Raw genomic sequence first — 57,671 nt, 5'->3', positions numbered from 1 at the left:
ACGCCAGTAGTTGTTCGCGGCGGCGATCGTCGAGAACTCGACGGCGACCACGTGCGCCACGGCGGTCAGCGAGTCCGCGTTCTCCGCGTAGTCGGGGCGGAGCCGGGCGCGGATCTCGGCGTCGGGCTGGGTGGCCTTGATGGACAGCCGGGCGAGCTTGATCGCGAGCGCGCGGCCCTCCTCGGGGGTGGCGGTGATCAGTGTGTCGTTCGGAATTAGGTCGCCCATGGTTCTCTCCCCGCAGTCGGACGGAAATACTTAGTGCGCAAATTATGTCTGCCCGAGGGCAGTGCGTCAATGGGGCCAGGTGGGCTGGCCTAGACCTGGGCGGACGTCGGGCAATCGATCGCGCCGATGGCCGGAATTTGTGACGAAAAACACAACATTGCGGAACGGCGCATATCAGGCGATTTCTACTCACGGGTAGCCGATTGCTACCCGTGAGTACATCTCCGCAGGTCATAGAACGTGAGGACTTCCTCATGATTCTGTGTCAACCTTGTCGGGTATTGCGAGCGCTAACCGGCGTTCATTGAGAGGAGCTCTAAACGTGACCATCGAGGCATTCGGTTCCGGATCGAACGACGACACCGCCGACCAGCCGAATGGCAAGAAGGCCACCATCTCCCGGGGAACGGCCCTCGCGGACAGGCTTGCCGCGGGCGAGAGCTTCGCGGTGGCCTTCGGCGGGCAGGGTGTGCCGTGGCTGCCCGCGCTCACCGAGCTCGTCACCGACGGTCGCCTCGAGGGCGAGCTGCAGGGCCTGGTCGATCGCGCCGCGGAGATCCTCGCGCCGGTCAACCGCGAGCTCCTCGTGGTCCGCCCGTCCGGTTTCGACCCCATCGGCTGGGGTATCGAGGCCACTCGGCCCAAGGCCTCCTCCCTCACCTCTGCCGCGGTGTCGCTGCCCGGCGTATTCCTCACACACCTCGCCGGACTGCGCGCGCTGCTCGACGCCGGCCTGGACATCAAGGCCACCAAGCCGGTCGTGACCCTGGGCCACTCGCAGGGCCTGCTCGCCGCCGAGGCCGTCAAGGCCGAGGGCAAGCAGGACGCGGAACTGCTCGCGATCACCCAGCTCATCGGTGCCGCTGCCTCTCTCACCGCGCGCCGCCGCGGCTTGATCGGCACCCCCGACCGTTCCCCGATGCTCGCCGTCTCCGGCGTGGAGCCCGAGCGCGTGCAGCAGGTGCTCGACGAGCTCTTCGCCGGCAGTGCTGATGGCGACGCGCCCGTGCTCGCCATCCGCAACGGCCGCCGCCGCGTCGTGCTCACCGGTGTTCCCGCCCAGCTCGCCCGCGTGCGTGTGCACTGCGAGGAGCTCGCGACCGCGGAGAAGGCCGACCGCACCGAGAAGAAGACCGGTGGCGCGCCCTTCACCCCGATCTTCGAGCCCGTCGCCGTCGAGGTGGGCTTCCACCACCCGGCCATGAACGACGCGCTCCTGATGGTCTCCGACTGGGCCGAGCGCTGCGGCCTCGACACGGAGCTCGCCGCCCGCCTCGCCAGCGCGCTGCTGATCGACAAGGTCGACTGGGTCGCGCAGGTCGACACCGCCATCGCGGCGGACGCCAAGTGGATCCTGGACCTGGGCCCCGGAGACCTGCTCACCCGCATGACCACCGGCGCCGTCCGCGGCACCGGCATCGGCGTCATCCCCGCGTCCACGCGCGCCGGCTACCGGAATCTCTTCACCCCCGGCGCGGCCCCCGAGGTCGACTCCCCGTGGGCCAGCTTCGCGCCGGTCGCCAAGACCCTGCCGGACGGCCGTGTCGTTGTCGAGACGTCCTTCACGAAGCTGACCGGCCGCTCGCCGATCCTGCTCGCCGGCATGACCCCGACCACCGTCGACGCCCGCATTGTCGCCGCGGCCGCGAACGCCGGCCACTGGGCCGAGCTCGCCGGCGGCGGTCAGGTCACCGAGGAGATCTTCAGCGACCGCATCGCAGAGCTGACGGACCTGCTCGAGCCGGGCCGCGCCGTGCAGTTCAACTCCCTGTTCCTGGACCCATACCTGTGGAAGCTGCAGGTCGGCGGCAAGCGTCTCGTCCAGAAGGCCCGCACCACGGGCGCCGCGCTCGACGGCCTCATCGTCACCGCCGGCATCCCCGAGCTCGAGGACGCCCTCGCCGTGATCGAGGAGCGCGCCGAGGTCGGCATCCCCTATATCGCGTTCAAACCGGGCACCGTCTCGCAGATCCGCTCTGTCATCCGCATCGCCGCCGAGGTCCCGGACTTCCCGGTCATCGTGCAGGTTGAGGGCGGCAAGGCCGGCGGGCACCACTCGTGGGAGGACCTAGACGACCTCCTGCTCACCACCTACGCCGAGCTGCGCGCCCGCACGAACATCGTGCTGTGCGTCGGCGGCGGCATCGGCACCCCCGAGCGCGCCGCGGACTACCTGACCGGCCGCTGGGCCACCGAGCTCGGCTTCCCCGTCATGCCGGTCGACGGCATCCTCGTGGGCACCGCCGCGATGGCCACCCTCGAGGCCACCACCTCGCCCGAGGTCAAGCAGTTGCTCGTCGACACCCCCGGCACCGAGGGTTGGGTCGGCGCGGGCACCGCGGCGGGCGGCATGGCCTCCGGCCGGAGCCAGCTCGGCGCGGACATCCACGAGATCGACAACACCGCTTCCCGCTGTGGACGCCTGCTCGACGAGGTGGCCGGCGACGCGGACGCCGTGGCGCAGCGCCGCGACGAGATCATCGCCGCGCTCGACGGCACCGCCAAGCCCTACTTCGGCGACGTGGCCACCATGACCTACGAGCAGTGGCTGCGCCGCTACGTGGAGCTGGCCATCGGCAGCGATGCCGACGCGGCCGCGACTGTCGCCTCTAACGGTGGCGCGGACAACGGCTCCGTCTGGCTCGACAGCACCTGGCGCACCCGGTTCGCGAAGATGCTCGAGCGCGCCGAGGCCCGCCTGAACCCGGTGGACAACGGCCCCATCCCGACGCTGTTCGCCGGTGAGGGCCTGGAGCACCCGCAGGCCGCGATCGACGCGCTGCTGGCGCAGTACTCCCAAGCCGACCGCGCGCTGCTGCACCCGGCGGACGTGTACTACTTCGTGGAGCTGTGCCGCCTGCCCGGCAAGCCCGTCAACTTCGTGCCCGTCGTCGACGGCGACGTGCGCCGCTGGTGGCGCTCCGACTCCCTGTGGCAGGCGCATGACGCCCGCTACAGCGCCGACCAGGTGTGCGTCATCCCCGGCACCGTCGCGGTCGCCGGCATCACCCGCGTCGATGAGCCCGTCGGTGAGCTCCTCGACCGCTTCGAGGCCGCCACCTCCGCCGAGCTGCTCGCCAATGGCGCTGTCGCCGAGGCCATCCCGGCCCGCCGCCGCACCGGGCGCGCCGAGGGCATCCTCGACGTCGTCCTCGCCTCCCCGGACATGCTGTGGGCTGGCCGCCACACCAAGAGCCCCGTGCACCGCCTCGGCGAGGCGTCGGAGTGGACCGTGGTGGAAGGCACTGTGGCGGGTCAGTTCAGTGCCCAGCACGCGCTCACCCACGCCACCCTGACCGTGGTCGACGAGACCCACGTGCAGCTCACCGTGCCGCTGACGGGCGAGCACGCCGTCAAGATCCTCATCACGGTGCCCGCCTCCAGCATCGACGGCGGCACCCCGATCATCACCGCCGACGACGCCGACGCCGCGATGACGGCGCTGCTCGCCGTCGCCGCCGGGCAGAACCTGCCCGAGGTCAAGGGCGGCGTCGCCCGCATCAACCTGGCGTGGACGCCGGACCTGATCGCAGACCACTCCGGCGTCACCGCCGCGGGATTGCCAGATCAGTTCGTGGCCGACACCGCGGGTGTCCCGGACGTGCTGGTCGGCGCCTGCTGGCCGGCCGTGTTCGCGGCCATCGGCGCGGCGCGCACCGCAGAAGGCGCCTCCGTTATTGAGGGCATGCTCGACCTGGTCCACCTGGACCACGGCATCTCCCTCGCGGGCCCGCTGCCCACCGAGACGTCCATCATGACCGTGCGCGCCGAGGCCACCGAGGTCCTCGACAGCGACCTGGGTCGTGTGGTGGAGGTTCGCGTGCAGGTCGGCTCCATCCTGGATCTGGGCCTGGAGTCTGAGCCCGTTGCCACGCTCGTCGAGCGCTTCGCCATCCGTGGCCGCGCCGGCCGCGGCGAGCTGACCGATCCGGCCCGTGCCGGCGGCGCCGTCAGCGCCGACATGGTCGAGACCCCGCGCCGCCGTCGCCGCCAGGCCACGGTCCTCGCGCCCATCGCCATGGACGCGTTCGCCAGCGTCTCGGGCGATCACAACCCGATCCACACCTCCAAGGCCGCCGCCAAGCTCGCCGGCCTGGGCGGCCCGATCGTGCACGGCATGTGGCTCTCCGCCGCCGCGCAGCAGGTCGCGACCGCCACCGACCACGCCCCCGACAGCCGGGCCACCACCGCGCTCACCGGCTGGACCGCGCGCTTCCTCGCCCCGGTCCGCCCGGGCGTGGAGATCGACGTCCGCGTCGAGCGCGTCGGCCTGGACGCCGGCCGCGAGGTCGTCGAGGTCTCCTGCCGAGTCGAGGGCGAGCTCGTCATGGTCGCCAGCGGCAAGCTGGACGCGCCGAAGACGATCTACGCGTTCCCCGGACAGGGCATCCAGCACAAGGGCATGGGCCTGGCCGGACGCAACCGCTCGGCCGCCGCCAAGGACATCTGGGACCGCGCCGACAAGCACACCCGCGAATCGCTCGGCTTCTCGATCCTGGCCGTAGTGCGGGACAATCCGACCACCCTCACCGCCCGCGGCGAGGAGCACATGCACCCGGACGGCGTCCTGTTCCTGACGCAGTTCACGCAGGTCGCCATGGCGACCCTCGCGTGCGCCCAGGTCGCGGAGCTCCGCGAGGCGCAGGCCTTCGTCGAGGGCTCGCTGCTCGCCGGCCACTCGGTGGGCGAGTACAACGCGCTCGCCGCCGTCGCCCAGGTGCTGCCCCTCGAGGCCGTCCTCGAGGTCGTCTTCCACCGCGGCTCCGCCATGCACCACCTGGTCCCGCGCGACAAGCAGGGCCGCAGCGACTACCGCCTCGCCGCGATCCGCCCCTCCCAGATCGGCATCGCCGACGACGACGTCAAGGGCTTCGTAGAGGCAATTGGAGCTCGTGCTGGAGAATTTGTTCAGGTCGTGAACTACAACCTCAAGGGCAGCCAGTACGCCATCGCCGGCACCGTCGCCGGCCTCGAGGCCCTCGAGACCGAGATCGACCGCCTGCGCGCCATCACCGGAGGCAAGCGCGCGTTCATCGTGGTGCCCGGCATCGACGTGCCGTTCCACTCTCAGGTGCTGCTCGACGGCGTCCCGGACTTCCGTCAGACCCTCGAGAAGCTGGTCCCGCACGATATCGACCCGTCGATCCTCGTCGGCCACTACATCCCGAACCTGGTGCCGCGTCTGTTCAACCTCAGCCGCGAGTTCGTCCAGGAGATCTGGGACCTGGTGCAGGCCGGCCCCCTCGAGGACGTCCTCAAGGACTTCGACACCTGGGCCGCGGACCCGTCCGCGCTGACCCGCGTGGTCCTGATCGAGCTGCTGGCCTGGCAGTTCGCCAGCCCCGTGCGCTGGATCGAGACCCAGGATCTGCTCTTCCGCGAGGAGGAGGGCGGCCTGGCCGTTGAGCGCTTCATCGAGGTCGGCGTTGCTGGCGCCCCGACGGTGGCCAACCTGGCCAGCCAGACCCTCAAGCTGCCGGGCCGCGTCGGCCGGCTGCCGCAGGTGCTCAACTCGGAGCGCGAGGCTGCCATTCTCCTCTGCACGGACGTCGAGCCTGCCCCCGTGGAAGAGGTCGAGGAGGCTCCTGCGGCAGAGACGGCAGCTGCCCCCGCCGCAGCGGCCGCACCCGTGGCAGCCCCGTCCGCCGCCGCCGGCGCGCCCCGCCCCGACGACATCACGTTCAGCGCGGGCGACGCCACCGCGACGCTCATCGCGCTGTGGACGAAGCTGCGCGCGGACCAGGTCGCCAAGAACGACACCATCGAGTCGCTGACCGATGGCGCGTCCTCGCGTCGCAACCAGCTCCTCGTGGACCTGGGCTCCGAGCTCTCGCTCGGCGCCATCGACGGCGCGGCCGAGGCGGACATGCCGACGCTCGCCGCCACCGTGGACCGCATGGCCCGCACCTACCGGCCGTTCGGGCCCGTGCTCAGCGATGCCATCGGCGACCAGCTGCGCCGTGTCCTCGGTCCGTCCGGCCGTCGTCCCGCCGCCATCGGCGAGCGCGTCAAGGGCGCGTGGGAGCTCGGCGAGGGCTGGGTCTCCCACGTCACCGCGGCGCTCGCCCTCGGCACCCGCGACGGCGCCAGCGTGCGCGGCGGGGACCTCGGCGGCATGGTCGACGGCCCCGTCTCCGACGGCGGCTCCGTGGACAACCTCATCGACGCGGCCGTGCTGGCCGTCGGCTCGGCCCGCGGCATCGCGGTGGCCAAGCCGGCAGCGGCCGGCGGCGGCGGCGCGGTGGACTCCGCAGCGCTCGACGAGTTCGCCGAGAAGGTCACCGGCCCCACCGGTGTGCTGGCCGAGACGGCCCGCACCATCCTCGCGCAGCTCGGCCTGACCGAGACCCAGATTGACGAGGCACAGACCGCCGACACCGAGCTCGCGGACCTGGTGTCCGACGAGCTGGGCTCGGACTGGGCCCGCCAGGTGGCGCCCGCGTTCGACGGTCGCCGCGCCGTGCTGATCGATGACCGCTGGGCCAGCTCCCGCGAGGACCTCGCCCGCCTGTGGCTCGCCGATGCGGACGAGGCTGGGGAGATCGCGGACCGCTTCGCCGTGGTCGACGCGACCGTCGCCAAGCACGCCGCCTGGTGGCAGCGCCGCGCCGCGAACGAGGGCCGCAGCGCTCTCGCCGCGGCCTACGGAGCCATCGCCGCCGCCCCGCATGCGCAGGACACGGCCGGCACGTGGTCCACCGATGTCGCCATCGTGACCGGCGCGAGCAAGGGCTCGATCGCCGCCGCAGTCGTGGGGGATCTCCTCGCTGGCGGCGCGACCGTCGTCGCCACCACATCCTCCCTGGACGGCAAGAAGCTGAGCTTCTTCCGGGAGCTCTACCGGGACCACGCCCGCCCCGGCGCGGCGCTGTGGGTGCTGCCCGCGAACATGGCCTCGTTCAACGACATTGACGCTCTGGTCGACTGGGTCGGCACCCAGCAGACGGAGTCGGCCGGCGGCAAGGCCATCGTGCTGAAGGAGCCGATGACCCCGACGCTGCTGTACCCGTTCGCCGCACCCCGTGTGGTCGGCGACCTGCGGGACGCCGGCGCCAAGTCGGAGCTCCAGATGCGCGTGCTCCTCTGGTCGGTCGAGCGGCTGATCGCCGGACTATCCGGCATCGGCGCGGACCACGACATCGACACCCACCTGCACGTCGTGCTCCCGGGCTCGCCCAACCGCGGCAAGTTCGGCGGCGACGGCGCGTACGGCGAGTCGAAGGCGTCCTTGGACGCGCTGATCGCCCGCTGGCGCGCCGAGCGCGGCTGGGCCGAGCGCGTCACCCTGGTGCACGCCATCATCGGCTGGGTGCGCGGCACCGGGCTGATGGGCGGCAACGACCCGCTCGTCGAGCAGGTCGAGGCGGCCGGTGTCCGCACCTGGTCCACCGACGAGATCGCCACGGAGCTCCTGGCCGCGGCGACCACAGAGGTGCGCGCCCTGGCCGCGGTCGACCCGCAGCTGGTGGACCTCACCGGCGGGCTCGCCGAGGCCGACCTAGACCTGGCCGCGCTGGCCGGGAACCAGGCCGATGCCGAGGACGACGAGGTTGCGGAGGACAAGGACATCTCCACTGAGGCGACCATCTCCGCGCTGCCCTCGCCCCCCGGCCTGAACCTGGCGACCACCACCCCCGAGTGGGCGGAGTTGTCGGTCAACCCCGAGGACCTCGTGGTGATCGTCGGCGCCGGCGAGCTGGGCCCGTACGGCTCGGCCCGCACCCGCTTTGAGATGGAGGTCAACGAGGAGCTCTCCGCCGCAGGCGTGCTCGAGCTCGCGTGGACCACAGGCATGGTCACCTGGGAGGACTCCCCGTCGGCCGGCTGGTACGACGTCGAGTCCGGCGACCTGGTGCCGGAGGCTGAGATCTGGGAGCGCTACCACGACGCCGTCATCGAGCGCTGCGGCATCCGCGAGTTCGTGGACGAGGGCGCGTTGCAGGGCGGCACCGCCCCGCTGCTCACCTCCGTGTTCCTGGACAAGGACCTCACGTTCACCGTCAGCAGCGAGGCGGAGGCCCGGGCGTTCCTGGACTCCGACACGGAGCGGACCACCATCGCGTCGGTCCCGGACAGCGGCGACTGGAAGGTCACCCGCAAGTCCGGCACCGAGATCCGCGTGCCGCGCCGGGTGCAGCTCTCCCGCATCGTCGGCGGCCAGATCCCCACGGGCTTCGACCCGACGGCCTGGGGCATCCCCGCGGACATGGTCAGCTCCATCGACCGGGTGGCGCAGTGGAACCTGGTCTGCACCGTCGACGCGTTCCTCACCGCGGGCTTCGACCCGTCCGAGCTGCTGCGCTGGGTGCACCCGACGATGGTCGCCAACACCCAGGGCACCGGCATGGGTGGCATGTCGTCCATGCGCTCGCTGTATGTCGACAACCTGCTGGGCGAGCCGCACGCTAACGACACGCTGCAGGAGGCGCTGCCGAACGTCATCGCCGCGCACGTCGTGCAGTCCTATGTCGGCGGTTACGGCTCGATGGTCCACCCCGTTGCGGCGTGCGCCACGGCCGCGGTCTCCGTCGAGGAGGGCGTCGACAAGATCCGCCTCGGCAAGGCCGAGTTCGTGGTGGCCGGCGGCTTCGACGACCTCTCCATCGAGGGCGTCGAGGGCTTCGGCGACATGGCCGCGACGGCCGAGACCGAGTCCATGCGCGCCAAGGGCATTGAGGACCGCAGGTTCTCGCGGGCCAACGACCGTAGGCGAGGCGGGTTCGTCGAGTCCGCGGGCGGCGGCACCGTGCTGCTGGCACGCGGCGACGTCGCCGCCGAGATGGGCCTGCCCGTCCTCGGTGTGGTCGCCTGGGCCGGCTCGCACGCCGACGGCGTCCACACCTCGATCCCGGCGCCCGGCATCGGCGCGCTCGGCGTGGCGCGCGGCGGCCGCAAGTCGGTACTGGCCAACTCCCTCGCCACGCTGGGGCTGACGGTCGACGACATCGCGGTGGTCTCCAAGCACGACACCTCCACGGCGGCCAACGACCCCAACGAGTCCGAGCTGCACGAGCGCATCTCCACGGCGCTGGGCCGCGACGAGGGCAACCCGCTCTTCGTCGTCTCCCAGAAGTCCCTCACCGGACACGCCAAGGGCGGCGCGGCGGCGTTCCAGCTGATCGGCCTGTGCCAGGTCCTCGGCCAGGGCATCATCCCGCCGAACCGCAGCCTGGACTGCGTCGACGGGAAGTTCGTCGAGTACCCGCACCTGGTGTGGACCCGCGAGGAGCCGCTGCGGCTCGGCTCGGCCATGCCGCTCAAGGCCGGGCTGCTCACCAGCCTCGGCTTCGGGCACGTCGCCGGGCTGATCGCCATCGCACACCCCGAGGCGTTCGTCGCCGCGCTCGCCCCGGCGAATCGCGACGAGTACCGGGCCAAGGCCGCAGCACGTCAGGTGGCCGGCGCTCGCCGGATCAGCCAGGCGATGTTCGGCGGCGCGGCACTGTACGAGAAGCCGGCCGACCGCCGCTTCGACGGCATCGGCTGCTCCGCGGATGGTTCCGACAGCAAGGTCAGCGTGCACGAGCACGAGGCCGCGATGCTGCTGGCGCCGGCGGCGCGTCTGAACAAGGACGGTGCCTACCGCCTGGATGGCGCTGAGTAGTTGATTCTCGGCATCGGACTGGACGTGGTGGCGGTATCGGAGTTTGCCGAGCAACTCGGCAGGCCCGGTAGCGCCATCGCGTCCAGCTTCACGTCAGGGGAACGACGCGACTGCGCCGGCCGTGGGGCTGGGTTGAGGGACGAGGCGGCGCAGGCCAAGCACTTCGCGGCCCGGTGGGCGGCGAAGGAGGCCGTCATCAAGGCCTGGTCCGGCGGAAACTTCGGCGGCGCCCCCGCGCTGGAGAGCGTGCGCCCGCAGGACATAGAGGTCCGCACCGACGCGTGGGGCCGCCCCTCGATCCGGCTGCACGGCGAGGTCGCCGTGGCCCTGGGCGACGCGGTGATCCATCTCTCGCTCACGCACGACGGCGACATGGCCGCCGCATACGTGGTCATCGAGCGGCTGTGAGCGGCGGCACTTCTTCCAGACAGTGAGACCTGCGCTAACGCTTGTTGGCGGTGCTCTGGCTAACTTCCATCAGGCGAAATGGAGGTGGGCCGGTGCGCAGCTCGACGGGGTACATCGGTGGTGCTGACCTGCGCACGATAGGCCAGTTCCGGGCGCTCGGGCGCGGGGCCACCAACCTTGGGGTCAACGGCCCGCGTTACGCGCTTGAGCGAGCCCACCGCCTGCGCCATCTGAACGCGTTCTCCTATACCGACTCGGGCTGTGGGGACCGCAGTCCCGCGGGGTCCCCGACAAGCCGGATCCATGGCGTCCCGATCGCGATCAAGGACAACATCGACACCGCGGACATGCCGACGACCGCGGGCACTCCAGGCCTCGCGGGCCGGGTGCCACCGGCCGATGCGCCTGTCGTGGCGCGCATGCGGGCAGCCGGCGCGGTAGTCATCGGCAAGACCACCCAGCACGAGCTGTCTCTAGGCGCGTCGTCGGTGAACACGCACAGCGGGACGCCGCGCAACCCCCTCGACCTGACCATGACCGCGGGCGGCAGCAGCGGCGGCTCGGCGGTGGCGGTCGCCGCCGGCATCGTGCCGGCCGCGTTGGGGACCGACACGGTGGGATCGGTGCGCCTGCCCGCCGCGTTCTGTGGGCTGGTCGGGTACCGGCCCACGGTCGGCCGCTATCCCGGCGAGGGCGTCGTGCCGGTCTCCCCATCCCAGGACACCGTCGGGCCTATCACCCGCACGGTGAAGGATCTGCTGCTGCTGGACTCCGTGCTGGCCGGGCGGCGACGGGTGCCGGACACCGCCAATCTCTCGATGCTGCGACTGGCTATCAACCCCGACCATCTGGATGGCCTAGACGACGGGGTCAGCGCCGAATTCCAGTACGCCATGGCATCTTTGGAGCTTGCCGGAGTGACGTTTGTGGACGTCGACCTGACAGAGCTGGAGCGGGCGGGGGAGGACGCCGGCCACACGATCATGGACCACGAGTTCCTGCCAGCTCTATGCGACTACCTGTCCGACCGCTACCCGGACCTGACCGTGGACGACGTGCTGGATCAGGCGGCGAACGCCGATGTGCGCGCCGCGTTGGGATACCTGCGGGCGACGGCATTCAATGACAGCGACTACCGGTCTGCGCTGGCGGACCAGCACCGCATCTCGGAGGCCATGTCCGGGCAGCTGGACGGGGTCGGCGCAGCGGCCGTGCTGCACCCGACCTCGCCGCTGCTGCCGGGGGCCACCAACGCGCCGGACAAGGTGTACGGCACGGGAGTGCATGTGCCGTCTTACCTTGGCTACCTTCGCTTCTCGGGTATCGCGGGAGCGCTGAACCTGCCTGCCGTCACCATCCCCAGCGGCGCGGAGATGGCCGGCACCCCCGTGGGCATCGAACTGCGCGGCATGACCGGGCGTGACGACAGCCTGCTGGGCGTGGCGGCCGCGGTCTCAGATGTGTTGCAGTACTACACCTTGGATTAGGCGGGTCGCCCACGCTCGGTGCTGATCAGATAGGCCGTCATCATCAGCTTGAGCTCATGCACCGCGTCCGGGTGGCTCTGGCCGTCCTGGACGGAGAAGTTCAGCATCGAGTAGACGGCGTGCACCAGGACCTCGGCGATCAGTGTGCGGCGCTCCGCGATGGCGCCCGGCATGAGCGGCGCGAGCACCTGCGTCACCTGCTTGGCGAGCGCCCGCTCATTGATGGCGGCCGTCGCCCGAGTCGCCGGGGTGGCCTGTACGGCGAGCCAGACTGCCCGACGCGACGGGTCCGTCAGCCACAGCTCCGAGAGGTGGTCGATGAAGCGCTCCAACAGATTTGGCCAGTCCAGGGAGGGGACCTCGTTGCCGAAGCTCGTGAGCTCCTCCTGCACGCCCACCAGGTCCTGGCGGTCTAGCTCGCACACGATCACATATTTGTTGGCGAAGAACTGGTACAGCGTGCCAATGGGGACGCCTGCGCGTGAGGCGACGCCCTCGCAGGTGAACGATTCGAAGCCCACCTCCACCAGCAGTTCGCGCGCCGCGGTCAGCAGCGTCTCGAACCGGCGCTTGCTGCGTTCCTGGATGGGCCGCCGACGGGGAACGAGCTCTTCAGTCTCGGATCCGGGTACCTCGGCGGGATTTTGCACGATGACCTGATTATCGGTGGTGGGCGTACGGGGTGTCCAGTGATGGCCGCCATGGCGCGCCGCGGTCGACGCGGCGTGCTCAGCGCAGGAGGTCGGCGAGCTGCTGGGCCGCGGCGATCACGGCCTCGCCCAACTCCTCCTCGTTGGACGAGTCGAACACGGAGACGCCGATGCTGATGAGGCTCTCGGCCCGCCGGTGTGGCACCACGGCGGAGATTCCGGTGATGGACGGGGTCACCTCGCCGACCGTGACGGCAAATCCGCGCTGGCGAGCGCGGGCCACCTCGGCGCGTTCACCGTCCTGCGCGGGGAGGGCGGCCAGCATGGCGAGGCCCGCCGAGCCCCTGTTGATCGGGTCCACCTGCCCGGGGCGGAACGAGATGTGCGGGCGCGCGCTGCGCGGCGGGGTCACTATCAGGGCCCGGACCTCCGCGGCGCCTTCGCGGACGACGAGGTGCGTGGTCGACTCCAGGCTGTCGGCGAGCTCCTCGAGCACTGCGCGGGCGAGCTCTCGGAGGTCCTGCTCGACAGGCTCGGCCAGCGTCACCAGGCCGGCCCCGAGATAGATCTGCTTGCGGTCGTCGCGGCGGCAGAGGCGATGGGCCTCGAGTGTGCGGATGAGGCGGTGGGCGACGGTGCGGTGCACCCCGATGCCGATCGCGATGTCGGTGGTGTTGAGCCCGTGCGGATGCCGCGTCAGCAACTCAAGGATCTCGAGGCCGTTGTGGAGTGTCTTGGACATCCCTGAATCCAGCACTACCGGGTCTTTCGGCGTGTGGACGTTCGTCCGGTCGAGTGTCATGCGGCTCCTAATGCGCGTGGCCCAGGGGACGGGCACTTGACGATGTGAGGCAGCGCACCATACGATTGCTTTAATCGCACAGGCAGTGCGATTATCGCACACATATCGGGACGCTGCAAGCCCCGGTCAGCTGGGAGTCGACGCAATGAACGCATTCCGCCACGGCAGTCTCGACGTTGCGACGTTCGTCGAGCTGCATCAGCTGTATGGCCGGCAGAGCCACCTGATCGACGAGGGCGACGCGCGGGCGTGGGCAACGACGTTCACGGCGGACGGCGAGTTCATCTCGCCCAGCTATCCGGCGCCTGTGGCCGGCACCGCGGCGCTCACGGACTTCGCGGACGCGTTCTTCGCCGACGCCGCCGCCGCGGGCGAGGCGCGCCGACACGTCATCACCAATATCGCGATCGACCGCGTGGGCGACGACGAGCTCGCGGTCCGCCTATACCTCCAGATTGTGGCGACCCGCAAGGGCGAGCAGTCCCGGCTGGTACGCCTCACCACCACGGCGGACCGCGTCGTGCGCGAGGGCGGGCAGTGGCGCGTCGCGTGCCGGACCGTGCGCCGTGACGACAACTAGACCCACACGCAATCACCAGACCATCCCCACCGTCACGAGAGTGAGATCATGACCCAGACCATCCAGAGCGAGAACCCGGGCCGCACCAACACCGAACAGCTGCGCGCGCACTATCCCGAGATGCTAGGCAAGGTCGCGGTGGTGACCGGCGCTGCGCAGGGCATGGGCGCGGTATTCGCGGCTGGCCTCGCCGCCCGCGGAGTGCACGTTGTCGCCGCGGACATCAACGAGGACCAGATGGCGGGCACGGCGTTGGAGATCAACGGCGGGCTCGGCGCGGCTGCGCTCGTGGACGAGCCGGGCCGAGTGGTTGCCGCCCGGGTGGACGTCACAGACACCGCCGGGCTCGACGCTTTGGCGGAGACCGCGATACAGGAGTTCGGCCGCCTCGACTTCTGGGTGAACAACGCAGGGATCTTCCCCTTCGGGCTGATCGAGGACATCACCCCGCAGCAGATCACGTCGGTCCTCGCGATCAACGTCCAAGGCGTCCTGTTCGGGGCGCAGGCCGCGGCCAAGCGCATGGCGCCGGGTGGGGCCATCGTCAATATGTCCTCTGTGTCAGCCACCCGCATCCGCAGGGGGCGCGGCGCCTACTGCACCTCGAAGGCGGCAGTCGCGCACCTGACCGAGTCGCTCGCCGTGGAGCTCGGCGATGTGGGGATCCGCGTGAACGCGATCGCGCCGGGCTACATCGACACTGAGATGACCCGCTGGGTGCAGCAGGACCCGGTCGCGCTCGAGAACGCGCTCAACGCGGTGCCGCTGCATCGGCTGGGCGCCCCCGAAGAGGTCTTCGGCGCGCTGCTGTTCCTGCTCTCGGACAGCGCCCGCTACATCACCGGCAACTCGATCGCAGTCGATGGCGGCTCTCAGCATGTCTGATGGGACATGTCCGCAGGTGGTGCTTGTCACCGGTGCGGCATCCGGCATGGGGGCCAACCACGCCCGGACCCTCGCAGCGCGCGGCAGCCACGTGTGCGTCGCCGACATCGAGGACCCCAGCCAGGTGGCGGCGGAGATCAGGGCGGCAGGCGGGACGGCGACGCCCTATGAGCTCGACGTCAGCTCCCCGGCCGCTTGGGCCCGGGTGGTGGACCAGATCCGCGCCGCGACTGGCCAGCTCGGTGGGCTGGTCAACAACGCCGGCATCTCCCGGCGGCTGGAGTTGATGGAGACCCCAGACGAGGTCTGGGAGCAGACTCTGCGCATCAACCTGTCCGGGGCGTTCTACGGCATGAAGGCGGTGGCGCCGTTTATGCGGGACAGCGGCGGCGGCTCTATCGTCAACATCTCGTCGATCTCCGGCCAGGTCGGCTACTTCTCGGCGGCCTACGCCGCGAGCAAGTGGGGGCTGACCGGGCTGTCGAAGTCCGCCGCCGGAACCCTGGCCAAGTGGCACATCCGGGTCAACTCTGTGCACCCCGGCCTAGTCGGGACGCCGCTGCTCGAGGGCGCGGACGCGTTCGTGGCGTCGTCCCTGGACAGCGTCCCGGCGGGGCGGATGGGCACCGTCGACGAGATCAGCGACGCAGTGGTATTCCTGCTGTCCGACCGATCTACCTACATGAACGGCAGCGAGGTCACCGTGGATGGCGGCCTTGTCTCGAATGGGCTGTACCACCGCATCCGTGCGGAGTCTGGAGTTCCACAACATGACCGAACAGATGTGTGACGTGATCGTCGTCGGCGGCGGCGGCGCCGGCCTGGCGGCGGCCGTGTCGGCTGCCGAGAAGGGCGCGTCGGTCCTGTTGTTCGAGGCCGAGCGCGAGTTGGGCGGCTCCACCTCGCTGTCCGCCGGCCTGTTCACGGCGGCCGGCACCAGCGTTCAACGCGGCCTGGGCATCGAGGACACGGCCGAGAAGTTCTACCAGCACTACATGGACCTGAACCATTGGATGCTCAAGCCCGGATTGATCCGGACATTCTGCGAGCAGGCAGGGCCGACGCTCGAGTGGCTGGTCGGGCTCGGCGTGGAGATCCCCGCCCTCGAGTCGGCGAATGCGCATATGCCGGGGCTGTGCCAGGCTGGCGTCGAGGATGTCTGGCGCGGACATGTGCCGAAGGACCAGGGCTATGGCCTGGTCCGGGCGCTGGACGGTAGACGCCGCGAACTCGGAATCGAGGCGATCTTGGGCACTCGGGTGCAGTCGTTGCTGATCGAGGACGGGCGGGTCGTGGGAGTAGTGGCCGACGACGTCGAGGTGCGCGCGGGCGCGGTCATCGTCACCACCGGCGGGTTCGCTCAGAACCCCGAGTTGCTGGACCGCTATTACCCTGATTCTCGGCTGGCCGGCGACGCGCTGTTCGTCGTCGCCGCGCCCGGCAGCCGCGGCGACCACCTCGTCTTCGGCGAGCAGGCCGACGCCGCGATCGCCGGCGACGGCTGGGGCCTGATCCTGCCCACCGCGTACTTCCAACGGTTCCACCACTGGCAGTCCGGCTTCCCCCCGAAGTCGCGGATCTACATCAATGGCCATGGTCGACGGTTCATGGACGAGGACGCATCCTACGCGGTCTCCACGGGCATCATGGCCGCGCAGCCCGGCAGCGTCTGGGCCGTGTTCGACGATGCCGGGCGCCTCGGCTTGCCAGCCGGGTACGCGGACTGGGACGCGGAGCGGGTGGCGGAGGAAGCTGCCGCCGGCCGCACCCTGCGGGCCGCGACGCTCACCGATCTCGCCGAGCTGATGGGAGTGCCGGCGGCGGCGCTCGAGAGCGCCGTCACCCGCTGGAACGCGCAACTTCCGCACGGTGTCGACGAGGATTTTCAGCGCGACCGCACCCTCGCGAACAAGGGGTCCACCGAGAACCCCGAGCCCATCGGGCAGGGACCCTTCTACGCCGTGATGATGCTCCCCGCCGAACTGGTGTGCACGCACGCGGGGTTGGAGATCGACAGTGCCGCGGCGGTCCTCGACCACAGCGGCATTCGCATTCCCGGCTTGTTCGCGGCCGGCGAGGCTGGCGCGGGCGTCCTCGGGCTTCGGTATGTCGGCGGCGGAAACGCGGTGGCGAACGCCCTCACGATGGGCCGGATCGCCGGCCAGAACGCCACGGATCTGCAGTCTGCCCGCATCTGAATCGGATCGATCGTGGGCACTACAACCAGTAATGAGGAATTCATGACCACCACGGAAACACTGGCGGACAATCCGTCCAGCAAGGAACCTTCTCCACAGTTGTCATCGGAGCAGGAGCAGCCCAAGCAGTCCCCGCTCAAGGTCGTCCGTGCAGCCGTTATCGGCACCGTGGTCGAGTACTACGACTTCGGCATCTACGGCTACATGGCGACCTTCATCGCCACGCTGTTCTTTGTGTCCGGCGATGACACCACCGCGCTGATGGAGACGTTCGCGACGTTCGCCGTCGCATTCTTCATGCGGATCCCTGGTGGCATCTTCTTCGGGCACATGGGTGATAAGTACGGCCGGAAGAACGCCCTCTCCTGGACGATCCTGCTGATGGTGATCGCGACGGCGGCGATCGGGCTGCTGCCCGGCTACGTGACCCTCGGCGTCTGGGCGACGGTGCTGCTGGTCCTGGCGCGCTGCCTGCAGGGATTCGCGGCGGGCGGCGAGCTCGGCGGCGCCAACGCGTTCGTGGCGGAGTCCGCTCCGACGCATCGACGGGCCACGCTGACCTCCATGGTCAACACCGGCACCTACATCGGGTCGTTGATCGCCTCGCTGCTGGTCCTCGCCCTGACCTCGGTGTTCACCGACGAGGAGATCCTCGACTGGGCTTGGCGCCTGCCGTTCTTGCTGAGCCTAGTGATCGGGGTCATCGGCGTGTGGATGCGCCGCAACCTGGAGGACACGGAGCAGTTCAAGGACATGGCGGACAGCGGTGAGACGAAGAAGGTCCCCGTGCTGGAGCTGTTGCGTACGTCGAAGGCGAGCCTGGTCAAGATCATCTTTCTCGGTGCGCTGATCACCGGCGGCTACTACATCGCGTCGGTCTACGCGGCCACCTACCTGCGCACCGCCGGTGGCCACTCGTCGAACATCGCCTTCCTCTCGACGTCGTTCGCACTGGTGCTCGGCGTGATCACCCTTCCGCTCGCCGGCTACGCCGCCGACCGCTTCGGCCGCCGGCCGGTGTTGTTCGCCGGCAGCGGCGCAGCCCTGGTGCTGGGCATCCCGATGTTCATGATGATGTCTGGCGGCAGCGTGTGGCAGGCCATTGTCGGGCAGAGCGTCCTGTTCATCGCGGTGTCGGTGACCAACGGCGCGTCCTACGTCACCTATGTCGAGATGTTGAAGGCCTCGGTCCGCTACAGCGGCCTGGCCCTCGGCAACAACATCACGAACACCCTGCTCGGGGGCACGGCGCCGTTCATCGCGGTGTGGCTGATCCACATGACGGGCCACTCGCTGGCGCCGGCCGGATACTTCGTCTTCTGTGCGGCGCTGACGCTGGGCGCGGTCTTCTTCATCACGGAGACCAAGGGCACGGAGCTTCAGACCGACTAGACGGACCCACATGGAGGGGCGCTCGGCCGGCCGTATCCCGCGGCGGACTGAGCGCCCCTCTTTGCCGTGTCCCGATCTCCGCGGCCACGCTCAGAGCAGACCCTTCACCCGAGCCACCTGCACCGCCTTGGTGCGGCTGTCGACCTCCAGCTTGTCGAAGATGTGCACTAGGTGCGACTTGACGGTGGCCTCGGAGATGGCGCACGCCCGGGCGATGTCCTTGTTGGAGTCGCCATGTGCCACGCACCCCAGGATATCCAGCTCCCGGCTGGTCAATGCCCTGTCGGGGGACTGCATCCGGCCCAGCAGTCGGGAGGCGACCACCGGTGCGAGCACGGTCTCGCCGGCGGCGGCGGCGTGGATCGCGCGGACCAGCGCGTCGGGGTCGGCATCCTTGAGGAGGTAGCCGGTGGCACCGGCCTCCACCGCACGCAGGATATCGGTGTCCGTCTCATAGGTGGTCAGGATCAGCACTCGGGGTGGGTGGGCGAGCGCGCGGATCTCGCTGGTGGCGGCCACCCCGTCGGCGCCGTCGCCCAACCGCAGGTCCATGAGAACCACATCAATGTTGCTGCCGTCCCGCACCCGCTGCACAGCCTCGGCAGCGTTGCCTGCTTCGGCGACCACCTCGATACCCTCGGCGACGCCGAGCACGGCACGCAGGCCTGCGCGGACGACGGGGTGGTCGTCCACCAACAGCAGTCGGATCACGGCTGGCTCTCAATCATGGGGGCCTCCAGGGGGATTGCGGCGTGCAGCGCGGTGCCGCCGCCGGGTTCGGATTCGATGATGACCTGGCCGCCACACTCGTGGATGCGGCCGCGCATGGCAGTGAGGCCGTAGCCGCTGCCGTCGGCGCGTGGCGGGGCGGCGGGGCCGGTGGCCTCGGCGGGGTTGAACCCGATGCCGTCGTCGATGATGTCGATGCTGACCTCGTCGTCGAGGTAGGTCAGGGTGATCGTGACCGAGGTGGGCTTGGCATGGGTGCGTGCGTTCGCGACCGCCTCCTGGGCCGCGCGTAGCAGCGCGACCTCGTACGGCAGCGGAATCTGTTGCGGCCGACCGTATTCCGCGAAGGTGGTGGGGATGCCCAGTGCGGTGGCTTCGGCGGCGAGGGTGCCCAGCGCCGAGCGCAGCCCGTGCTTCTCGATCACCTCCGGGCCGAGGCCTCGGACGAAGCGGCGGGTCTCGCTCAGCGCGGTCAGCGTGGTGTCGAGCGCTGTACGCAGCTGAGTCTGGTGGGCCTGGTCGGTCGCATCCTGGCCCATGGCGGCGCGCAGCAGCAGGATCACGCTGGCCAGGGATTGGCCGACGGTGTCGTGGATGTCGCGGGCGAGACGCTCCCGCTCGGCTAGGCGGCCGGTCTCGCGCTCCCGTACGGCGAGGGCCTGCTGGGTGCGGATCAACTCGTCGAGCAGCATCTTGCGCTCCTCGGACTGCGACCTGAGCCGCTGGTAGACCTCCGTCATCACGGCCGCGGAGGCGATGCCGATGACCGGGCCGAACACCGCGCCAGCCACCACGGCGCCCTGGTGCCAGGAGTATCCGACCACCGCGATCACGGCGACGAGGACCTCTAGGCCAATGGACCACGGCAGCGGGATCAGGTGCCACGCCAGCATCGCGAACAGGAACGCCAGCCAGATGAACTCCGAGGAGATCATCACCAGCGCGAGCCAGCCGACGAGCAGCACCAGCAGCCACACTCGCTGCCGGGTCAGGCCCTTGTCCCGCACCCAGGCCGCGCCCCCGTAGTACCAGGCGGCGACCACCGCGATGGCGACGGCGACCGATATGGGGGAGTCGGTCGTGGTGAGCGCGCGGATGGCCCCGAGCGTCAGCAGCACCGTGAACAGCACGTGGCCGGCGATCAGCACCGGGCGGTCCCCGCCGAGTGTTGCAGTCGAAGAAGTCACAGGTCCCAGTATCGCTCGCCCCGCCGAGTTTGCCGGCCTCTACAACTTTCGATGGATACGTGGCTGAGTCGATCGACTCTGCAAGACCAGACTCTTCCACGATGTTTCGGGCGGGGGGAGCTGTGAAGCTGGAAGCACACCAGCCAAGCACACATTCCAGTGTGAGCAGGAAAGGAACCCGCAGTGTTTATCGGTATCCGGGACATCAAATTCGCCAGGGGCCGTTTCGCCTTGATCGTCGCCGTCATCGCGATGATGAGCTTCATGGTGGTGGCACTGTCCGCGCTCACCAACGGCCTTGGCAACCAATCGATCTCGGCGGTGACCCGATTGCCCGGTAAGACGCTCGTCGTGCAGGCTCCGGCCGAGGGCCAGAGTCCGTCGCTCTCCGAGAGCGCGCTAGACCAGAGCGCCGTCCAGCAGCTGACGGCCGGTGGGGACGCATCGCGCCTGGGTATCAGCACCACCCGCCTGACGGTGGGGCAGAAGGCCTCCGCGGTGACGGTGTTCGGCGCGGACCAGACATTGGTTCCACAGCCCGAGTCGGGCGCACAGCCCGCGGACGGCGACATCATGATCTCGTCCGAGCAGGCCGATGATCTGGGTATCAAGCTCGGCCAGTCCATCACCGTCGGAGCGGAGCAGCTGACCGTCAGCGGTATCGCCGCGCCGGACTTCTTCGCCCACACGGCGGTTGCCTACACGACCGTTGGCACGTGGCAGACGCTGGCGCATGGCCAGGAGGTCAGCGCCGTGGTCCTGGCCGGCGGGGAAGCGCCCGCAGTGCCCGGCACCGACGCGATGGACATGAAGGACGCGACCGCCGCGGTGCCCGGTTACAGCTCCGAGCACGGCTCACTGCTGGCGATGCAGGCGATGGTCCTCGCGATCTCAGCACTGGTGGTCGGCGCCTTCTTCACCGTCTGGACGCAGCAGCGACGTCATGACCTGGCCGTGGTCCGGGCGATGGGCGGGGACAAGAGCTACCTGCTGAAGGACGGCATCGGCCAGGCTCTGCTGGTGCTGCTCGTCGGGCAGACGATCGGTGCGGTCCTCGGGATCGGCCTGGCGCTGGCCGCTGGCTCCGTGGTGCCGATCTTGCTCACCGTGAGCGGGGTCCTGCTGCCGATGCTTGCGATGGCCGCTCTCGGCCTGATCGGCGCGCTGCTCGCAGTGCGGACGGTCACCACAGTCGACCCGCTCGTGGCACTGCAGAACTAGAGCTCGCACTCAACACTTCAGGTAGAGGAGAAACACCATGAGTTTGTTCATCCAGAACGCCACCCTGACCTTCCCCGACGGCCGGGACCGGCTAACCGCACTCGACAAGGTGAGCCTCGGGGTGGCCGACGGCGAACTCGTCGCGCTGACCGGGCCGTCGGGCTCCGGGAAGTCGAGCCTCCTCGCGGTGGCCGGCACCCTGATCACCCCGGATTCCGGGACGGTGCGGATCGGTGACAAGCAGGTCGAGGACATGTCCGCCCGCGAGCGTGCCCGCATCCGCCGCGAGGAGGTCGGCTTCGTGTTCCAGGCGGACAACCTACTGCCCTCGCTGACGGCGGTGGAGCAGCTGCTGCTGACGGTGAGCATGCGGGGCGGCAAGCCTGCTAAGCACCGCGGCGAGGCGATGGCCCTGCTCGAGGAGGTCGGCATGGCGGACTCCGCAGAGCGCAGGCCGCACGAGCTGTCCGGCGGCATGCGCCAGCGGGTGAATATCGCGCGAGCGATGATGGGCACGCCGTCGTTGCTGCTAATCGACGAGCCGACGTCCGCGCTGGACTCCGAGCGCAGCCGCGCGGTGATCACGTTGATCGCAGAGCTGGTGCGCCGACGCAATCTGGCCGCCGTGCTCGTCAGCCACGATCTCGAATCGCTGGCTCCGGGCACACCCACCGGCGTCGACGCGACCGTGGTGATCACGGATGGCCGGATCGAGTCCGTGCAGTCGCATCTGGCCGCCGCCTAGGCCATCTCCGAAAGTGCTCATGCGTGTGCCCCCGCTGGCTTGCTGCCGGTGGGGGATTCACGCTGTGGAGCAGGGGTTATGCGACGAGGTCTTGATGCCGGCCGTCGGGCCCCAGCCATCGTCGAAGCGGGTCGAAATACAAGGGCGGCCGGAATGCCGGTAACCGGTCCGGCCCGATCACGACTTCCCAGCCGTCATGGTGGACGCTGCGGTGATGCTCGGTGCACAGGAGCACGAGGTTGTCTATCTCGGTGGGGCCCCGGTCGATCCAATGCTTGACGTGATGCGCCTCGGTCCATGCGGCGGGCCGGTCGCAGTGGGGGAACGCGCAACCCTTGTCGCGGGCGATCAGCGCGTGCCGGAGGCCGGCGGTGGCGAAGCGGGTGTGCGTGTTCACCGATAGCGGCGCGCCATTGGGGTCGAGACCGATGGTGAACAGCTCGCAGTCGCACGCGAGCCGGCGCGCCGACTCCTGGGACATCGACCCCATCCACATCGACCAGATCTCGGAGTCCTCGTTGAAGAGCTCGTCGTAGCGCTCCTCGGCTATCAGCTGTATCTTCTTCGCGTCGTCGAGTTCTGGCTGAAACAGGTCGCCGACAGGGATGTGGACGCTGATGCTGGTGCGGGCGCGGCCCTCGGGGCGTTTCGCGTCCTGCCAGGCGAGGTAGCGGCGCAGCATCTCGGTCAAATCGGCCATCCGCTTGCTGGCGGGGCGCCTGTCGTCGGCCCCGTCGGGCTCGGGCCGCGGGACTGCGAGGGGGTCGAGCGCCGCCTTCAGCATGGCGCCGGTCTCGCAGTCCACGTCTCCGGACAAGTACCAGCGCTGCTGCCAGCTTTGAGAGGCGTGCAGGGAGTTGCGCTCGACATCGTCGCCGGACGGGATGCCATCGTCGAATTTGTCGCGGATGTGGTTGATCATGGCGCGCAGCTCATCCGCGGAGGCGTTTCGGGCTTTCTTGAGCAGCTTGGTGCGGGCCCTGTTCTGCGCCTTCTTCGACATGTTCGCCGGGGTGTGATGCAGGAAATCGACGATCATTTTAGCGGAGCGCTGGCTGACCAGACCCTTTGCGTAGGCGCGCAGAACATTGGGGTCCGCAGACATGCGCAGCGACAACACCACGAGCGCCCGCGCATCGGACAACATCAGATTGCCGTGCCGGGCCAGCCACAGCGAGGTCCGCCTGATCGAGCCGCCGTTGACGGTGTCCCGCGTGGCCATCTGTGCCAGGTGGCGGAACCGGACGACCTCGGCGGCACGGATCACCGCCGAGGTCGCGGTCACGGTGGGGGCCAGGGAGTTCTCGAGGATCTGCCAATCGTCCGCGCGTAGCGGATGCGCGAGCAGGCTCGAAGTCTGCTTGTCTAGGCGGATCCCCGGTTTCCCCATGCCCGCAATAATACGCGAACACTCATTCTATTGGTGGGGAATTTAGCAACTTGACCTGCGATGATCAATGCTTTTGTCACTCGGGAACCAATGGTCACACCAGCCCCAGACCAGCCCCAGACCGGTCGCGGGGCGGGTCGGCCTATACCGACAGATCGCGGCGCAGCTTCGCTACATGTCCCGTCGCGCGCACGTTGTATTGGGCCACCTCGATCTTCCCTGCCTCGTCCACCAGGAACGTCGAGCGGATCACGCCCTGCACAATCTTCCCGTACAGCTTCTTCTCGCCAAAGGCTCCCCAGGCTGCCAGGGTCTCCTTGGAGGGGTCCGAGAGCAGCGGGAAGGTGAGCTCCTCGTGGTCCCGGAACTTCTGCAGCTTGGCGGGCGTGTCGGGGGAGATGCCGACGACGTCGAGGCCGGCGCCGTTGAGTTCGGCCAGGTTGTCGCGGAAGTCGCAGGCCTGCTTGGTGCAGCCGGGGGTGCTGGCGGCGGGGTAGAAGTACACGATGACCTTGCGGCCGAGGTAGTCGGAGAGGGACACGTCGTTCCCCTCGGCGTCGGGCAGGGTGAACGCGGGTGCCGCGTCGCCGACGGAGAGACGGGTTGCGGGCGCGGTTGAGTCAGTCATACTTACCGACATTACCGATCTGGTGGCGACGGCACGTCCCTGCCTGAATTACGGTGGTCGAGAACCGCACGACAGCCGATGGAGGACACGTGGCCAGGGACACCGAACGTATCGAGCGTGAGATCGAACGCGCCCGCGAGGAGCTTGCCTCAACTTTGGATGAGTTGACGGTGCGCGCAAACCCGAAGAGGGTGCTTGACGATGGGAAGCAGGCGCTGCTGGCCAAACTGCAACAGCCGCAGGTCCGCTACGGGCTGATCGGCGCCGGGCTGCTGGTCGCGGCGATCGTGGTCGTCAAGATCATCCGCTAAGAGATCCAGCCCGCACTGCCCCGCACCCGCGTTCCGTGAGGTGTGGGGCAGTTTTGTTGGCGGGAGGTACTCAAAAGTCAGTGAGATGCCTGTCACGCCGTGGCGGCGCTGTCGCTGGGCCATCGGAGCCGGGGCCGGGAAGTGGGCGCAGGGGGCGATCCGAGCGGACTGGAGGTTTGCTGGGGCGACTTGTCCTTGCCCGCAAATTGAAGCAGCCCCACCAGGTTTGACCTGGTGGGGCTGCTTTGTACGCCGTCGGGGGCTCGAACCCCGGACCCGCTGATTAAGAGTCAGCTGCTCTACCAACTGAGCTAACGGCGCGTGCGTGCCATGCGATTCCCGTTTCCGGTTGCTCGCTTGGTGCGGTTCAGAGATTAACAGGGTTGTGGCCAAGATGTGAAATCGGGCCTCATTGCACCGGTTCGGCGTGTTTCAAATGTAACGAACTGGCGTCTACTAACGAAGCAATAGTGCTGGTCAAACCAAAAACTGGCATACTTCAGGGCGGAGTCGTCATGGGAATGACCGGCTCCTCTCGTTATGTCACGGCCTTGAGTATCGGATCGTCCGCAGCTGTGCGGCCGACCCACATTGGATGCTGCAACGCCGAAGTTGGAGAAGTGGGAGTCCCGGATGTCTTTGCGTAACCGTTTGGCACGAGAGTCGCCGCGCCGGCTGAGAAAATCTATCGTCGCGATGGGCGCGCTCCTGAGCATCGGCTTAGTGAGCGCCAGCTGCACTGTGGCTGCTTCCAGCGCGGGAGGGGCCGACGCGCCCCCGCCCGAGCCGGTGGCGGTCTCGCTCACGACATCCGTGCCCGACGGCGAAGTGGGCGTCTCGCCCCTGGAGAACATCACGGTGACTGCCGCGGACGGCACGCTGACCGGGGTCACGATGACCAACCCGAAGGGCGTCGCTGTCACCGGGGACCTGTCCGCCGACAAGCTGACGTGGACGAGCAACCAGACTTTGGGCTACGGAACCACGTACACCGTGGAGACCAAGGCCAGGGGTGAGGCTGGCGCTGTCACCGAGCAGACAGACTTCACGACTCTCAAGCCGAAGAACCAGACCCTGGCTGCCATGCTGCCCAGCGGCGGGGCGACGGTGGGAGTGGGCCAGCCCGCTGTCGTGATCTTCGACGAGCCGATCACGGACCGCCAGGCGGCGCAGGACGCCATCACCATCACGGCCGACCCGCCGGTGGAGGGCGCCTTCTACTGGATGTCCAACGTGCAGCTGCACTGGCGTCCGGAGGCTTACTGGGCCCCCGGTACCCAGGTGCGCATCGACGTGAACACCTACGGCAAGGACCTCGGCAACGGGCTCTACGGCCAAGAGGACAACTACGCGACCTTCAACATTGGGGATGAGGTCATCGCGGTCGCGGATGACTCCACCAAGATGATCAACATCTCCGTCAACGGCAATGTCGTGAAGTCGATGCCGACCTCGATGGGCAAGAGTAAATTCGCGACGCCCAACGGCACGTACATCATCGCTGAGCGGCACGAGTCGATGATCATGGACTCCTCCACCTATGGCCTGGCCATCGACTCTCCAGACGGCTATAAGACCCCCGTCAACTGGGCCACGCGCATGTCCTACAGCGGCATCTTCGTGCATTCGGCACCGTGGTCGATGTGGGCCCAGGGCAACACGAACACCAGCCACGGCTGCCTGAATGTGAGCCCGGCGGACGCCCAGTGGTTCTACAACAACACCAAGCGCGGCGACATCACTATGGTGAAGAACACTGTCGGCGAGACCCTTGCGGGCACCGACGGCCTCGGGGACTGGAATATTCCCTGGTCCACGTGGAAGGCCGGCAACGCGTCAGCGTGAATGTCTAAAGCGAATTTCTAGCTCGACCCGATGGGCCCCCGCCCGACTGGTGGGGGCCCATTTCTCTGCCGTACCAGCGCGTACTTCCGCAAAGTGCTTGTTTAATAGGTTGGACGTCCGTATGGTGCATCAGGATGTGATCTGTCAGTCGGGGTGACGGGGTCAGAGATGACGGCCACACTGGCCGTCCAAGCGAACTGGAGCACTAGATGTCACGTTTGTCTCTGCGCAAGGCTGTGGCCGCAGGCCTGGGTGCCGCGCTGATCGGATCGGGTCTCACCGTCGGGCTGGGCGCGGGAGTGGCGAGTGCCGCGCCCGCGTGCGCGCAGAGCCAGGCGGTTACCGACAGTTGGGTTGGGTCGCTCGGGAGCGATTACACAGTTAGCAAAGAGGTCGTCGGTGACGGTACCGCCGCTCCCGGTAGCACCGTGACCTATCTGACGAAGGTGTCCGGGGCCGGTGCGCTGGTCAATGAGATCCGCGACTTCCACCCCGCCGGCTTCCAGCTGGTCAACGCGCGCCTGAACGTCAAATGGCTCATCGGCGGCCAGGAGTGGGAGGACGTGACGAAGACTGTGGTGACCGGCAATGACTCGGTGGTGGCCAAGGGCTCCGGCTGGACCACGGCTGGCGGGGGAGTCATTGCTCTGGAGACGACCTACAAGATCCCCGCCAACGCGGACGTGGGTGCCAAGATCGACAGTGGCGCCGGCGCGAACATCGTTCTGGCGGGCGGTGATTGGGACATCAACCCGATGGGTGTGTGCGTCACCATTCGCAACCCGAACGTAATCGAGGCCGGGGCTGGCAGCCTCGAGGGCATGGGCCTTGGCTCCGTCAACTCCGGCTCCGGTCAGGTCTTCGGCTCTCTCACGGACCCCCAGGGTTCGATGACCAATGTGATCAGCGGGGTCCTGGGTAACGTTCTCGGCGGCATGATCGGTAGCTGATCCCGTACCAACTCGCTGCCCTGCAGGCTGCAGTGGCGAAGGCCTGTCCGGATTACCGGGCGGGCCTTCGCTCTGGATTGGTCAGGTTGGTCCGGATTGGACCGGTTGGCAGGGCGTGTCGAAATTAGGATCCGAGGCTGAATGCCTAGGTGAGGGACTGCTGGCGGTCATCCGTGGGCATGCTTCCAGTAGCCGCAGAACATCACGCGGTCCTTGGGCAGCCCGGCGGCCACCCAGTGGCGGCGCACGCCGGCGGCGAGGGCCTGTTCTCCCACCACCCAGCCGTATGTCGGCTCCGTCGGAAGCTCTCTCCCCTCGACCTCGGCGAGCGCGAGGAGGCCCGGCGACTGGGCCGGATCAGTGCGGGCCAGCCAGGTCACCTCGACACCGTCGGGCCCGTTAAGCTCCTGCCGGTCGGCGTGGTCCGGGATCTCCACGATGGCTTGGCCCCTCGCGTCCCGGGGGAGCGCGGCGAGGATCCCGGCGACGGCCGGCAGGCCCGTCTCATCGGCCACCAGCAGGAGCTGCTCAGCGTCCTCCGGCGGGGCAAACCCGATCCCCTCGTCCAAGATCGCCACGGCATCGCCTGGCTGGCACGTCTGTGCCCAGCCCGAGGCCGGTCCGGCGGTGCCGTCGGCGGCGGAGCCATGGAGAATGACATCGATATCGAGCTCTGGGCCGTCGTCTCCGGTGGGACGGTAGGCGCGGACCGTGTAGTTGCGGATGACGGGACGTTCGGACTCGCTGATGGTCATAAACCGCAGGTAGGACACTGTGTCCAACTTCTTGGGGGCGCGATCCAGATTGCCGCCCTTAACGGGCAGGAATAGCCGGAACCACTGGTCGAACCCCATCGGGGCAAATCTTCCGATGTCGCCGTGACCGAGGGTGATCCGGCCGACGTTGGGCGAGATCTGCTCTCGGCGCAGCACCCGTAGCATCAACAGTTCGACCATGGCCGGCTTGATCGCCCTGGCCTTCAAATTCGTGCGTGCCATGTGCTCTCCCCGTGCTCGACTGACGTTGCATTTAGGGTAGCCTAACTCAGTGGTGGGTGGTGTGGGGTCGGCGCTTCTCGGCAGTTCGGCATCGTCTGGTTCCGCGACTGGTCCGGGCGGGCGAGCGGCCGGCTCGCTCACGGGATCCTCGGCGGGATGCGTGATAGCTGGACCCCGAAACGCACTGTGGCGCTTCCGTTTCCGGAAGCGCCACAGTGGATGGTGGGGTGAGCGACGGGGCTCGAACCCGCGACATCTGGGATCACAACCCAGTGCTCTACCAGCTGAGCTACGCCCACCATTTTGTCGCGATCAATGATCGCGACAACGATCAAGATACTAGCGCGCCGAACCCTCAAGAGTCGAATCGGGTCCGCGCTGATTATCGGCCGTCAGCTCGGCGGCGATCTCGGCGACGGCCGCGCTGGTGGGGCCGGGGTCGGCGACGAACGCGGTGCGGCGGTAGAACTTCAGCTCATTGATGGATTCGCGGATGTCCGCGAGGGCCCGGTGGGAGAGGCCCTTGCCTGGCTGGCCGAAGTAGATGCGCGGGTACCAGCGGCGGGTGAGCTCCTTGATGGAGCTGACGTCGACCATCCGATAGTGCAGGAACGTGTCCAGCGCAGGCATGTCGCGCGTGATGAAACCGCGGTCGGTGCCGATCGAGTTGCCCGCTAAGGGCACGGTGCCCGCGACGGGGATGTGCTGGCGCAGGTACTCGAGAACAAGGTTCTCGGCCTCCGCCACGCTCACCGTCGACGCGCGGACCTCCTCGGTCAGCCCAGATTTGGCGTGCATATCGCGCACCACAGGCAGCATCCCGTCCAGAGCCTCGTCGTCGGCGTGGATCACCACGTCGACGCCCTCGCCGAGGATATTGAGGTCGCCGTCGGTGACGAGGGCCGCAATCTCGATCAGCTTGTCGGAGCCCAGCTCGAGGCCGGTCATTTCACAATCGATCCACACTAATTTGTCTTGCACGGGCACCACCTTAGTTCGCGTCGTCACGCGAGTTGGCAGCGATCGGCGGATAAGGTGATTTCGCGAACACTGGCGGCCGACCCGAGGAGCCCCGAATGACCGACGACGCCACCGCTGGAACCCCGATTGCCCCGGTCCCGAATGCTCCGGTCCCGAATGCTGCAGCGCAGGAGATCGCGTCGGGGTATATCTCCGACGGCGTCGCGCTGGAGCTGGGCACAGTCATGGTGGACGGCGTCGTCGATCCGCAGGCGCGGGTGCGCATCCCCCTGGCGATGATGAACCGGCATGGGCTGATCGCGGGCGCCACCGGCACCGGCAAGACGAAATCGCTCCAGGTGATCGCGGAGCAGCTCTCGGCGGCCGGTGTGCCGGTCGTCATGGCAGATATCAAGGGCGACCTGTCGGGGCTGAGCCAGGCGGGCTCGTCGAACGAGAAGATTGAGCAGCGGGCGCGCGACACCGGGGACTCCTGGGCACCGATGGCGTGTCCGGTGGAGTTCCTGACGTTGGGGACCGAGGGCATCGGCATCCCGGTGCGGGCCACCATCACCAGCTTCGGGCCGATCCTGCTCAGCAAGGTCCTCGACCTCAACGCCACGCAGGAGTCCACTCTGGGCCTGATCTTCCATTGGGCGGACAAGCAGGGCCTGGCGCTGCTGGATCTGAAGGACCTGCGAGCGGTCATCACGCACCTCACAAGTGATGAGGGCAAGGCGGACCTCAAGGGCATTGGCGGCGTTTCCTCGGCGACGGCCGGGGTGATCCTGCGGGCACTGGTGAACCTGGAGGCCAACGGCGGCGACACGTTCTTCGGGGAGCCGGAGCTCGAGCCCGCCGACTTGATGCGTGTCGTGGACGGCAAGGGCGTGATCACACTGTTCGAGCTCGGCTCGCAACAGAACCGCCAGCAGCTGTTCACGACATTCCTGATGTGGATGCTGGCGGACCTGTTCCACGAGCTGCCGGAGGCGGGGGAGGTCGACAAGCCCAAGCTGGTGTTCATCTTCGACGAGGCGCACCTGCTGTTCACCGGTGCGTCGAAGGCGTTCCTCGAGCAGGTCGAGCAGACGGTGAAGCTGATCCGCTCGAAGGGCGTCGGCATCTTCTTTTGCACGCAGCAGCCGACGGACGTGCCGAACGGGGTGCTCTCGCAGCTGGGCGCGCGCGTCCAGCACGCGCTGCGGGCCTTTACTCCTGATGACCAGACGGCGCTGCGCAAGACCGTGAAGACCTACCCGAACACCGAGCACTACGAGATGGAGAAGGCCCTGACCTCGCTGAGCACCGGCGAGGCCATCGTCACCGTGCTCTCGGAGAAGGGCGCGCCGACGCCCGTCGCGTGGACCATGATGCGGGCCCCGCGCTCGCTGATGGACACCATCGGCAACGACGCGATCAAGGGGGCGGCCCTCGCAAGCCCGCTCTCGGCGAAGTACTCGGCGACGATCGACCGCGAGTCCGCCTACGAGAAGCTCAGTGCTTCTCTTGCACCCGCGCAGGCCGAGGGATTCCCGCCCGTGGACGCCGGCGCGGATACTGCGCCTCCCGCACCGGACGTGCCGCCTGCGTCTGAGGGCTCCGGTGCGGGGGAGATGATCGGCAAGGTGCTGGGCAATTCGGCGATGAAGAGCTTCCTGCGCTCCGCCGCGACGGTCGCGGGGCGGGAGATCTCGCGCAGCCTCTTCGGCACCGCCAAGCGTCGCCGCTGACACGGTATCGACATTTCAGACCAACACCCCCGCTACATGCGAGCTCCTTGACAGCGGCCGCAATCGTAGGTCCTATGGAGTGGTCCGACAACGTGATAGGCGCGATGGCACATCGCGACAATTAGGAGGAGTGGTTAGCGCATGGGCTCAATGGATTTTGGTGGCGGTGCCGAACTTTTCCCCGGCAGCGCCGAGGTGTTTCGCCCGCTCGAGGACTTTTTCAAACTCGTGATGGGCAGCATCGACCAGTAGTCCTAGCTGACTCGATGATCGCGGGCATCGGCCAGTCGGCCGATGCCCGCGATTGCGTCGTGCGGAGCTCTTAGCCGCCCAGCTTTTTGTAGAACGAGCCCACGATGGGTGCGACAATCGCGCGCGGGGTGTAGCCGTTGGCGACGGACATCGTCTTGCCGAGGATGCCGGGGACAACGCGCATCTTGTTGGCCCCCAACGCGTCCAGGGACAGCTTCGCGGTGTACTCGCTGGAGATCCAGAAGAAGTCCGGCACCATCTTGTCCACGATCGACATGTCTTCAGGCTTGGGGTCCTCGGTGCGGACCGGGCCGGGGGCGAGCAGCGTGACGTTGACGCCGGTCCCGCGCAACTCGCCGCGCAGGGACTCGGCGAAGGTGTTCGCGAACGCCTTGGTGGCGGCGTAGGTCGCATTATTGGGCACTGGGCTGTTGCCGGCGGCGGAGCCGGTGATGAGGATGCCGCCGATGCCGCGGGCGATCATGCCGGGCAGCACCGCGAGGGTCAGGTCATGGACCGCGACGGCGTTGAGCTCCACCTGCGCGCGCTCATAGGCGGGGTCCAGCTGGGCGATGGGCCCGAAGGTGGCGATGCCGGCGTTGTTGCACAGGATCGAGATGTGCCGCTCGGCGAGCTCGTCCAGGAGGATCTGGCGGGCGGCGCGGTCGGACAGGTCCACCCCGCGGACCTCGACCTGCACGCCATGCGCGGCGGTGAGCTTGGCCGCGAGGGCCTCCATCAGGTCGGTGCGCCGGGCCACCACGATCAGCGAGTGCCCGCGGGCCGCGAGCTCGGTTGCGAGGGCCTCGCCAATCCCGGACGAGGCGCCGGTGACGACGGCGCGGGCTTCGGGTGTGGGGGTCGGCAGTGCCATTCGGTTCTCCATAGCTAGATCAGGGGCGGCGGCTCAGGGAATCACCATCGTCTTGATGGACTTCCGTTCGTCCATCATTGTGTATCCGCTGGCGACCTGCTCGAGCGGCACAGCGTGATCGAACACGAGACCGGGCTGGATCCGGCCTAGCAGCACGTCGGGCAGCAGCTCATCGATATAGGGCCGCACCGGCGCGATCCCGCCCGCCACCCGGAGGTTGTGCGCGAACAGCTTCCCGATGGGCAGCGCGGGGTTCTCCGCGGGCACGCCGACGAAGCCGAGGCTGCCGCCGGGCCGGAGCACGGCCAGGGCCTGGCCCAGCGACTCTTGGGTGCCGACGCACTCCAACACGGAGTCCGCTCTACCGTCGAGCAGATCACGCACCTCTGCCGCGCCGTCAACCCCGCGGGCGGCGACGATGTCGGTGGCGCCGAAGCGCCGGGCCAGGGCCTGCCGGTCGCCGTGGCGGGACATCGCGATGATGCGATCGGCCCCGAGCCGGTGGGCGGCCAGCACCCCGCACAGCCCGACGGCGCCGTCGCCCACCACGACCACCGTCGACCCGGGCGCGACGTTCGCAGACACGGCGGCGTGGTGCCCGGTGCCCATCACGTCGGACAGCGCTAGCAGGTCCCGGTACATGTTGGGATCGGGTTGCTGGGGGAGTCGCACGAGGGTGCCGTCGGCGAAGGGCACCCGGACGTACTCGCCCTGGGCCCCGTCGAGTTGGACGCCGTGCGCGTCGACAGCGCCCCAGACTCCGAAGTTCTCGCACGAGGTGGTCAGCCCGCGCAAGCAGTTCTCACAGGTGCCGTCACTGTGGGTGAAGGGGGCGATGACAAAGTCGCCGACGCGTAAACCGGCCACCTCGGCCCCAGTCTCCTCGACCACGCCGATGAACTCGTGCCCGATGGGCCGCGGCTTCGGTGTCTCACGCACCCCGCGGTACGGCCACAGATCCGAACCGCACACGCACGCGCGCACCACGCGGACAAGGGCGTCGGTGGGCCGCTGGATGACTGGGTCCGGCCGCTGCTCGACGCGGACGTCGCGGGGGCCGTAGATCATAGTCGCGCGCATGGCGGGCTCCTTCTATTCGGCTCGTGCGGGTTGTGCTCGCTCGACACGCTCGCGCAGTTGGGCGTTGAACCGCAGCGCCGCGTAGGCGGCGAGCGCACCGAGGATGGTCAGCCCGATCCGCTCGATGTCGAGGAGCAGGGGATTGTTCGCCGCGTGGAAGCCGCCGAAGAGCACGGTGGCGGTGAGGAACGCGGCGTAGATCCAGTAGGTGCGGTCGGAGAGCAAGATAGTGCCCGACGCCGCCATGATTGTCAGGATATAGAAAACCGTGTTGTCGGCGACGACGAACGTCAGGATCGCCGCGACGGTGGCGCCGGCGAGGGTGCCGAGCACCCGGCCGCGCATGCGGGGGATGGCCTCCTGCACGGAGGGGATCAGCACCACATAGAAGGTGAGCAGCAGCCACCAGGCGTGGGTGCCGGGGAAGAAGTGCAGGCAGAGGAAGGTGCCGAGGATGGTCAGCGGGATCACCGTTGCGCCGAACCACCAGGAGTCGCGCGAGTTCAAGCTCTCCTCAAGCTCGCCGGGGAACGGGCGCAGGAAGATCGCGCCGGCCAGCGCCACCACGAGCCCGCCGCCGAGGACGAACCCGGCCACCGGCAGCGCGCCGGCGAGGGTGTGGGGCTCGTTGAAGGGCGCGGGAGCGTGGCTGAACACCTTGCCGTAGATGATGACGATGGCCGCCTGCGCCGCCACCATGCACATGATCGACGTCCAGCCGTGGCGGGAGCTGTAGACGATGGCGACGGCGAGCGCGGCCATCCACAGCACCGCCAGCGGGGTCGAGCCGCTGACGGCGACGCCCACGAACACGGCGACCGCGGTCGCGACGGCGCTGAGGACCGCAACGCGCGGCGACGCGAGGACCGCGGTGATGCCGGGCACGATGCCCATGTACGCGAAGCTGAAGCCGCCGCGCCACGAGGAGGTGAGCAGCAGCGCGATCGCGACGATCACCGTGAGCGCGACGCCCGCCATCCGGATTGTCGGAGGCTTGCGATGCTCGGGCGGTTCGGTGGGGCCTGGGGCGACCCCGGCCTCGACCGGGCCGTCGTGAATCTCGCGGCTACTCACCTGATCGCACTCCCATCCCCGCCAGCATGCCTACGTGACGGGGAGCCTATCGTGCGGTCGGCGGCGGGAATGGAGGGTCCGGCAGGAATGGGGACCGGATTCCCGTGTGGGGACGCTAGATTGTGGCGGCCAGCTCCGTGCCCTGCTTGATCGCGCGCTTGGCGTCCAACTCGGAGGCGAGGTCCGCCCCGCCGATCACATGGTGGGTGACGCCAGCCGTCTCGAGCCCGGCCACGAGGTCGCGCACCGAGTCCTGCCCGGCGCAGATCACCACGTTGTCCACGTCGAGCACGCGGGGCTTGCCATCGACGGTGATGTGCAGGCCGGCGTCGTCGATCCGCTCGTAGGCGACGCCCGTCAGCTCCTGCACGCCCTTGGCCCTCAGCGCCGCGCGGTGCACCCAGCCCGTCGTCTTGCCCAGGTCTTTGCCGATGCGGGTCTCCTTGCGCTGCAACAGGAACACCGTGCGGGGCGATGGCGCGGGGGCGGGGGTGGTCAGCGCGCCCACGGCGTCGGGGGCATAGGTCACGCCCCACTCGCGCATCCACTCGCCTAAGTCCATCGTGGGGGAGGACTCATGGGTGAGGAATTCGCTGATGTCCACGCCGATGCCGCCGGCGCCGATCACGGCCACGCGCTCGCCGACTGGCTTGCCACCGCGCACCAGCTCCGCGTAGGAGAGCGCCTTCGGGTGGTCGATGCCGTCGATGGCGGGGATGCGGGGGGTGACGCCGGTCGCGATGACCACCTCGTCGTACCCGGCCGAAAGCTCTTCGGCCGAGGCGCGTGCGCCCAGCTTGACGTCGACGCCGGTGAGCTCGAGCTGGCGCTCGTAGTAGCGGATGGTCTCCGCGAACTCCTCCTTGCCGGGGATGCGGCGGGCGATCTCGAACTGCCCGCCAATGCGGTCCTCGGCCTCGAACAGGGTCACGGTGTGGCCGCGCCGTGCCAGGTTCGTCGCGGCCGCGAGGCCCGCGGGGCCCGCGCCGACCACAGCCACCGTCTTGGTGCGGCGGGTGGGGGCGAGAGTTAGCTGGGTCTCGTGGCAGGCGCGGGGGTTGACCAGGCACGACGCCGTCTTGTTCTGGAAGGTGTGGTCCAGGCAGGCCTGGTTGCAGGCGATGCAGGTGTTGATCTCGTCGGCCTTGCCGGCGGCGGCCTTGTCCACCCAGTCTGGGTCCGCGAGCATCGGGCGGGCCATCGAGATCAGCTCCACCTGCGTGGTGGTGAGGATGTGCTCGGCGGTCTCGGGCATGTTGATCCGGTTGGACGCGCACACCGGGATCGCGACCTCCTCGGCCACGCGTGCGGTGAAGTCTGCGAACGCGGCACGGGGCACCGACGTGACGATGGTGGGCACACGGGCCTCATGCCAGCCGATGTCCGTGTTGAGGATGTTGACGCCGACGGCCTCCAGTTCCTGTGCGAGCGCGATGATCTCGTCCCAGGTCTGGCCTTTCTCGACCAGGTCCGCCATCGACAGGCGGAACATGATGATGAAGTCCGAGCCGACGGCGGCACGGGTGGCGCGGGCGATCTCCACGGCGATGCGGCGGCGGTTCTCGGCGCTGCCGCCCCACTTGTCGGTGCGCTTATTCGTGCGCGGGGCGAGGAACTGGTTGATGAAGTAGCCCTCGCCGCCCATGAGCTCGACGCCGTCATAGCCCGCCTCCTGGGCGAGCTCGGCGGAGCGTGCGAAGTCCCGGATGGTCTGGTGCACACCGCGTTCGGTGAGTGCACGGGGCTTGAACGGGTTGATGGGGGACTTGATCGCGGACGCGGAGACGCTCAGCGGCCAGTAGGAGTAGCGGCCCGCGTGCAACAGCTGCATGACGATCTTGCCGCCCTCGGCGTGTACGGCGCGGGTGACCTTGCGGTGGCGCAGGGCCTGGGTGTGCGTGACCATCGTCGAGCCCAGTGGCAGCAGCCAGCCGGTGCGGTTGGGGGCGAAGCCGCCGGTGACGATCAGGCCCACACCGCCACGGGCGCGCTCGGCGTAGAACGCGGCGAGGCGGTCGATGTTCTTGGCGCGGTCCTCCAGGCCCGTGTGCATCGAGCCCATGATCACGCGGTTGCGCAGCGTTGTGAACCCTAGGTCGAGCGGGGCCATAAGTGCGGGGTAGGAGCTCATGCGGTGAGGCCTTTCACGTCGTTGTGCAGGGCGGTCAGGATCTCGTCGTACCAGGCGATTAAGCCCTCCTCGAGGACGATGCCGCCCCTCTGGACCAGGTATTGGTGCAGGGCCATGCCGCTGAGCGTGCCCGGATCGGGGAACTCGCGGGCCTCCAACTGGCGGTACAGCTGGAGCCGCAGTTGGTGCTCCGTGCGATGGTTGCGCACGTCCTCCAGCAGCACGGAGAGATCGCCATGGGAGGCGCCGCGGATCTTCAGGCTCAGCTCGTCGCGCAGCACGGTGGGGCTGGACGGCTCGGCGAGCCAGCGGCGCAGCTCCACCCGGCCGTCGGCGCCGACGGAGTACACCTTCTTGTCGGGACGCCCCTGCTGGGGGACGGTCTCGCAGCTGATCCAGCCGTCGCCGTCCATCCGCTTGAGGGTGCGGTAGATCTGCTGGTGGCTGGCTCCGTAGAAGAAGCCGATGGACTTGTCGAAGCGTCGGGCCAGCTCATAGCCGCTGCCGGCGCGTTCGGCGAGCGCAACGAGGATCGCGTGTTCCAGGGCCATGCCGAAAACGTAGCAGTGCATCGAGATGCAGTGCAACTTGATGCATAGAGGCCAGCGTCGTAGGGCTGCTGGGCCGCCGGATGTGTGCTGGTCGCGGATTCGGGATATACAGGAGACGGAGACCGAACTCGGCGGCATGCGCACCGAGATGGAGTGCAGGGCATGCCGCCGCGCCGTGCTGAGGTCCGCGATCGAGGTTGAGCGGACCCGCCGGAACAGTGGGCGAGCAAAGGAGCCGTGATCATGACCATTGCCGATACCGGTCGAGTAGTCCTTCGAGACAGCAGCACCGTGGATCTGTACCCGACTCGCTTCCCCGCGAACGAGCCCGCCCGCGGGGGGTGGATTGACCGGTCGGATCCGACGGTGTGGGGAGTCCCGGGACACGGCCCCGTCGAGGCGGCGGAGCTAGCGCGGCACGAGCGCGACGGCTATACGGTGGACGACGCGCTGCTCACCGCGGCCGAGGTGCGAGAGCACCGCGCAGAGCTGGAGAGGCTTTCGGCCGATCCAGCGTTGGCGCAGGACGAGCGGGTTATCCGGGAGCCGGGGTCCAACGCTGTGCGATCCATCTTCGAGGTGCACCGGATCAGCGAAGCGGTGTCGGAGTTGGCGAGGCGGCCACAGATCGTGGACCGGGCCAGGCAACTACTGGGGTCCGAGGTCTATATCCACCAGAGCCGGGTGAACTTCATGCCGGGGTTCGAGGGTAATGGCTTCTACTGGCACTCGGACTTTGAGACGTGGCACGCGGAGGACGGACTCCCACGCCCGCGCGCGGTCAGCCTGTCGATCGCGCTCACCGACAACTACCCGCACAACGGCGCGCTGATGGTAATCGCGGGCTCGCAGCGGCACTTTCTGCCATGTGCGGGTGAGACTCCGGACGAGAACTACCGGTCCTCGCTGGTGCGGCAGCGAGCTGGAGTGCCAGCAGCGGCTGACATCGGGGAGCTCGCTGAGCGCTACGGCATCGAGCAGTTCACCGGGGCGGCTGGATCCGCGTTGTGGTTCGACTCCAACATCATGCACGGATCGGGGAGCAACATCACCCCGTATCCGCGATCGAACATCTTCCTGGTGTTCAATAGCTGCGAGAACATGCCGCAGGCGCCATTCGCGGCGTCGCAGCCCAGGCCCACGTATATCGCGGCCAGGCAGCCGCAGGAGAACAGCCACTGATCGCGCGCCCGCCCAAGTACGGTGGTCGGCGAGGCAGTTCGAGAGCGTCAACGTGCGGAGGCAGGCGGAGATGATGGCTGAGGCAGCGTCGGTTCTGGTGGCAGTGGATGGGTCCGCGTCAGCGTTCGGCGCGGCGCGGTGGGCGGCGTTGGAGGCGAAGGCCCACCGGCGGCCGCTGGTCATCGTCGCCTCTGCGCAGCTGCCGATCCCGCGATCGGCCGAGATGCTCGGAGAGGGGTCTGCGGCGGGCGCCATCGCACTGGCCACAGCCACGCGCACGCGTTGCGAGGCCGCCGTCGCAAAGGCCGTGGAGATCTCGCACGCGGTGCTCGCACCAGGTCACGAGGTGCGCACCGAGATATGGGAGGGCCCGCCGATCCCGCTGCTCCTCGAGAAAAGCCACACGGTGGGCATGATGGTGCTCGGGGATCGCGGCCTGGGGGACTCGCCGGTCATCGGCTCTGTGGCTGAGGCGGTGACCGCGCACGGGCACTGCCCGGTGGTCGTGGTCCGCGAGTGGCGCGGAACCGAGGGCGGTTTCGGCGACGGCCCCATCGTGGTGGGCGTGGACGGATCCACGCACTGCGAGGCCGCCATCGGGCTGGCGATGTCGGAGGCAGCCGAGCGAGGCGCCCGGGTGATAGCGGTGCACGCCTGGAGCGATGTGCCGCTCGACGGCGCGGTCGCGAGCATTGGAGCGGAGCCGGCAGGCATCGATTGGAGCTCGTTTCAGCAGCGCCATGATGCGGCCCTGGCAGAGGTCCTCGCGGGCTGGCAAGAGCGGTTCCCTGACGTTCAGGTCGAGCGGGTGGTCGTCAATGACCGGCCCGTGCGGCACTTGTTGGCCGCAGCGAACGACGCGCAACTGCTGGTGGTCGGCCGCCAGGGCCGGGGCGGCTTCACCGGGATGATGGTCGGCTCCACCTCGAGGGCCCTGCTGCACACGGCGCCCTGCCCGCTGGTGATTGTCCGGCCGGCTGACCCCCGGCGTCCGTGATCTGTCTCAGCGGCGAACCGCCCACTCGCCTAGGCCCGCGGCGATCGCCGCGAGATTGAATCCGCTGGTGCGCAGATGCTCGCCGACGGCCCGGCCGTAGTCCGCATGATCGCGCGCGGCATGCCGCTCGACGCCGTCGCGGGTGGTCATCGCCGCGGCGGACAGCTGCACGAGGCCGGTGGCCGTGGGGTCGGGCCCGAAGAGTCGGAAGTTGTCCACGAGGTTGATCCGGTCGCGATCGCCCAGCATCACGTAGCCGTGCCCATCAACCAAGCCCAGGCCGGCCTCGTCGGCGGCGTTGATGCCGGGGGAGCCGTAGAAGACGGCGTCGTCGACGGGCTGGCCCCGCCGAGGCTCCTGCCCAGCCAGGTCCTGCAGCGCCAGCGCCATCGTGTACGAGCCATACGAGTGGCCCAACGCCGTCAGATGCAGCGGCGGGCGCTGCGCGGCCGCGTCTAGCCCGGCGAAGAAGCGTGCGAGTCGGGGCGCGCCCGCGCGGGCCGAGCTGGTCATGGTGGAGGCGACGCCGCCGAGGACGGTGTCCAGCGCGCCGTTGGGCCCGGTGACCTGCGGCGGTTGATAGCCGAGCCACATGATGGTCGCGACCGTCTCGCCGTGCCGGTCGGCACGGCCCAGCAGGTCCTCCGCGAGGGACTTGAGCTGGCGGGCCTCATCGGACATCGACCAGAACGAGTCGGCGATGTTGGTGTTCATGCCGGGGATCGTCACCGCGATGTGGTGGGCGGTGTCAGTGTGGCCGAACGAGATCGCGGCCATCCCGCGGTTGCCGGAATGCAGGTCCAGGAGCAACAGCGTGGCCCCGCCCACCTCGTTGACGATCCGCTTGACCGTGGCCGCGTCGTCGATCTTCCGCTGCGCCTGCCACAGCCTGATCCGATTGCGGTCCAGCGCCGGCACCCGCGACGCGTCGACCCGCACCTGGAGCTCGGCTTTGATGCCCGTCCAGCGCTGGATCTCCGGATCGAGGCGGGAGACGTTCGCGGTGTGGCGCGCGGCGGCGGGCAGCCCGTCCAGGGCGCCCACGGCCACCGGCTTCATGCGGATCAGCTCGGCGCGTTGGCGCGCCGATAGCTCCGCCCAGAACTGGCGGTTCAGAGCGGGCTCGGAGTCGGCGGCAGGCAGCGAGGGCAACTGCCCCTGCGCCGCCGCGTAGAGCCGGGCGAACGGCAGGTCGGGGGCGAGGTGATACCAGGTCATGGGAGTGTTCGCGGTGGTCTCATCCGGACTCATCGGCAGCTCCTAGTTCGAGGGGTGAGTCTATCAATCACGCCGGATAGAGACGCTGGGCCACAGCCGATTTGGCGCTGACGCGGGCGGCACGATCGGCGGGGGAGAATCCGCCGGCGGTGGGTCGTTCGGGGGTGGCCAGGCCGTCGCGCGCGATGGTCCAGCGCGAGCCCGCGTCCGTGAGCGAGCAATGCTTGGTGGAGTAGTAGCCCGGCTCAGAGACCAGCGCCACGCCCGACGCGCCCGCCGCGGCGGCCATCAGATGCGGGTGGAAGCGGGTGCTGATCCACGTTTGGTCCTGCCCGGCGGGGAGCCCGTGGCGCCATATCTGCAGGAACGGCACGAAGGTGGCCCCGGCCAGGCGCGGGCCCAGCAGGTCGAACGCCAGGCGGTCCGCCCCGGGAATCCCCTCGACCACGGTGACCTCGCGGCCATCGACGCCCCAGTTGTCGAGGATGTTCGCAGTCCAGGAGGCGATCGCGGCGACACCGGTGTTGCCCTCATGCGCGAAGTGCTCGGACAAGTCCGATTGCAGGCACAGCACAATGCCCGACGGCGTCTCATCCGGGCTGGTGTATACCTGCGGGGCGCCCGGGGCGAGGGCGAGCCAGGCGTCGTCGCCGGATTGGGAACTGTCGGAGCCCAAGGCGATATGGGACTCCTCATCACGCACATCGAACAGCTCGAAGGCGGCCACGGCGGCGTGCAGCGCCTCGCCGCGCGGGCCGTCGGACATCGGCATCAAGCCCTGGCCGGTGGCGACGGCGCGGGCTCCACTCTTGCGGACCACGGCGGCGATGGCGGTCAGCAGCGCGAGATGGTGCGGCCAGATGGCGTTGATGTAACCGCCGCCGAGCAGATGGATGACGCTGGCGCGGGCGAGCAGGTCCACGCCCTCGGCGAGCAGCGGCTCCACGCCTAGGGCCGAGCCGGCCGTCGCCGCCCACTCCCAGGACGGCTGCTCCTGGCTGGCGGACTCGGAATGCAGGTGGTCCCGGTCGGCTGAGAGGGCGCACACCCGCCAGAGCGTGTCGACGAACATGGCGCGGGGGTGCAGACCGTGCAACATGATCGACGCCTGGCCGGGGGTGTGGCAGTCGAGGACGACGTCGGCGTCCGGGCGGGTGCGGGCCAGGTGCTGCAACCACGTGCGGGCGATCAGCTCGTCGCCGTAGTTGGGTGCGCCCGAGGCCGCGACCAGATAGATGATCTCGCGTGGGGGCTGCGGCCGCCGGGCGATGCGACGGGCCAGGGCTTTCACAGTCCGGGGCATCCGGGGACCATAGCCGACGAGGCTCATCCGTCGAGCTCGCCGTCGTTTCACGGCCCCGCCGCGCTTGCAAGCGCGGCGGGGCTACGAAACGACGGCGTTGATGCTGGAGGCGCGGTGCGTACCGGGGGTTACGCGTTGACGAGCTGGCCCTGGCGCACCGAGTTCATCGCGTGGGTCCATGGGATGAGCTGATCTAGCATCGGCGCGAGCGAGGCGGCCTGCAGCTCGGTGGGCTTGAAGGTGGCGAAATCCTCGAAGTCGGTGAACAGGGAGAACATGCCGGTCTTCTGGACGTGCGCCACCTGCAGCTCCGAGAGGATGCCGCGCAGGTGCTCGGCGGCGCGGGCGCCAAAAGCCGACCCGTAGCCGACGATGCCGGCGGCCTTGTTCGCGAACTCGGCATTCAGGTAGGAGATGGCGTTGGCCAGCGCGGGCTGCACGGAGTGGTTGTACTCACCGGCGATGAAGATGAAGCCGTCGAACTCGTTGATCTTCGCGGACCACACCTTGGTGTGCTCGTTCTGGTAGTTCTGGTAGCCGGCCGGGTAGGCCTCGTCGAGGACGGGCAGGTGGTAATCGGCGATGTCGACCAGCTCATAGGCCGCGTCGCCGCGCAGCTGGGCCTGCTCCAAGACCCACTGTGCTACGCCGGTGTTGACGTTGCCGGGGCGGGTGGAACCGGTGATGATGGCGATCTTGGCCATGGGGGTCTCCTCAGCGTTGTGGACCCGAAAGCATTTAGCTGACGTGTCAATTAACTTGATAAGACGATCATGCAGTATTGTGGTTGACATGTCAACCACTTCAGGTGAATGTGAGGTCCGCCATGGTTAAGCCCACAATTGTTGAGCCGCGTTGGCTGAGCGCCGACGAGCAAGGGCTCTGGCTCGAGCTGCGTGAGTTCGCATCGGGCCTGCCGCGGGCGCTAGACCGGCAGCTCAGCGCCGACTCGTCGCTGTCGAGTGGGGAGTACGCGATCTTGGCGGCGGTGTCGGAGGCCGCCGCCGGATCGGTGCGCTCCGGGGACCTCGCCGCCGGGCTGCAGTGGGACCGTTCCCGCGTCTCGCATCTGTTGCGCCGCATGGAGACCCGAGGCGTGGTCGAGCGCTGTGCCGCGGCCGGAGACGGGCGCGGACAGGTCATCTCGCTCACGGCGGAGGGCTGGAAGGTCCTGCGCGCCGCGGCCCCCGGGCACGTGAGCCTGGTGCGCGAGGCGGTGTTCGACCCGCTCACCGAGGCGGAGCAGCAGGCCTTGGGGGAATATCTCGGAAAGATCCGCGCGGCGCTGGCAGAGCGAGGACTCTGGTAGCCCCGTCTGCAACGTGATCGACACTGGAAGGACCTCATGCGCCACCGCCGCACCCCGCCATGGGCCGTACTGATCAGCGCGGCAGCGATCGGCATGCTGCTGGGCGGGTGCGCCTCAACCCCGCCGGCCCCGAACCAGCCTGCCGCTAGTTCGCCCACCGCTGCCTCTGCCGCGGAATCGGCAGGGGCCCCCACTCTGGTCGGGGAGCCGCAGGTGGTGGCATCCGGACTGAAGTCGCCCTGGTCGATCGCGTTCACCACGGACGGCACGGCACTGGTCAGCGAGCGCGACTCCGGCCGCATCCTGGAGGTGCTGCGCGACGGCGGCACCCGAGAGGTGGGGCTGGTCGACGGGGTCCGCCACGGCGGGGAGGGCGGACTGCTGGGCCTGGCCATCGACAGCGCGGATCGCCTGTACGTCTATTCCACCGGCGCCACCGGTAACCGCATCGAGCGGTTCGCGCTTGCCGGCGGACCGGGCGCGTACGGCATGGGCGCGCCGGAGACGATTATCGAGGCGCTGCCGTCCGCGGCGGTGCACAACGGGGGACGGATCGCGTTCGGCCCCGACGGGATGCTCTATGCCGGTGTCGGCGACGCCTCCGACCGGGACACCGCCCAGGACCTCGCCTCCCTGGGCGGAAAGATCCTCCGGATGACGCCCGACGGCGACGTGCCGCAAGACAACCCGATCCCCGAGTCCCTCGTCTACAGTGCCGGGCATCGCAATGTCCAGGGGCTGGCCTGGGCCGAGGACGGCACCATGTTCGCCAGCGAATTCGGGCAGAACACCTGGGACGAGCTGAACATCATCACGCCCGGCGGGAACTACGGCTGGCCTGTGGTCGAGGGGATGGGGGTCGAGGGGATGGGGGTCGAGGGAACGGGCGGCGCGGGGTCGGGCTTTGTGGACCCGATCCTCCAGTGGAGCCCGAGCGAGGCCAGCCCCAGCGGGGTCGCCATCGCCGACGGCGCCGTGTTCCTGGCGAACCTGCGGGGCCAGGTGCTGCGTGTCGTCGCGGTATCGGATCCCGGCGCCGTCACCGACTATTACGCCGGCGAGCTCGGCCGTATCCGGGACGTCGTCCGCGCCCCCGACGGCGCCCTCTGGCTGCTCACCAACAACACCGATGGCCGCGGGCAGCCCACCGGCGGGGATGACAAGATCCTCGCAGTCACGCTGGGCTGAATATCTGGAGTCTGCACCTCACCAGCGATTGTGCACATCCTCCGCCCAGCCGACGAGGCCCTCGAGCCGCACCCAGGCTCCCGTGTCGTCTTGCGCTTGCCCGGACCAGTGGCCGAAGCACTGGTGGGTCTTGGCCGCGAAGACCTTGAAGTCGGTGACGGACTTCTTCAGATGGAACGGGGTGAAGGTGAGATCGACGGTGTCGCCGGTGATACGCCACGGCGCCAGCCAGTCGTCGCGGTCGTAGGACCAGACCAGCTCCTCGCTGATCTTCGACAGGTGTCCGTCGACCAGCAGTGAGTTCTCCACCGATCCGGTGCCGTCAGTCCACTGCCCGCCAACCTGGATGCCGATCACCTTGCCGTCCGTGCGGCCAGAACCGGCGCCCCAGTTCCAGCGCACCGAGTACGGCCAGCGACCGCGGCCGTGATCGAGGGTCGCCCAGGACTCGTCCGCGGGCACATCGGCGGCGATGCCGTCGACGCGGATGATGCCGGTCGCGGGCCGGGCGACGTCCTTGACGGTGTACTGGAACAGCGTGTCGGTCCACGGGACGACGACGCCGAGGCACTCGTGGCCCTCGGGCCGGTGGGCGATCACGTCGATCTCCACCCGCTCCGCCCACGCCCGCAGGCGCGTCCCGCCCGCCACCTCGTCGATGTCAATCCGCACCTGCTTGGTCCGGGACCTGGCCGGGCCCACGTCAAGGGTGCCGGGCAGGGTGGCGCTGCCGCCGAGCACACCGATCGCGTCGTACGAGATGGTCTCCCCGCTGGTTCGATCGAGCAGCCAGATGCTGTGGACTGCCGCGTAGTCGATGTCGGAGACCACGAGCGCGACCACGTGGGTCGGGGTGGTCACCGCCCAGTACTCCCAGCGCTTGTTGCGTCCCTTCCCCACGCGGCCGCGGCCGATGCCGTCGGTGGTGATCAGGGGCGTCCGCGTCCATCCGACCGCGTCTGGATTGAGGTGTCCATCGGGCAGCGTCAGCGATACCGGCGCGGTGATCTCGCGTTCGCGCACGGCGAGGGGGTGTGCTGGTCCGCCGGCTGCGTGGTCGTGCCGTTGGCGCAGCCGCTGGTTCGAGGATCGGACAGCGTCGGCGTCTACCTTCAGCACCCGGCGGTCGTAGGTCATCAGGCCGTTGGTCTCGTCCTCCACATCGGCCAGCTGGGTATAGACGAAGGCGCTCAGGCCGTCCTCGACTGCCGGCCCGATCTGGCCGTGCTGCAGCCGCTGGAATGCGCGCTCGAACGAGCCGCGGTCGGCGAACTTGCGGTAGCCGAACTCCTTCTCGCTCCACACGTGCCCCGGGATCCGATGGGAGTAGCCGCCGTACTCCGAGAGCACGGCGACCCGCCCATCCTCGGCGTCTGCGCGCGAGAGCCGGTATGGCCGGAAATACACGTGTCGGCTGGCCATATCGCCGCCGCCCTGGTCATGCCAGCCGCTGGCGTGGTCGACGGGCCGGGTCGGGTCGAGCTCCTTGACCCGCTCGGCAGCCGCGACGGCGTCGAACTGTCCCCAGCCCTCGTTGAACGGCACCCACGCCGCGAGGCTCGGGACCGAGCGCAGCAGCGCCACCGTCGCGTCGAGCTCGGCGCCGAACTCTGCCCGGCCCTCGGCGTCCTGGCGTCCGAACAGCGCGTGGCGGGAGTCGTCCAGCCGCAGGGGCAGGAGCACGGGAGCGGTGACGACGGGGGCCCGGTAGCTGCGGCCGCCGTTGACCATGTCCTGCCAGACCAGCATCCCCAGCCGGTCGCAGTGGTGGTACCAGCGCATCGGCTCGATCTTGATGTGCTTGCGCAGCATCGTGAAGCCGAGGTCTTTGGCCGTCGCGATGTCGTGGATTAGCGCCTCGTCCGACGGCGCGGTGTAGAGGCCGTCGGGCCAATATCCCTGATCGAGCAGGCCGGCCTGGAGGTAGGGCTCGCCGTTGAGCAGCAGGCGGGTGCGGCCGGCCGCGTCGGGGCCGAGCCCGAACGAGCGCATCCCGACATAGCTGGCGACCTGGTCGGCGCCGAGCCGCACGTCCACGTCGTAGAGGAAGGGGTCCTCGGGCGACCAGGGTCGGACGTCGTCGCCCAGCCGCAGCCGCGTCGGAGTCCCGACGGCGACTCTCCCCGAGGCGATCTCGCGGCCGTCGGCGCGCACGGTGACCTCGGCCGCGGACTCGCCCGCGCCGCCGGCGACCACGCACACCTCGACCTCGCCGGTCTCGAGGTGGGGGGTGAGCACAAGCTGATCGACCCACCGGCTCGGGACCGACTCGAGCCAGACGCTCTGCCAGATCCCCGACTGCGGCGTGTACCAGATCCCGCCGCGCTTGAGCTTCTGCTTGCCCCGGCTGCGCCAGGACGTGTCGGTGACGTCGCGGACCCTGACCACCAGATCGTGAGTGTCTCGAGCGGTGTCGAGGGCGTCGGTGATGTCGAGGGTGAATGGGAGGTAGCCGCCGCGGTGCCCGCCAACAGTTGTGCCGTCGACCCAGACCTCGCACTCCTGGTCCACCGCGCCGAAGTGCAGAAGCACCCGGTCGCGGACGAAGCCGCTGGGCAGCGTGACCGTGCGGCGATACCAGAGCGCCTCGTCTGGCTGCAGGGTGCGGTTGACGCCAGACAGCGGGGCCTCGGGCGAGAATGGCACCACGATCTCGCCGTCCCACATGGCGGGCTGCTCGGCGACCTCGGATGAGGTGACGGCGTGCTCCCACCTGCCATTGAGGTTGAGATAGGAGTCCCGCACCAGCTGGGGCCGCGGGTACTCGGGCAGGACGTTGTCGGGGTCGAGGCTCTCGCCCCACACAGTTCTCACGAGGTGGTCTCCAGGGTCTTGGGTGCGGAGCCCGCGGTCCGCAGCAGCATGGCGGGTAGGACGATCAGAGTCACGACGGCGGCGGCGGTCAGGAAGATCCACGGGGATGGCACCTGCTTGACCACGCCCAGCTCGACGAAGGTCTCGTCCGCGCCGGCGATCACGGCGGCGCCGAGGAACGGGCCGATCACCATCGGGATGAGGACGGCGAAGATCATCCGCAGGCCCTGCACCTGGCCGGCCCGGTCGGGCGGTGTCAGGTTGCGCACGGTCGCGGAGATGGCGGCGACGCCGAGCATGAAACCTGACATCATCACGATCCCGGCGCCGATGACCGCGAGCATGCCGCGCGCGGGGAACATCAGCAGCAGTCCGAGCGCGTACATCGCGACCACGGGCAGGATCGCCCGCGTCGGGCCCACCCGGTCCAGCACCCGGCCGCCGACGACGCTGATCACGGCCGCACCGAGCAGGACCGCGGCGAGCACGATGGCGTAGCCGTCGATGTCGAGGTAGCGCTGGACGTAGATGATCAGGTACGGCAGGAAGACCTGCGTGCTGATGCCGAGGATGGCCCAGGCGACCAGGGCGATATACAGCCGCGGGTGCTCGCGCGCGGTGCTCGGCCGCAGGCCGTGCAGGACCGAGGACAGGTATCTGCCGCCCGGTCGCGGCGCTCGCGAATCGCGGAGCCCGAACCACGCGACGACGCCGACCAGTGCGGTGACGCCCCCGACGATCGAGAAGAACAGTGACCAGTGGCCGCCCTTGGTCAGAGGGTCCAGCGCGCCGAAGACCAGCAGCATGGCGAGCAGCGGCATCGTGGCGAGCACGCCGTCGACCCGACCGCGGTTGCCGGGGTTGGTGGAGTCGGTGACCCACGCGTTGAAGGCGGCGTCGTTGGCGGCCGAGCCGAGGATGCTCATGATGCAGTCGAGCACCACGATGGCGATCACGGCGACCACGACCGCGTCGAGCATCGGCAGCATCGACGCGGCGGCATCCACGCTGACCAGGCCGAAGCCGGCGGTGCACGCGCCCCACAGGACGTAGCCGGCCGCGATGAACTCGCGTCGGCGGCCCGAGCGATCCGACGCGGCCCCGGCGAGCAGGGTCGCCACTGTCGCGGCGACCGCGCTTGTCGCCACGATGGCCGCCAGCGCCGTCGGCGAGTCTGTGATCGTGTCGTACACGAACACATTGAGGTACATGTTCTCTACCGTCCAGGCGAGCTGGCCGGTGAAGCCGAGGAGGACCACCCAGGTCCAGAGCCGGGGCTTCGCAAGACGTTCGTCCATCACGGGGCAATCATGCCGCATGGCGCGCCGCGGTGGGGTGGATCGGCGTAGAGCTGGTGGCGCAGACCCTGGTCAGCTTGTCCCAATCGCGGGACCCGAACTCCCCGCACCACACCGATCAGACTCGCCTTTACTAGGACAAGGAGTGGGTGACCGACTCCGCAGGGGGCGGTGCCGAGCACATCATCGCCTTGGCCGAGGCCTGATACTGGGGTTCCGCGGACCTCAAGGAGGACAGCCGCCGAAGCATCGCCAACGACGCGATAGGCCAAACCGGGCGCAATCTCCATCGACTTATTCGGAGTCTGCGCCGTTCAGGCGTTTGACAAGCTCTGACCTCGGCTGAGGTCGGTGTTTCGCGGCTTGTCTTGCCGGGTACACACAAGTTCCTAAATGCGGTGAAGGGAGACACTCATGAATGTCAGCGAGCAGGGCAGAGTGCCAATCGTAGATAGACGTCGGCCTGTGATGCGCCGCCGCCGAGGAGCGCTGTGCGGGCTGATCGTCATGCTGCTCGGACTGTGGGGAGCCTTGATCCCGTTTGTCGGGCCATACTTCAACTTTTCCTTCACACCGGACCCGGCCACCGCGTGGGTGTGGACTTCTGCGCGCGGCTGGCTCGAGGTCCTACCCGGTGCAGCGGCATTTATTGGAGGTTTGCTGCTGCTCATGAGCGGTAGTCGGCTCTTGAGCCAGGTCGGCGCGGCGCTCGGCACGCTGGCAGGGGCATGGTTTATCGTCGGCAGAACCTTGGCACCCGTGGTGGGAATCGACGGAATCGGCACACCGGAGGCAAGCGGGCCGACCATGAGCGCACTCCAAGACCTCGCATTCTTCGGTGGACTCGGCGCCATTATTTTATTCTTCTCAGCGCTGATGATCGGCAGGCTCTCCGCCTTTGGAGCCCGCGACGACGAGGCCCTAGACAATGGCACGGACACCGGCGCGGGCCGTAGGCGGTTCTATCGGCGCCACGTCGACTCGAGCAGTCCTTCCCGGCATGAACGAAGCGGAGATGAGCACGAGATCCTGATACAGCAGGAGGAGCGGGGCCCGAACTCCAATACTTCCCCATGACCACTAATTGATCGAGAGGGTGATCCGGCTCAACCAAGCGGCCAGCCGCCAACGTCAACTGAAAGACGTTGGGGTACATCCCGTCTGGACCCCTAAGTCGTCCGCCGAGGAGATGCGCTGTGGCTGAACAAGTGCAGGTAACGGAAGAACAGGCGAGAGCGGTCGCAGAGGAGGCGAGGGAGAGCGGGTGGGACAAGCCGTCGTTCGCGAAGGAACTGTTCCTCGGGCGCTTTCCTCTATATCTTGTGCACCCATTCCCCGCGCCGGCCCGCGACGAGGCCGCACGGACGGACCGGTACCTGGCCAAACTGCGGTCCTACTGCGAAGGGCTGGACGGGGCGTTGATCGAGAGCCAGGCGCGCATTCCCGACGACTATGTCCAGGGGTTCGCCGAGCTCGGGTGTTTTGGCTTGAAGATCTCCCAGGAATACGGTGGCCAAGGTCTCTCCCAGGTCGCATATAATCGGGCGTTGATGCTGGTCACATGGGTGCATCCGAGCCTTGGCGCTCTGCTCTCGGCCCATCAGTCGATCGGGGTCCCAGAGCCGCTGAAGTTGGCGGGCACCGAGGAGCAGAAAAGGGCCTTCCTGCCCCGCTGCGCACGGGGCGCGGTGTCGGCGTTTCTGCTGACCGAACCCGACGTCGGGTCGGATCCGGCCCGATTGGCCACGTCCGCCACCCCCATCGACGGCGGGACTGCGTATGAACTGGACGGCGTGAAGCTGTGGACCACCAATGGCGTGGTCGCCGAGCTATTAGTGGTGATGGCGAGGGTGCCCCGAAGCGAGGGACACCGCGGCGGGATCTCGGCCTTCGTCGTGGAGGCAGACACCCCCGGCATCACGGTTGAGCAGCGCAACCGGTTCATGGGCTTGCGCGGCATCGAGAATGGCGTCACGCGGATGCACAAGGTGCGAGTGCCAAAGGAGAATCTCATTGGGCGCGAGGGCGATGGACTCAAGATCGCGCTCACGACCCTCAACGCCGGGCGACTGGCGATCCCGGCGATGGCGTGCGCCACCAGCAAGTGGTGCCTGAAGATTGCGCGTGAATGGTCCCGCGAGCGCGTGCAGTGGGGCAAGCCCGTCGGAGAACACGGCGCGGTTGCCAGCATGATCGCCTTCATCGCCGCAACCACCTATGCGCTCGAAGCGGTCCTCGAATTATCGGGGCAGATGGCCGACGAGGGACGCAACGACATTCGCATCGAGGCCGCACTCGCAAAGCTGTGGTCCAGCGAGATGTCGGGTCAGATCACCGATCAGCTCTTGCAGATCCGGGGTGGCCGCGGGTACGAGACAGCGGAATCGCTTGCCGCACGCGGCGAACGGGCAGTGCCGGTAGAGCAAGTCGTTCGCGATGGGCGGATCAACCGGATCTTCGAGGGCTCCAGCGAGATCATGCGTCTCCTGATCGCGCGGGAGGCTGTGGACGCGCACCTGGCTGCCGCGGGTGACCTGGCGGACCCGAACGCGGACCTGCGGAAGAAGGCTAGGGCCGCGGTGGGGGCGACCGCGTTCTACGCGAAGTGGCTGCCGCACCTAATCCTCGGTCAGGGCGAGAACCCTATGTCCTACAACGAATTCGGACCGCTGGCAAAGCACCTGAGGTACATCGAGAGAAGCTCGCGCAAACTGGCTCGCAGCACCTTCTATGGGATGGCCCGTTGGCAAGCGGGCTTGGAGAAGCAGCAGGTGTTTCTGGGCCGGATTGTCGACATCGGGGCCGAGTTGTTCGCCATGTCCGCGGCGTGTGTACGGGCGGAGGCACAGTGCAAGGACGATTCCGCGGATCCGGCGGCGGCCTCCGAATTGGCGTCGGCGTTCTGCCAGCAGGCGCGGATTCGCGTGGAGACGCTGTTTGACGGACTGTGGAATAACACGGACGACACCGACACTCGTCTGGCACGCGGCGTACTGGACGACCGCTACACGTGGCTGGAGGCGGGTGTGCTGGATCAGAGCGAGGGCACAGGCCCGTGGATCGCGCACTGGGAGCCGGGGGCATCGACCGAGGACAGTGTGGCGCGGCGGTACCTAGCGGCCCCGGAGACGCCATAACTCAACGCGGCGAACGCATCTTCAGAATCGGAGTGGTCGAGGGGAGAGTTGTTTGAACACCGGTGTGGTGGGTACTCACACTAAGGCGGCGTGGCACACCGACCACGCAGTCGCCGCTGGCGAATTCGCCAGCGGGCACACCCACTCGAAGGAGCACATCATGGGCGCCGTCGACAAGGCGAAGAACAAGGCCGAGGAACTGGCAGGCAAGGCCAAGGAGAAGCTCGGCCACGCAACCGGAGACAAGGACACCGAGGCCGAAGGCCGCAAGGACCAGGCCAAGGGCAACATCAAGCAGGCTGGCGAAAAGGTCAAGGACACCTTCAAGGACTGACCCGCCGTGCGGCGGCCCGGTCGTCGGGCCTTCCGCACGACCGGCGGAGGCGCAGATCGCGTGCGGTCCGCCGCCGCGCGCATTGGGTATCCAGGTTTCGACTTGATGAAAGTTGGGTAGCCGACTACTTCCCGAGCCACTTTCGCGTTGAGCGCATCAACCCCAAGGGCAAGCGGGGCAGAGAGCGAAACGAGGAGAACGATGGCTGATCCCAACTTCACCACAGACGACGCCGGCATCCCGGTCTACAGCGACGAGCATTCCTTGACAGTCGGCCGGGACGGCCCAGTCCTGATGCAGGACCACTACCTCATCGAGAAGATGGCGCAGTTCAACCGGGAGCGGGTGCCCGAGCGCCAACCGCACGCCAAGGGCGGCGGCGCATTCGGCCGGTTCGAGGTGACCAACGACGTCAGCGCCTACACCAAGACGGATATGTTCCAGCCCGGCAAGGTGACAGAGACGCTGATCCGATTCAGCACCGTCGCGGGCGAGCGCGGCAGCCCCGACACCTGGCGCGACCCCCGCGGCTTCGCCATCAAGTTCTACACCGAGCAAGGTAACTTCGACATGGTCGGGAACAACACCCCGGTCTTCTTCATGCGAGACCCGATGAAGTTCCAGGACTTCATTCGCTCGCAGAAACGCCGGGCGGACAACAATCTTCGCGACCACGATATGCAGTGGGACTTCTGGACCCTGTCCCCGGAGTCCGCCCACCAGGTCACGTGGCTGATGGGCGACCGCGGGATACCGCGCTCCTGGCGACATATGAACGGGTATTCCAGCCACACCTACATGTGGGTGAACGCGGACGGCGAACGGTTCTGGGTCAAGTACCACTTCAAAACCGACCAGGGCGTGGAGTGCCTCACCCAAGAAGAGGCAGACCGTTTGGTCTCCGAGGACACCGACTACCACGTGCGTGACCTCTGGCAGTCGATCGACCGCGGGGATCTGCCCAGTTGGACGCTGAAGATGCAGATCATGCCGTTCGAGGACGCGGTGGATTATCGGTTCAACCCGTTCGACCTGACGAAGGTCTGGCCGCACTCGGACTATCCGCTGGTCGAGGTCGGCAAGATGACCCTCGATCGCAATCCGGACGATTACCACACCCAAATCGAGCAGGCTGCCTTCGAGCCCAGCAGTATGGTGCCGGGCACGGGCCCGAGCCCGGACAAGATGCTCCTGGGGCGGCTGTTCTCCTATCCGGACTCCCACCGCCATCGCATCGGCGCCAATTATAAGGAGCTGCCGGTCAATATGCCGCACGCCGCCACCGTGCGGTCATACTCCAAAGATGGCTCGATGCGCCGCGATAATCCGGGGGATCCGGTGTATGTGCCCAACTCCAAGGGCGGCCCGCATGCGGACCCCGCTGTCGCTGGGGACCCGGCGGGTTGGCGGACCGAGGGCGGCGAGATGGTGCGGGAGGCCTACACGCTGCACGAGCAGGACGACGATTGGGGCCAGGCGGGGACGTTGGTTCGGGACGTCCTCGATGACGCGGGCCGGCAGCGACTCGCGGACAACATCGTCGGGCACCTGCTGGACGGGGTGACCGAGCCAGTGCTGGCGCGTGCTTTCGACTACTGGAAGCACGTCGACGCAGATCTCGGTGCCAAGGTGGAGTCGCAGGTGCGGGCACAACAAGGGCAATAGGCCGACAGACAACACAGCGGTCGGCAAGCAGGTGGTTGCAGCTGTAGTGGATCGGGTACGGACACGAGATGAAGATTGTCAAAAGTTTCGAATCGGTGGAGGCAGCGGACGTTCTAGACGGCGTCTCCGAGCGTGCGCGGAAGTTGTTGCGCCGCCGGCTCGAGGACACTGCGGCAGACGGAATGCTCCGGGGAGGATGGCTGGGCCACCCACTGCACCCCGCATTAGTCGTCCTGCCGCTAGGCAGTTGGATCAGCGCGGCGGTCCTAGACCTGAGCGGGGCGGATGACACAGTCGTCCGCAGGTTGCTGGGCGTCGGACTGTTGGCCACGCCTTTCGCACTCGCCACGGGCTGGGCGGACTGGTCCACACTGGACGTGCGCCAGCGCCGAGTTGGCCTAGTGCACGCGGCGTCGAACGCGGTTGGCCTCAGCCTTATCGTCGCGTCCTATGCGCGCCGGCTACGTGCGCCTGATCGGCGGGCGACTGCCCTCTGCCTGCTCGGCCTTGCCGCGCTGGGAGCGGCGGGCGCGCTCGGTGGCCATCTAGTGTTTGCCCAAGGCGCAGGCGCGAGGCACGGAGATTAGACCGCGCCGCATGTAGTTACCTGTTTGGGCACCACCCAGATCGGGGAAGGGAGTGGCCATGCCAGGAGAGGACTCACGGCCCGCAATCAAGGACCAGCAGATGTACGAGGCGCTCCGCCGCAAGGGCGACTCGAAGGAGAAAGCCGCACGGATATCGAACGCTGCTGCAAATGAGGGCCGCACCGCAGTCAGCACTCGAGGCGGTGAATTACCGGCCTACGAGGACTGGACCGTCAAAGACCTGCAGCGCCGGGCGAAGGAGTTGGATATGACTGGCTACTCGAAGCTCCACAAGGATGCGCTCATCGACAAGCTGCGTCATCACTGATGAGCACGCCAGCGAGCGCGCCGCAGGACGCTCGGCGCATGCGGGTGGTGCCCGGCGGGCCGATCGGCTCGGCTCGCTGCGTGCCGGAGACCCCACGGACCCCGCGACGACTCTGGGGCCATTGTCCTCAGAGGAGGCTGCGCAGACGCACTTGGAGCAAATCGCCGACGCAGTGGGCAAAGGCACCACGGCGACTACTGGTGGTGGACGCCCCGCACATCGTGGACCCCGAGACCGTGGCGCATTCGTCGAGCCGATAGTTCTCACCGGCGTGACCCCCGACTCGGACCAGGCGGAGGAGATCGCCCACCGTATCGACAGCGGCATGGTCTGGATCAACCACCCCACGATGACTCAACCGAACCTTCCGTTCGGGGGGATCAAGAATTCCGGATTCGGCCGTGAACTCTCGGAGATGGGAATGTATGAATTCGCAAACAAGAAATTGATTCGCGTCTTACCTGAATAATAGGATCGGGCCGTATCTACGGCGAAAGATAACCAGAACCGCGAAACATTGAGTGTCGTCCAAATCGAGGAGCCAAACATGTGGGACATTCGGTGTGACGAGTGTGGCAGCGCATATCATTCGGAGATGGGCAATCTGTGACAGTCCGAGGTCTCCGCCCGCCGAAACGGATGGGTGGTCGGCCCGATAGTGCAGTGCCCCACCTGCGCCGCCGCTGACACGATTGATGACGACTCGGAACGCCCCGAGAATCCCGAGCACGTTGCCGAGTAACTCTCGACGACGGAGGTAGAGTGTGATCTGCCATGGTGGGAGATTCCAAGTGGCCGTCAACACGCACCGGAGAGCCTATGCCTGATGACAGCTTTGGAACGACCGATCGCCACAAGAATGCGGCTACCAACAGCCCCGGGCGTCGAGCGGTCCTGTATACAAGTGTTATTGTGGGACTCGCATTGCTCATAACTGTAGTTTTTGCGCCGCTGGCCGCGAATTCCCCTAATGCTTGCGCCGAAGATGAAGTCTTCAGTTGCATGTCCGTAAATCGCTACATACTCACCTTTGTGCCAAGCTCGCTGCTGGTAATTGGTGGGATAACCGCATTCGTGAAGACATATACTGTGTGGCGATCGGGTGGGCCCTGGAAAGTGTGGCACGCGAGCGGATGGGCGTTATTCGTCATGATGATCATCTTCGTTTCCGCCGCGGGCGGGAGCCTGATGGCCTGACCACAGGCCGCTACTGGCGTTGCTCGGCCGCTGGACTGACAGTCACCGGCCGAGCAATATGCACTCGTCAGAGTCGGTTTGCCGCGGTGCCGGTCACGTGGCGGCCGTGGTGTATCCGAGCCGGCCGGTCGCGCGGACAGAAGAGTCTTCCCTTGCTCTCCACCCTTCCTTCGGAAGAAATCGGCGAACTCATCGTCTCCGGCTCGCTCCGCATCCTGGATGTAGTTTCCCATCCAGTGCATTGCTCAGCGAAGCTTCGCCCCGGATCGACACAGTCTGTGTCGCCGTCTACACCGTGCCCACCGACGCCCTCGAAGCGGACGGCACGCTCGAGTGGGACTCCACCACCATGATTCTGATGCAGGTCGAGGCCGGCGGCCGCATCGGACTCGGCTGGACGTACGGCCAGCCCGCGTGCGCCGACTACATCACGGGGAAGCTGGCGGCGATCGTCAAGGGCACCGACCCGCTCGACGTCGGCGGAATCGACGGGGCTCTCGACCCCGGCGGCGGGGCGGTGACGCCGGACGTCGACGCGCCCGGGCTGGGGCTGACCCTGCGCGAGCACGACGTTGAGCGGTTCCGGGTCTAGCGCTACCGGCACCACGTCGCGGTCAGCGCTCCCGCACCGGCGAGCCCTGCCGCCGCGGCCGCGCCGAGCAGCCCGTGGTGGTGCGAAGCCCACAGTTGTCCGCAGCGCGCTGTCGCCTGCCCGTCGAAGATCCCGTGCGCGCCGTAGTCCCGGCCGTCCGGCCCGTCCGCGGGCTCCCACAGGTTGGCGCGTTGGTCTGCGGGCCTGGTGTCCGACGTCTGTTGGGAGTCGAAGCCGGTGGCGGCCAGGTACCTGTCGAGCAGGCCCGGCACGAGCGCGTTCGCGGCGAGGGTGCCGACGGTGCTGGCACCCACCCAGTACTCCCGCCGGCGGGGGTGGTCAGCCGCGTACACGACGGCACGCGCCGCAACCTCGGGCTGGTAGATCGGGGGTACCGGCTGGGCCTGCCGGGGCAGTCGAGACAGCACCCAGGAGAACTGCGGGGTGTTCACCGCGGGCATCTGCACCATGGTGGTGCGGACCGCGCTTCTCTCGTGCAGCAACTCGCAGCGCAGCGCCTCGTTGAATCCCTGGACCGCGTGCTTGGCCCCGCAGTATGCGGATTGCAGGGGGATGCCGCGGTAGGCCAAGGCCGATCCGACCTGCACGACGGTTCCGTGGTCCCGCGGACGCATTCGGGCCAGAGCGGCCATTGTCGAGTACACGTAACCCAGATAGCTGACCTCGGTGACGCGCGCGAACTCCGCTGGCTTGATCTCGGTGAAGGGCGCGAACACCGAGGTGAAGGCAACATTGATCCACACGTCGATCGGCCCGATAGTCTCCTCTATCTGGTCGGCCGCCGCGTCTACTGCCTCGGCGTCCGAGACGTCGACGGGGATCGCCAGGGCGACGCCGCCCGCCGCCCGCACCTCTGCGCCCGCGGCGTCGAGGCCGGTGGTTCCGCGGGCGATCAGGGCCACATTGGCGCCGCGGGCCCCGAACGCGCGGGCAGTCGCGCGGCCAATACCGCCGCTGGCACCGGTGACCACGACGACCTGCGCGCCGGGGATGGGGCTGGTGTGGTCTGGCTGATTTGCTGGCACGGCTATCTCCTTCATCACGGTCGGTCCTGGGCCAACCGGGCGGAGGCCTCGAACATCAGGGCGTGCACGAACGCCTGGGGCAGGTTGCCGCGCAGCTGGCGTTGGCGGATGTCGTATTCCTCCGTGAACAGCCCAGGCGGCCCGCAGGCTGTGCGGGCGCGCTCGAACCAGTGCGCCGCGGCAACGTCGTCGCCCTGCTGCCGCGCAGCCAGCGCCATCCAGAACCCGCACACGAGGAAAGCACCCTCGGAGTCGGACAACGCGCGCGCGTCCTGTCGGAAGCGATACACGAAGCCGCGCCGGCCAAGATCCTCGCGCACGGCCGTATAGGTGGCGATGCTCCGCGAGTCGTCGGCGGGCAGTGCGCCACGGAGCGCGGCGGTCAACAACGCGGCGTCCACCCGGGGGTCGTCGGGGGCGCGCTGCCAGCGGCCCGACGGGTGAGTGCAGTCCGCGGTGACATCCGCGACGATCGCGTCGGCGAGGGCTGACCAGCGGGCGGCGTCAGACCGCGGCGCGATCCCCGCCGCGGCGCGATCCCCGCCGCGGCGCGATCCCCGCCGCGGCGCGATCCCCGCCGCGG

The 57,671-nt window shown here is 68.2% G+C and carries 48 protein-coding genes and 2 tRNA genes (2 of these 50 only partly in view); 26 read left to right on the top strand and 24 right to left on the bottom strand.

What is annotated here, in order from left to right; all coding sequences use genetic code 11:
- Nucleotides 1-2, bottom strand: partial view of a MarR family winged helix-turn-helix transcriptional regulator gene (locus tag TBIF_RS14025; protein ID WP_024795417.1) — a 2-nt sliver only. Its footprint begins 481 nt before the window's first position; just 2 of its 483 coding nucleotides fall inside the window; only part of the start codon is in view: it crosses the left edge, with 2 bases visible at nt 1-2; its stop codon lies off the left edge, out of view.
- Nucleotides 1-228, bottom strand: the 5' portion of a protein-coding gene (locus TBIF_RS14020; protein WP_024795416.1) for a hexameric tyrosine-coordinated heme protein. The gene continues 6 nt to the left of window position 1, outside the view; the window shows 228 of its 234 coding nt (coding positions 1-228); its start codon is at nt 226-228; its stop codon lies beyond the left edge, outside the window. The genes TBIF_RS14025 and TBIF_RS14020 overlap by 8 nt, the downstream gene beginning before the upstream one ends.
- Before the next feature lie 322 nt (nt 229-550).
- On the opposite strand from TBIF_RS14020, the gene TBIF_RS14015 reads away from it, so the two are divergent.
- The 3 genes from TBIF_RS14015 (at nt 551) to TBIF_RS14005 (ending at nt 11,727) form a co-directional block, all read left to right on the top strand.
- Complete coding sequence (locus TBIF_RS14015; RefSeq protein ID WP_024795415.1) at nt 551-9,832, top strand: type I polyketide synthase; 9,282 nt, start codon at nt 551-553, stop codon at nt 9,830-9,832.
- Nucleotides 9,833-10,240, top strand: coding sequence for a holo-ACP synthase AcpS (acpS, locus tag TBIF_RS14010; protein WP_024795414.1), 408 nt, complete (start codon nt 9,833-9,835; stop codon nt 10,238-10,240).
- A gap of 92 nt (nt 10,241-10,332) precedes the next feature.
- Nucleotides 10,333-11,727 (top strand): amidase family protein, encoded by a 1,395-nt coding sequence (locus TBIF_RS14005; RefSeq protein ID WP_024795413.1) that lies wholly within the window; start codon nt 10,333-10,335, stop codon nt 11,725-11,727.
- Here TBIF_RS14005 and TBIF_RS14000 read toward each other — a convergent pair.
- Both TBIF_RS14000 and TBIF_RS13995 read right to left on the bottom strand, forming a co-directional pair.
- Entirely contained in the window at nt 11,724-12,377 is a 654-nt protein-coding gene (locus tag TBIF_RS14000; protein ID WP_024795412.1) for a TetR/AcrR family transcriptional regulator, read from the bottom strand. The two genes, TBIF_RS14005 and TBIF_RS14000, sit on opposite strands and share 4 nt — an antisense overlap.
- Before the next feature lie 79 nt (nt 12,378-12,456).
- On the bottom strand, nt 12,457-13,119 hold the full coding sequence (locus TBIF_RS13995) for an IclR family transcriptional regulator (protein WP_024795411.1): 663 nt from the start codon (nt 13,117-13,119) through the stop codon (nt 12,457-12,459).
- Nucleotides 13,120-13,324: 205 nt separating this feature from the next.
- Between TBIF_RS13995 and TBIF_RS13990 the strand changes: the two genes are divergently transcribed.
- The 5 genes from TBIF_RS13990 to TBIF_RS13970 are packed head-to-tail and all read left to right on the top strand — an operon-like array spanning nt 13,325 to nt 18,234.
- Nucleotides 13,325-13,759: a nuclear transport factor 2 family protein gene (locus TBIF_RS13990; RefSeq protein ID WP_024795410.1), complete on the top strand. Its 435-nt coding sequence runs from the start codon at nt 13,325-13,327 to the stop codon at nt 13,757-13,759.
- 48 nt (nt 13,760-13,807) lie between these two features.
- On the top strand, nt 13,808-14,644 hold the full coding sequence (locus TBIF_RS13985) for an SDR family NAD(P)-dependent oxidoreductase (protein WP_024795409.1): 837 nt from the start codon (nt 13,808-13,810) through the stop codon (nt 14,642-14,644).
- A complete protein-coding gene (locus tag TBIF_RS13980) occupies nt 14,637-15,434 on the top strand; it encodes an SDR family NAD(P)-dependent oxidoreductase (protein WP_024795408.1) in 798 nt (265 codons plus the stop codon). The genes TBIF_RS13985 and TBIF_RS13980 overlap by 8 nt, the downstream gene beginning before the upstream one ends.
- On the top strand, nt 15,415-16,842 hold the full coding sequence (locus tag TBIF_RS13975; protein WP_024795407.1) for an FAD-dependent oxidoreductase: 1,428 nt from the start codon (nt 15,415-15,417) through the stop codon (nt 16,840-16,842). The genes TBIF_RS13980 and TBIF_RS13975 overlap by 20 nt, the downstream gene beginning before the upstream one ends.
- A gap of 42 nt (nt 16,843-16,884) precedes the next feature.
- Nucleotides 16,885-18,234: an MFS transporter gene (locus TBIF_RS13970; RefSeq protein WP_024795406.1), complete on the top strand. Its 1,350-nt coding sequence runs from the start codon at nt 16,885-16,887 to the stop codon at nt 18,232-18,234.
- A 90-nt stretch (nt 18,235-18,324) separates the two neighbouring features.
- Here TBIF_RS13970 and TBIF_RS13965 read toward each other — a convergent pair whose 3' ends face one another.
- Both TBIF_RS13965 and TBIF_RS13960 read right to left on the bottom strand, forming a co-directional pair.
- Nucleotides 18,325-18,945, bottom strand: coding sequence for a response regulator (locus TBIF_RS13965; protein WP_024795405.1), 621 nt, complete (start codon nt 18,943-18,945; stop codon nt 18,325-18,327).
- On the bottom strand, nt 18,942-20,150 hold the full coding sequence (locus tag TBIF_RS13960; protein ID WP_148302273.1) for a sensor histidine kinase: 1,209 nt from the start codon (nt 20,148-20,150) through the stop codon (nt 18,942-18,944). The genes TBIF_RS13965 and TBIF_RS13960 overlap by 4 nt, the downstream gene beginning before the upstream one ends.
- Before the next feature lie 183 nt (nt 20,151-20,333).
- Between TBIF_RS13960 and TBIF_RS13955 the strand changes: the two genes are divergently transcribed.
- Together TBIF_RS13955 and TBIF_RS13950 are read left to right on the top strand one after the other, a co-directional pair.
- The gene (locus tag TBIF_RS13955; protein WP_024795403.1) at nt 20,334-21,371 is read left to right on the top strand and encodes an ABC transporter permease; all 1,038 of its coding nucleotides are present in this window, start codon (nt 20,334-20,336) and stop codon (nt 21,369-21,371) included.
- A 37-nt stretch (nt 21,372-21,408) separates the two neighbouring features.
- A complete protein-coding gene (locus TBIF_RS13950) occupies nt 21,409-22,116 on the top strand; it encodes an ABC transporter ATP-binding protein (protein ID WP_024795402.1) in 708 nt (235 codons plus the stop codon).
- A gap of 76 nt (nt 22,117-22,192) precedes the next feature.
- Here TBIF_RS13950 and TBIF_RS23650 read toward each other — a convergent pair whose 3' ends face one another.
- Both TBIF_RS23650 and bcp read right to left on the bottom strand, forming a co-directional pair.
- Nucleotides 22,193-23,506 carry an HNH endonuclease signature motif containing protein gene (locus TBIF_RS23650; protein WP_024795401.1) on the bottom strand — a complete coding sequence of 438 codons (1,314 nt, stop codon included), beginning with the start codon at nt 23,504-23,506 and terminating at the stop codon, nt 22,193-22,195.
- Between the two features lie 142 nt (nt 23,507-23,648).
- Nucleotides 23,649-24,134, bottom strand: coding sequence for a thioredoxin-dependent thiol peroxidase (gene bcp / locus TBIF_RS13940; protein WP_024795400.1), 486 nt, complete (start codon nt 24,132-24,134; stop codon nt 23,649-23,651).
- An 89-nt stretch (nt 24,135-24,223) separates the two neighbouring features.
- Here bcp and TBIF_RS13935 point away from each other — a divergent pair, with 89 nt between their 5' ends.
- Entirely contained in the window at nt 24,224-24,445 is a 222-nt protein-coding gene (locus TBIF_RS13935) for a DUF3618 domain-containing protein (RefSeq protein ID WP_024795399.1), read from the top strand.
- A gap of 248 nt (nt 24,446-24,693) precedes the next feature.
- Here the strand turns inward: TBIF_RS13935 and TBIF_RS13930 are convergent.
- Nucleotides 24,694-24,766: transfer RNA gene (locus tag TBIF_RS13930), tRNA-Lys, on the bottom strand.
- A 312-nt stretch (nt 24,767-25,078) separates the two neighbouring features.
- Between TBIF_RS13930 and TBIF_RS13925 the strand changes: the two genes are divergently transcribed.
- Nucleotides 25,079-26,290, top strand: a complete 1,212-nt coding sequence (locus tag TBIF_RS13925) for a L,D-transpeptidase (RefSeq protein WP_024795398.1) — start codon at nt 25,079-25,081, stop codon at nt 26,288-26,290.
- Between the two features lie 209 nt (nt 26,291-26,499).
- The gene (locus TBIF_RS13920; RefSeq protein ID WP_024795397.1) at nt 26,500-27,240 is read left to right on the top strand and encodes a hypothetical protein; all 741 of its coding nucleotides are present in this window, start codon (nt 26,500-26,502) and stop codon (nt 27,238-27,240) included.
- A 167-nt stretch (nt 27,241-27,407) separates the two neighbouring features.
- On the opposite strand, the gene TBIF_RS13915 is transcribed toward TBIF_RS13920, so the two are convergent.
- The 3 genes from TBIF_RS13915 to orn all read right to left on the bottom strand — a co-directional run bounded on the left by TBIF_RS13915 (nt 27,408) and on the right by orn (nt 29,219).
- Complete coding sequence (locus tag TBIF_RS13915) at nt 27,408-28,238, bottom strand: siderophore-interacting protein (RefSeq protein ID WP_024795396.1); 831 nt, start codon at nt 28,236-28,238, stop codon at nt 27,408-27,410.
- A gap of 223 nt (nt 28,239-28,461) precedes the next feature.
- A tRNA-His gene (locus tag TBIF_RS13910) sits at nt 28,462-28,537 on the bottom strand.
- Between the two features lie 40 nt (nt 28,538-28,577).
- A complete protein-coding gene (orn, locus tag TBIF_RS13905; protein ID WP_024795395.1) occupies nt 28,578-29,219 on the bottom strand; it encodes an oligoribonuclease in 642 nt (213 codons plus the stop codon).
- A 95-nt stretch (nt 29,220-29,314) separates the two neighbouring features.
- On the opposite strand from orn, the gene TBIF_RS13900 reads away from it, so the two are divergent.
- Entirely contained in the window at nt 29,315-30,931 is a 1,617-nt protein-coding gene (locus tag TBIF_RS13900; protein WP_024795394.1) for a helicase HerA-like domain-containing protein, read from the top strand.
- A 322-nt stretch (nt 30,932-31,253) separates the two neighbouring features.
- On the opposite strand, the gene cmrA is transcribed toward TBIF_RS13900, so the two are convergent.
- From cmrA to TBIF_RS13870, 5 genes are all read right to left on the bottom strand, one after another.
- The gene (gene cmrA, locus TBIF_RS13890) at nt 31,254-32,057 is read right to left on the bottom strand and encodes a mycolate reductase (protein ID WP_024795393.1); all 804 of its coding nucleotides are present in this window, start codon (nt 32,055-32,057) and stop codon (nt 31,254-31,256) included.
- A 33-nt stretch (nt 32,058-32,090) separates the two neighbouring features.
- Nucleotides 32,091-33,137, bottom strand: a complete 1,047-nt coding sequence (locus TBIF_RS13885) for a zinc-dependent alcohol dehydrogenase family protein (protein WP_024795392.1) — start codon at nt 33,135-33,137, stop codon at nt 32,091-32,093.
- A 12-nt stretch (nt 33,138-33,149) separates the two neighbouring features.
- Nucleotides 33,150-34,211, bottom strand: coding sequence for an FUSC family protein (locus tag TBIF_RS13880; RefSeq protein ID WP_148302272.1), 1,062 nt, complete (start codon nt 34,209-34,211; stop codon nt 33,150-33,152).
- Nucleotides 34,212-34,326: 115 nt separating this feature from the next.
- Nucleotides 34,327-36,342 carry an NADPH-dependent 2,4-dienoyl-CoA reductase gene (locus TBIF_RS13875; RefSeq protein ID WP_024795390.1) on the bottom strand — a complete coding sequence of 672 codons (2,016 nt, stop codon included), beginning with the start codon at nt 36,340-36,342 and terminating at the stop codon, nt 34,327-34,329.
- A complete protein-coding gene (locus TBIF_RS13870; RefSeq protein WP_024795389.1) occupies nt 36,339-36,893 on the bottom strand; it encodes a PadR family transcriptional regulator in 555 nt (184 codons plus the stop codon). Before TBIF_RS13870 ends, TBIF_RS13875 begins: the two co-directional genes overlap by 4 nt.
- Before the next feature lie 243 nt (nt 36,894-37,136).
- Between TBIF_RS13870 and thpD the strand changes: the two genes are divergently transcribed.
- Nucleotides 37,137-38,075, top strand: a complete 939-nt coding sequence (gene thpD, locus TBIF_RS13865) for an ectoine hydroxylase (protein ID WP_038171271.1) — start codon at nt 37,137-37,139, stop codon at nt 38,073-38,075.
- Between the two features lie 70 nt (nt 38,076-38,145).
- Nucleotides 38,146-39,072 (top strand): universal stress protein, encoded by a 927-nt coding sequence (locus TBIF_RS13860; protein ID WP_051461547.1) that lies wholly within the window; start codon nt 38,146-38,148, stop codon nt 39,070-39,072.
- A 6-nt stretch (nt 39,073-39,078) separates the two neighbouring features.
- Here TBIF_RS13860 and TBIF_RS23645 read toward each other — a convergent pair whose 3' ends face one another.
- From TBIF_RS23645 to TBIF_RS13845, 3 genes are all read right to left on the bottom strand, one after another.
- Nucleotides 39,079-40,323 carry an alpha/beta hydrolase gene (locus tag TBIF_RS23645; protein WP_051461546.1) on the bottom strand — a complete coding sequence of 415 codons (1,245 nt, stop codon included), beginning with the start codon at nt 40,321-40,323 and terminating at the stop codon, nt 39,079-39,081.
- 34 nt (nt 40,324-40,357) lie between these two features.
- Complete coding sequence (locus TBIF_RS13850) at nt 40,358-41,593, bottom strand: polysaccharide pyruvyl transferase family protein (protein ID WP_051461545.1); 1,236 nt, start codon at nt 41,591-41,593, stop codon at nt 40,358-40,360.
- A gap of 128 nt (nt 41,594-41,721) precedes the next feature.
- Nucleotides 41,722-42,297, bottom strand: coding sequence for an NADPH-dependent FMN reductase (locus TBIF_RS13845; RefSeq protein WP_024795385.1), 576 nt, complete (start codon nt 42,295-42,297; stop codon nt 41,722-41,724).
- 122 nt (nt 42,298-42,419) lie between these two features.
- Between TBIF_RS13845 and TBIF_RS13840 the strand changes: the two genes are divergently transcribed.
- A complete protein-coding gene (locus TBIF_RS13840) occupies nt 42,420-42,902 on the top strand; it encodes a MarR family winged helix-turn-helix transcriptional regulator (protein WP_038171207.1) in 483 nt (160 codons plus the stop codon).
- A 213-nt stretch (nt 42,903-43,115) separates the two neighbouring features.
- On the top strand, nt 43,116-44,090 hold the full coding sequence (locus tag TBIF_RS13835) for a PQQ-dependent sugar dehydrogenase (protein ID WP_307810573.1): 975 nt from the start codon (nt 43,116-43,118) through the stop codon (nt 44,088-44,090).
- An 18-nt stretch (nt 44,091-44,108) separates the two neighbouring features.
- Here the strand turns inward: TBIF_RS13835 and TBIF_RS25710 are convergent, their stop codons facing one another.
- Nucleotides 44,109-46,904: a DUF2804 family protein gene (locus TBIF_RS25710; protein WP_024795382.1), complete on the bottom strand. Its 2,796-nt coding sequence runs from the start codon at nt 46,902-46,904 to the stop codon at nt 44,109-44,111.
- Complete coding sequence (locus tag TBIF_RS13825) at nt 46,901-48,202, bottom strand: MFS transporter (RefSeq protein WP_024795381.1); 1,302 nt, start codon at nt 48,200-48,202, stop codon at nt 46,901-46,903. Before TBIF_RS13825 ends, TBIF_RS25710 begins: the two co-directional genes overlap by 4 nt.
- Before the next feature lie 414 nt (nt 48,203-48,616).
- Between TBIF_RS13825 and TBIF_RS23635 the strand changes: the two genes are divergently transcribed.
- The 8 genes from TBIF_RS23635 to TBIF_RS26720 all read left to right on the top strand — a co-directional run bounded on the left by TBIF_RS23635 (nt 48,617) and on the right by TBIF_RS26720 (nt 56,042).
- Complete coding sequence (locus tag TBIF_RS23635; protein WP_024795380.1) at nt 48,617-49,279, top strand: hypothetical protein; 663 nt, start codon at nt 48,617-48,619, stop codon at nt 49,277-49,279.
- Nucleotides 49,280-49,398: 119 nt separating this feature from the next.
- A complete protein-coding gene (locus TBIF_RS13810) occupies nt 49,399-51,339 on the top strand; it encodes an acyl-CoA dehydrogenase family protein (RefSeq protein WP_024795379.1) in 1,941 nt (646 codons plus the stop codon).
- A 67-nt stretch (nt 51,340-51,406) separates the two neighbouring features.
- The gene (locus TBIF_RS24990; protein ID WP_372435099.1) at nt 51,407-51,673 is read left to right on the top strand and encodes a CsbD family protein; all 267 of its coding nucleotides are present in this window, start codon (nt 51,407-51,409) and stop codon (nt 51,671-51,673) included.
- 201 nt (nt 51,674-51,874) lie between these two features.
- The gene (locus tag TBIF_RS13800) at nt 51,875-53,338 is read left to right on the top strand and encodes a catalase (protein WP_024795377.1); all 1,464 of its coding nucleotides are present in this window, start codon (nt 51,875-51,877) and stop codon (nt 53,336-53,338) included.
- A 68-nt stretch (nt 53,339-53,406) separates the two neighbouring features.
- A complete protein-coding gene (locus TBIF_RS23625) occupies nt 53,407-53,925 on the top strand; it encodes a DUF2231 domain-containing protein (protein ID WP_038171201.1) in 519 nt (172 codons plus the stop codon).
- 58 nt (nt 53,926-53,983) lie between these two features.
- Nucleotides 53,984-54,253 carry a DUF7218 family protein gene (locus TBIF_RS13790; protein WP_024795376.1) on the top strand — a complete coding sequence of 90 codons (270 nt, stop codon included), beginning with the start codon at nt 53,984-53,986 and terminating at the stop codon, nt 54,251-54,253.
- Nucleotides 54,222-54,722, top strand: a complete 501-nt coding sequence (locus TBIF_RS24985) for an aldehyde dehydrogenase family protein (protein ID WP_084611709.1) — start codon at nt 54,222-54,224, stop codon at nt 54,720-54,722. The genes TBIF_RS13790 and TBIF_RS24985 overlap by 32 nt, the downstream gene beginning before the upstream one ends.
- A 969-nt stretch (nt 54,723-55,691) precedes the next feature.
- Complete coding sequence (locus tag TBIF_RS26720; protein WP_024795374.1) at nt 55,692-56,042, top strand: enolase-like domain-containing protein; 351 nt, start codon at nt 55,692-55,694, stop codon at nt 56,040-56,042.
- Between the two features lie 2 nt (nt 56,043-56,044).
- On the opposite strand, the gene TBIF_RS13770 is transcribed toward TBIF_RS26720, so the two are convergent.
- Both TBIF_RS13770 and TBIF_RS25705 read right to left on the bottom strand, forming a co-directional pair.
- A complete protein-coding gene (locus TBIF_RS13770) occupies nt 56,045-57,088 on the bottom strand; it encodes an SDR family oxidoreductase (protein WP_235174740.1) in 1,044 nt (347 codons plus the stop codon).
- 14 nt (nt 57,089-57,102) lie between these two features.
- On the bottom strand, nt 57,103-57,671 hold a 569-nt coding region (locus TBIF_RS25705; protein ID WP_038171199.1), incomplete at its 5' end, for a glycoside hydrolase family 15 protein.

The sequence above is a fragment of the Tomitella biformata AHU 1821 genome (assembly GCF_000524475.1).
GTDB classification, from domain to species: domain Bacteria; phylum Actinomycetota; class Actinomycetes; order Mycobacteriales; family Mycobacteriaceae; genus Tomitella; species Tomitella biformata.
Note: the sequence above shows the minus strand (reverse complement) of the source record. Positions and strands in the feature narration are given on the sequence as shown.

Coding starts and splice junctions, on each gene's coding strand:
- cmrA (WP_024795393.1), bottom strand. CDS start 32,057: ATGGCACTGCCGACCCCCACACCCGAAGCCCGCGCCGTCGTCACCGGC.
- TBIF_RS24985 (WP_084611709.1), top strand. CDS start 54,222: ATGCGCTCATCGACAAGCTGCGTCATCACTGATGAGCACGCCAGCGAG.
- TBIF_RS13840 (WP_038171207.1), top strand. CDS start 42,420: ATGGTTAAGCCCACAATTGTTGAGCCGCGTTGGCTGAGCGCCGACGAG.
- TBIF_RS13990 (WP_024795410.1), top strand. CDS start 13,325: ATGAACGCATTCCGCCACGGCAGTCTCGACGTTGCGACGTTCGTCGAG.
- TBIF_RS23635 (WP_024795380.1), top strand. CDS start 48,617: ATGAATGTCAGCGAGCAGGGCAGAGTGCCAATCGTAGATAGACGTCGG.
- TBIF_RS13985 (WP_024795409.1), top strand. CDS start 13,808: ATGACCCAGACCATCCAGAGCGAGAACCCGGGCCGCACCAACACCGAA.
- TBIF_RS13870 (WP_024795389.1), bottom strand. CDS start 36,893: ATGGCCCTGGAACACGCGATCCTCGTTGCGCTCGCCGAACGCGCCGGC.
- TBIF_RS13860 (WP_051461547.1), top strand. CDS start 38,146: ATGATGGCTGAGGCAGCGTCGGTTCTGGTGGCAGTGGATGGGTCCGCG.
- TBIF_RS13915 (WP_024795396.1), bottom strand. CDS start 28,238: ATGGCACGCACGAATTTGAAGGCCAGGGCGATCAAGCCGGCCATGGTC.
- TBIF_RS13885 (WP_024795392.1), bottom strand. CDS start 33,137: ATGCGCGCGACTATGATCTACGGCCCCCGCGACGTCCGCGTCGAGCAG.
- TBIF_RS23625 (WP_038171201.1), top strand. CDS start 53,407: ATGAAGATTGTCAAAAGTTTCGAATCGGTGGAGGCAGCGGACGTTCTA.
- TBIF_RS13845 (WP_024795385.1), bottom strand. CDS start 42,297: ATGGCCAAGATCGCCATCATCACCGGTTCCACCCGCCCCGGCAACGTC.
- TBIF_RS13800 (WP_024795377.1), top strand. CDS start 51,875: ATGGCTGATCCCAACTTCACCACAGACGACGCCGGCATCCCGGTCTAC.
- thpD (WP_038171271.1), top strand. CDS start 37,137: ATGACCATTGCCGATACCGGTCGAGTAGTCCTTCGAGACAGCAGCACC.
- TBIF_RS13825 (WP_024795381.1), bottom strand. CDS start 48,202: ATGGACGAACGTCTTGCGAAGCCCCGGCTCTGGACCTGGGTGGTCCTC.
- TBIF_RS13925 (WP_024795398.1), top strand. CDS start 25,079: ATGTCTTTGCGTAACCGTTTGGCACGAGAGTCGCCGCGCCGGCTGAGA.
- TBIF_RS13920 (WP_024795397.1), top strand. CDS start 26,500: ATGTCACGTTTGTCTCTGCGCAAGGCTGTGGCCGCAGGCCTGGGTGCC.
- TBIF_RS13850 (WP_051461545.1), bottom strand. CDS start 41,593: ATGCCCCGGACTGTGAAAGCCCTGGCCCGTCGCATCGCCCGGCGGCCG.
- TBIF_RS13950 (WP_024795402.1), top strand. CDS start 21,409: ATGAGTTTGTTCATCCAGAACGCCACCCTGACCTTCCCCGACGGCCGG.
- TBIF_RS13790 (WP_024795376.1), top strand. CDS start 53,984: ATGCCAGGAGAGGACTCACGGCCCGCAATCAAGGACCAGCAGATGTAC.
- TBIF_RS13995 (WP_024795411.1), bottom strand. CDS start 13,119: ATGTCCAAGACACTCCACAACGGCCTCGAGATCCTTGAGTTGCTGACG.
- TBIF_RS13975 (WP_024795407.1), top strand. CDS start 15,415: ATGACCGAACAGATGTGTGACGTGATCGTCGTCGGCGGCGGCGGCGCC.
- TBIF_RS23650 (WP_024795401.1), bottom strand. CDS start 23,506: ATGGGGAAACCGGGGATCCGCCTAGACAAGCAGACTTCGAGCCTGCTC.
- bcp (WP_024795400.1), bottom strand. CDS start 24,134: ATGACTGACTCAACCGCGCCCGCAACCCGTCTCTCCGTCGGCGACGCG.
- TBIF_RS13875 (WP_024795390.1), bottom strand. CDS start 36,342: ATGAGCTCCTACCCCGCACTTATGGCCCCGCTCGACCTAGGGTTCACA.
- TBIF_RS13970 (WP_024795406.1), top strand. CDS start 16,885: ATGACCACCACGGAAACACTGGCGGACAATCCGTCCAGCAAGGAACCT.
- TBIF_RS13900 (WP_024795394.1), top strand. CDS start 29,315: ATGACCGACGACGCCACCGCTGGAACCCCGATTGCCCCGGTCCCGAAT.
- TBIF_RS23645 (WP_051461546.1), bottom strand. CDS start 40,323: ATGAGTCCGGATGAGACCACCGCGAACACTCCCATGACCTGGTATCAC.
- TBIF_RS13980 (WP_024795408.1), top strand. CDS start 14,637: ATGTCTGATGGGACATGTCCGCAGGTGGTGCTTGTCACCGGTGCGGCA.